The following is a 57,671-nucleotide window of genomic DNA, read 5'->3' on the forward strand; positions in this document are numbered from 1 at the left end:
TGCCGCGTACCGCTCAAGAAACCTACGAAGTTGAGCAAAATGAAGATGCTGGTATTGATGATGACTTGTGGACACGATTGTCTGTATTGACGCGTACACTGAAAGCAGAAGAATTGACCACGCTTGATACCAATGAGATTTTGTATCGCTTATATCATGAAGAAAAAGTCGTTGCTCCTGATCCTATCTCGTTATCGTTTGGTTGTACGTGTTCACGTGAAAAGTGTGAAATGGCAATCGAGCAAATCGGCGAAACAGAAGCATTGGATATCGTTGCAGAGCAAAACGGTACCTTTGAGATGGATTGCGGATTCTGCGGTGAGATTTATAAATTTAATAAAGACGATGTGGCAGCGATTTTTGCTGAGTAGTCTTTTATCTCATTGATTTAAGTATAGTCAATTCCAAATAAAACAGATACGTTATATTCCAACGCAGTACTGGTATAAATTTTTCTGGCGTGCTGTGCCTACGCCGACAGAGGCTACGTACAATTCATCTCAGTCCTACTGTCTCGTTTTAATACTGGATTCACTATAGTCAGTCATAAAAAAACCCTCAAGTATGATGCTTGAGGGTTTTTAGTATTAGCCTTTTATTTTGTATCTCTTATTCTAAACTTCATAGGTTTCTGGATAAGAATAAATACGCGGGTTCAGCGCATACTTTGCTTCATGTGCATCGCCTAATCTATTATCCAAGAGCCAAGCAATGATTTGCTGATGTACTCTATCGCTGTAGATTAAGTTCATATGGTTTATCCCATAAAAAATAGCTTTGTGTCCCTCTGGTACTGCCAGCGTATGCTCTTCGGTATGCTCACCCAGTGCTGACTCTACCGAAACCAGCCCATCGCCCAATAAACTTGTGGTCTTAAATTCAAAATGAGTCTCGACCATCACTGCTGCTACCAGATAGGTATTCACATGCAATGGCAAGTGAGTAGGATGACGAAAATCTGCTGGTAGCACACTACGCCCCTCTAACGCTTGCCAGTCGGCATCTCGAATACTGCCGTAACGCAGATCAATGATACCCGCACTGCGCATATCACCAAGCTTTGCCAATGACCCAGCAAAGGGCAATTTAGCGATTTTATCTTGGACAAAATGCCCAATCTGCTCCAAACTTGCGCCATGATGCGGCGACCCTAAAGTCACCAGATTGCTCACCCTTTTGACCCAGCTAAAACCTTGCTCTTTGCCATAAAACAGCGCGCTACGGCTTACCAAACCGCCCATACTATGACCGACCAAATCAATCTGGGTGATGTCTGGGTTATTCTCAACCAAATCTTGCAACACTTGAGCAAAGCTACGTCCATTACTTGAGATACGTCGACCTGTATTATAATTTAAGTACAAGACAGTCGCTGATGGCAAGCTATACATGAGCGCTTTTGCCAGATTATTCTCACCAGATACTTTCCAGCTTAAGTGGCTTAAACAAAGTCCATGGCATAGAATAATAACGCGCCCTGACAATACAGCGCTTTGCACCCGATTATTAGTATCATACAGCACCATCGATACTGCTAATGGATTTTGATGCGTAATCAGATGATCGCCCATCACTCCGTTTAGGATATTGACCATGCGCCGCAAGTTCTTTGGTAATAGTCTGACCTTTTTAGGTTTTAAAACAGTATTATAAAGGTGCAGACCTGAGGCTAAATTATTACCAATCAGCTGCATCGCCTGACGTACCGTACCATAAATGCGTCCCGTGATACCCTGTTGCCAGCGCTCGACATTTCCTTTATTAAACCGCCCTAAAGGACGCAGTAATATCTCACGGTGGATGGCTTCTACAATGTCAGTCACCTCGACCACACCCATAGTCGCAAGCTGTGCCAATCCTTCAAAAAAACCAACCAATGAGAGCGGTTGATACGGTTGAACATCACTATGATTCACGCTTTTTTCAGTCAGCTCATCCACATAGATATAGTCAAGCTTATCAAGTTCCTCATAGACATCGCCTTGAAATCCCATATCGATAGCAGATTGCTCATCAGAAGGACGCCGAGTCGTTGCAAATAAATCATGGATAGTTTCTAAAGGTTTTGGACTGAGCATAATGTTGACATATCAAACAGTTAAAGGAATTTTCCATACTATCCTGTAATGGTCATAAACAGAAGAGAATGATTTAACTATCAAGTATCTTTATTGTCAAAAAGCCATGTAATTATTCAATATCAAAAATTGCACACTAGTAACTAACGCCTAAAACATAAAAATCCCAAAGCCATGCTTAGGGATTTTTATGTTTGTTAAGACGTATCATTACTAATGCAAATGTCTAACTAGACAAACGACTCTGCCAGTATGACATCACCATCTTCGCGAGTAATCATGACGGTGGCTGAGCGTGGCGTACTACCTCCAGCAATAGCGCCCCACGTATTACCCGGATGCTGAATATTAATAAATAAGGTTTTAAAGTCTGGGGCCATCGTAATACCTGTGACTTCACAGCCCTCCGGACCGACGAAGAAACGTTTGATATTGTCATTATTGGCAGGCATGCCGACTCGGGTTTGTTGCCCCGCTGACGTAGTAGTGAGGGTTCCATCACTGACATTGCCCGGTAGCGCAGCTAGCAACATACAGCTGCTGGTATCGGTATAAGCACCGTCATCTGTTTGAATCCATAGGACGCCACGTGGATCAAAGTATAAGCCGTCGGGGGAAGAAAAGTCATTATTGTCATTTAATTGTGATAAGTTTTCTGCTGATAAATCACTCGGCGCAGCAAATAAATAAATATCCCATTCAAAACTGGTTGCCGCATGATCGCCCCCTTCTTCTGCCCAGCGAATAATATGACCATTGTCATTACCACGCGCTTTGCCGCCAGTATTATAGCTGCGCGGATTGGGCGCTGAAAGTGGCTGATCATCACGTACGCCGCGATATTTATTATTGGTCAATGTCACATATACATCGCCCGTTATGGGACTGACCGACACCCACTCTGGTCGATCCATTTTGGTGGCACCGACCACATCTGCTGCTGCACGAGCAAAGACCAACACCTCATCTTGTCCATAAAAAGGCAAGACCGTATTAGAGACATCCAGTCCATTTTGACCGTGAATCAACGCTTTCCATTCACCCCGGCCATTTTCATTAAAGAGGGCAACATAGAGCGTACCCTCATTCAAATACTTATCACCTGCTTTTAATCCACCGCCGATATCAGCATTTGACCATGTGGCTTTGGAGACGAACTTATAGATATATTCGCCCCGAGCATCGTCACCCATATAAAAGACCACCGGTTTGCCTTGTTCAACAGGGGCATAGGCACAATTTTCATGAGCAAAACGCCCTAGTGCCGTGCGCTTTTGCGGTATGGAATTCTGATCAAAAGGATCAATTTCGGTGATATAGCCAAAGGTATTAAAGCCATTTCTATAATCGTCAGCAGCGCTAGCACTAGCGGCGGTCATATCCCAGCGTGAAAACTCATCGCTTATCTTGGCATCTTTAGCATCAGGGGTATGCCATAAATATTCCCAACCAGGGAAGTTTTCCGTTGCCCCGTAGCGTTCGCGACCATAGTTATGCCCAGCGCTTAATTGGCTAGCATCTTGCCCACGGGCAAATACCCCTAAAAAGTTCTCTTCGGTGGTCAGATAAGTGCCCCAAGGTGATAAACCTGCACCGCAGTTATTATTGATACCGCGAGTCTGAAAGCCTGTCGGATCAAACTTAGTTTTGACCAAATCAGAGCCAGCAACGGGTCCTGTCAACTGCGCCGTACTACTACTCGTGAGACGGCGATTATATTTCGAATCAGCCACCATCTCATAGCCCATACCATCAGCGCGGCGTTTCATCTCGACCACCGCCACCCCATGACAATTAACCTCACGGCGCACGTCGCTAGCAAGTCGACGATTTTGAAAGATGGGCGCGGCGTTGTTATCTTGGATAACATGATAGCCAAACGGACTAAGCTCACTACTGTTTACGTATTCATGATTCATTACCAGCAGCCCATTCTCTGACGCTTTGGGGTCATAGGTACTGCCCTTTTTGCCAAAAAACCACATGCCATCATGATTATCACCCATGCGCCACTCGAATGACTCAGCCGACTGCTCTCGATTGTCTTTCCAGTCATCAATACCAGATATTAGCGGCGTACCAAGTGGTAATATCATCTCGGCTTTATAGCCTGCTGCCACGCTCATCGTTTCGGCAGTCGAATGCGCCACTGCGGTAAACTTCAAAGTTTCGGGACGTTTGAGATCACCTTGTGCAGGGACAGCAGCATCATTGCCATTATTTTTGGCAGGAATACTATCATCGTCATCGCTACAGCCGACTAAAGGTAGCGCGCCAAAAAACGCCGCCGCTGTTAATCCTGTGCCACCTTTTAGGATACTACGCCGATTTAAACGACGGCTAATAATGGTTTGAAAATCGATATTGTTGGTCGGATTAGAATCTTCAACAACTTCATGGGCAAGTGGTTGTTTGTTATTCAATAATGTCATTATCAGTCACCTTGCTGTTAGGCTTGATTGGCATGAGAGAGTTGATTGCAGTCTTGTAATTGCAATCACCAAAATACGAATTATGCCTAAGTCTACTGAGTGTTTATGACAGTACGTTGAAAACCAAATGCCAATTTGATAGTAATGTGACGATAACTTCATGACAAATAGCTATTACCCCTGATAAACCAAAAAAATCCCAAATGTGAGCTTGGGATTTTTTGATAGCGCCAATGCATTTAAAAACTTATATGATACTACTGCGATAAGAAATTATCGAACTTGCACCTGCCATTCATGAGTGCCAAGCTTGAATGTTAGCGTATCATCTGCTTGCAATATACCAACGCCGCTCGGCGTACCAGTCATAATCACATCGCCTGCTTGTAAGCTAAAGGCATGGCTAATCTCTGCTAGTAGCTCATACACTGGAAATAGCATTAAGGCACTATCACCATCTTGCTTCAGCTCGTCATTAATATAAAGCTGATATTCAACATGACTAAAATCACCAAATACTTGCGGATCAATCCAATCGGCAAGCACACAAGCACCATCGAAACATTTAGCACGCTCCCATGGATGACCTTTTTCTTTGAGCTTGCTTTGCAAGTCACGTAGGGTCAAATCAAGCCCCAAAGTCACGCCACCTATCGCTTGCTTTGCTTGTTCAACCGTTGCTGCCGATAAGTCGGCTGCCAGCTGAATGCATAGCTCTGCTTCGTAATGAGTGTCGCCATATAGCGCTGGATTTGGACGGACAATATTATTATGCACGCTGACCACTGATGATGCTGGCTTCATGAATAAGATAGGCGATTTTGGTATCTCATTGCCAAGCTCACGCGCGTGTTCTGCATAGTTACGGCCAACGCAAATGACCTTGCCGATGGACGCTCGTACGCTATCATTAATGGTGGCAATGCTCTCGTCATCCTTGACGCTGGCAGCAATTGTATCGACTAAGGATATAGATGGTGATTGGCTCATACTAGGCGCTCACAACAAATGATTGATATTTTAAAAAGCGAAACATACTGCACTATTTATCACAACGTTAATGATAAGTTTTATTCATGACAAATCATTAGCCGACGGTATGAGTAGTCACATCTGGTGGTACATAACTTGCGTGACGATTCATGCGCTTTTCAAACATTCTAAAGCTAAACAGAATCACCCACGATAACAACAGATAAACGATACCGGCGGCAAAGAACAATTCCATCAAGGTATAGGTCCGCGCACTAATAGTACGGGCAACGCCTGTGATATCCATCAAAGCAATCGTTGACGCCAATGCACTGCCCTTTAGCATAAAGATTACTTCGTTGCTGTATGCCGGAATCACAATACCAAAGGCACGCGGTAACGTAATACGGGTCAGTTTCTGCCATTTTGACATCCCGATTGCATCGGCAGCTTCAAGCTCACCGACCGGAATATTTTGAATAGCACCGCGGATAATCTCGGCTAAATACGCACTGGTATTTAGGGTAAAGGCAATGATAGCACACCAGTAAGCTTGGCTAAGAACTGGCTCCCACAAGAACGAATTACGTACCGCTTCGAACTGCCCAAGACCATAGTAAATCAAAAATATCTGTACCAGTAGCGGTGTGCCACGGAAAAAGAAGATATACAGAAAAGGGAGTATCTGTACCACCCAATTTTTGGACAGACGTAACAGCGCCAAAACCAAACCAAAAAATAAGCCAATAATACCCGAGAACAAAACCAACTGTACGGTCAATACCGCGCCACTGAGTAAGTCTGGGATATGATCAAAAATAACCTGCCAATTCCAATCCATAGTGTCTTCCCCTTTATCCTATGGTCGGTTGACGGTGAGTGGTTTGACGGCTGAGCTTTTTAGCATAACGCGCCGCCGGATTGGCACGCCATTCAAGCCACATCATAAAGCCAGTAATCAGCATGGTCAAACCTAAATAAATTATTGCCGCTGCCATATAAAAGGTAAATGGCTGCTGTGTTGATTGCGCGGCGCGCGAGGACTGATACATGATATCTTTGAGACCTACGACCGACACCAGTGCCGTATCTTTAAGTAAAACCAAAAATAGATTACCCAAACCTGGCAATGCAATCTGCCATACTTGCGGTAAGGTTATGCGATAAAAAGTCTGAAAAGGACGCATACCAATCGCTTGCGCCGCTTCTCGCTGTCCTATAGGAATCTCTTGAATCGACATACGGAAGATTTCAGTCGCATAAGCACCAAAAGCAATAGAAAGTGCCATCACGCCGCCCCAAAAAGCGCTAATCTCGACATAGTCGTTATAGCCGAACTTTTTGAGGATGCTCATTAGCAGTATAGAGCCGCCATAGTAGATAAACAGTACCAATAGCAGCTCAGGAATACCGCGCATCGTGGCGGTATAGACAGTCGCAATTTTGCGCAGCAGCCAGATATTAGATAGCTTTGCTGTGGCACCGAGCAAACCTAAGAACATGCCGATGATCAGACTGGTCATGGCAAGCTGTATGGTGACGGTAGCGCCGCTCAATAAAAGCGCGCCAAATCCTTGTAAGTCAAACACGATTATCCACTCAGTCTCTTTATATTAGCAAATTGCAAAATATGAGTTAAAAAAATCAGCATCAATAGCTGAATACAGTTAATAAACGTACTTTAGACCCAATAAATATGAGTCATTTGCGTCATAGACTGACGCTAGATTAATACGGTTATTGCCGCGATAATTGACACAGTAGAAATGAGCGCTGATTTTATCATATTCATTCGCCGCTATGTTAATACTGACGTGTAAAAGCATCGCCTAAATAGATATCTCTCTCTTTAAAAGGCCGATAATTTGGTTAAATAACAGCAAATCTGTGGGTTAATAATGCCTACAATAATAGCGTGACTGTAAATAAGGACACAAGAAAAAGGACATCACCATAATGGCGATGTCCTCATGCTTATTAACACAATATGAATGCAGTCGTGGAAACAGTAATACTACTGAGCCTTTACTGTGTAGCACTATCTATAGCTGGTGCTTCTGTTAGTGTCGCACTTGCTGGCACAGCAAAGTATTTTTGATTGATCTTATCATAAGTGCCGTTGGCTTTAATATTGCTCAATGAGGTATTAATTTTTGCTTGTAGAGCTTCATCATTCGGACGGACGGCAATCGCAAAGTTATCATTGATATCAATCTCCGCGCCCTTTAACACATAATTATTACCGGACGTCGAGCTGAGCCATTCAATCGCTGGCAGTTTATCCGATATCATGGCATCGACGCGACCGGCACCCAAGTCTAAAAACGCATTACTTAATGTATCATATAGCTTCATATCCGCTTTTGGATAAGTGTTTTCTAGCCACTGTGATGAGATGGTGGAGCGCTGAGCGGCGATAGAATGGGCATTAATATCAGTCACCTTAGCAGGGTCAAAGGTGCTGTCTTTTTTGGCTAAAAACACTAGCGCATTGCTAAAATACGGATCCGTAAAAGCGACTTGTTGAGCGCGCTCAGGGGTGACTGACATCGCAGCGACGATAGCGTCATATTTACCAGCCTTGAGACCGGGGATGATACCGTCCCAATCTTGCGCCACAATCTCACAAGTTACTTGCATATCAGCACAGATAGCATTGGCAATTTCGATATCAAAACCGCCGAGCGTGCCATCTGCATTGGTATAGTTAAAGGGCGCATAAGCACCCTCAGTACCGATACGCAGCACATTACCCTCTGTCGCATCTGCTTTTTTCTCAGCTGTCTCCGCAGTATTATTAGCGTCTGAGTTAGTACTTTCAGCCCCTTTATCTTGACCGTTACTACAACCGACTAAAGCTAAAAATGCTGCCACTGCTAGCATAGGTTTTGAAAACCGCTGACTGGTCACTGAATTTGAGCCTATGACAAGATGGTTGCTCATAATCATCCTTGAGTTTATTACGTCGTGAAATTTTGATAAGTGCTGGCAAATATGCATTCCTCAAAACTTAGGATCAATACATATTTGTCATCACAGGTATTAGTTTGCTGTCGCTTGCTCTTCTTTAGCAATCGCCGTATCAGCATCGACACTAGCTTTATCCATGACTACTACTTCTTTGATATCACTAGTAGCGACTGCTTTTTGAGCAGCAGTGGTTGAGCTGGTACCAAAATAGCTACCCGTGATTTGATCATAAGTGCCATTGTCTTTTAGCTCAGCCAAGGCTTTATTAAATTTGGCAACCAATGGATCGCCTTTACGGAAAGCGATACCCATCGCATCATCATTGGTGCTGATTTCTTGACCTTTGACCTCATAGTCTTTACCAGCTTCTGTTTTTAGCCAGTCAATACCAGTCACTTTATCAGACATCATCGCCCGCACACGACCTGACGTTAGATCCAGATACGCATTGTCTTGGGTATCATAAAGTTTGATATCAGCATCAGCATGTTTATCTTGTAGATATTGCGAGGCAACAGTTGAACGCTGTGAGGCAATTGGCTGACCTTTTAGAGCGTCAACACTAACATCGTCGCCTTTTTTACCGATTAAGATAATGCCGCTATGAAAGTAAGGTTCGCTAAATTCGACCACTTCTTTGCGCTCAGGGGTGATTGACATACCAGCGATGGCAGCGTCAAACTTCTGCGCATTTAAGCCTGGAATCAAGCCATCCCAATCCTGTGAGATCACTTCGCATTTGGCTTTCATTTGCGCACATAGTGCGTCAACCAATTCAATCTCATAGCCGATTAATTTGCCATCAGCATCGGTATAACTAAAAGGTTTATAGCTTGATTCTGTCGCGATTTTGATATTTAAAGGCGTATCAGTTGCAGCAGCTGTTTCAGTGCTTTCTGTCGGTGTAGAGCTGTTGTTACAGCCAGCTAGCATCAGCATGGCAGCGCTTAGTGGCGCTAACCACAAGGCTTTTTTGGTCATTGACGAGGTCATTGACGAGGTCATTGAAATGATCATAGTGGTTATTCCTTAATATATTTACCAGCCGTATATATATCCGCCACTTAAGAAGGATATAAACAATCGACGCTAATGATTACAGATTATTGACCAAAGTTTTGCTGCTCAAGACGGGCAAGCTCACCGTTACTGCGAATTTCACTCAGCGCTTTATTAAAGTCTTCTTTAATGGCATCGCCTTTACGGACAGCAATCGCAATATTGTCATCATTGTCAATCTCATCACCCACGATACCGAAGCCTTCAGGGTTGTCTGCTAACCATGATTTTGCTGATACTTTTTCAGCCAATACAACATCACTACGACCAGACTTTAGGTCCAAATAAGCATTGTCATAATTGTCATAAAGCTTAACGGTATTGCCGTCTTTGCCTTCATAATTGTCTTGTAAATAAGCACCCGGCGTCGTTGAACGTTGACCACCAAGCGTCAGATTTTTGATGACTTTAGGATCAAAGCTGCCTTTGGTATCGGTCAGCCAAACCATCGTATTAGCAAAGTAAGGCTCGCTGAAATCGACTTTTTCTTGACGTTCAGCGGTAATAGACATACCAGCGATAACGGCATCGTATTTTTGCGCCAATAAACCTGGAATAATACCGTCCCAATCTTGAGCGACAATTTCACATTTGGCTTGCATCTGCTTACATAGAGCATTGGCAACGTCGATATCGAAACCCGCCAAACTGCCATCGGCATTGGTATAGTTAAAAGGAGGGTATGCGCCTTCAGTTGCAATACGAATGGTCTTGCCAGCGGTTCCTGCTGCCGGTGCATCTGCATTGGTATCAGCAGCGTCATTGGCAGGTTGGCTACAAGCCCCTAACATGAGCGCGGCAGTAACGGTCATCGATGACCACAATAGGCGAGAATTCGACATCATACGTTCCTTAAATTCTGATGGATTTTTAAGATGATTTTTAATCTCTAATTTTTAATACAGTGTTCTGGTATATTTTCTCTGACGTCCCTGCCAGATAAGTTACTCAGAGTCAGGCAACTGGATATTCAGGCTGTGAGATGTTTAGGTATATGGATAAGTTCTATACATACCTGCTCACAAGTCTTTTGATAATACCTGAGTGGAATATCAAAAACAAACGTTTTGCATACCGACTGTGATTATTGAGTAATAAAGGCACGAATAGACTTACTGATGTGCAATCTTAGCGTTTTAAACAATTATTGCTAAGATTGCGATTTTACTAGATTTAAGCAATGGATTAATTTTGACGATGTGAAGCCATAAAGTCTCTAACGCGCTCAGACTTAGGGTTATCAAAGACTTGCTCAGGTGTACCAATCTCTTCAATAACGCCTTGATGTAAAAACACCACTTTACTAGAAACGTCACGAGCAAAACGCATCTCATGGGTCACAATCAACATCGTGCGTCCCTCTGCTGCTAGCTCTCGCATAACAGCAAGCACTTCATTGACCAGCTCAGGGTCTAAAGCAGAAGTCGGCTCATCAAATAATAATACCTGTGGCTGCATAGCAAGAGCGCGTGCAATAGCAACACGCTGACGCTGACCACCAGACAGATTAGCAGGATAAGCGTCTTTTTTATCGAGCAAACCGACTTTATCGAGCAGCTTCTCAGCATCGCTAATAGCTTGGTCTTTTTTTATTTTTAAGACTTGTATTGGCCCTTCAATGATATTGTCAATAATCGTTTTATGTGGCCATAGGTTGAAATTCTGAAAGACAAAACCCACGCGTGCGCGCAAGTGTTCTAGCTGTTTGATATCAGCCGCTTGCAATTCGCCTGACTTAGCTGGCTTTAGCATCAGCTCATCTTTACCGATAATAATGCGACCTTGATTGGGCTTTTCGAGCAGATTGATACAGCGCAGCAAGGTCGACTTACCTGAGCCAGACGAGCCTAAAATAGAGATAACATCGCCGTCATAGGCAGTTAGAGATACGCCTTTCAGTACGGCCAATGAGCCGAAACTTTTATGAATATCTTGTAAATCTAAAGCGATAGGTCGAGTCGGATTATTTGCAGTATCAAGCATGGTTTAGCAGACTTCCAATAAATATGAATGAAAACATGACGTAAAAAGGTACTTAGCATTAAAAAGGCGTTTGGCAATAAATTACCTTTATAAAATAAGGCCCATAATATACAGTCAATTATGGGCCTTATTTTATCATCTTAATAGCGTGAGCGCTGTTTTATCTGCCACATTAGTAGCTTGAGACGTGCTCTTCGCTTTCAGTACCGTCCATCATCTCTGCATCATCCGCAGTTGCTACGGCCACATCATCCGTGCTACTTACTGCCATATCATTGTCAGCAGTTGCTACCGCAACATCGTCAGCACTGCCGGCAGTAGCCACACCCGTTGCTTCATCTTCTACCGAAGTCTGCGCATCGACTGCTGACGCCGTCTCTACCGGTGGCTCGTCTTTTTTACCACAGGCACTTAGCGTCAATGCCGCTGCAACCAATCCAACGCCCAACCAGTTTTTGTAAGCACCAGATTTTTGAATTTGTTGTTGGTCAATGGTCATATTTATTCTCCAATATTTTTATTTACTATCATTAATTTTACTATGAATAGCTATTATGTAGCCGAGCGAGTTTAAAAATAATGTGTTAAAGCTAAAATGAATCTCTTGTTGCTTAGCGCTCACTATACGGACGATTCATAGCGACTACCTTAGTAATTGCAGTCTATTTCTGTTAAAAATACGTAACCATCAATCCAATGCCCAATCATGAATATCATATAAAGACAAGTGACTTCTATTCACAAAATCGGCTTTACTATCGACCTAATCTCCTCTATGTTAAATAGCAGAGTGCCATTAGAGCGCTAAAGAACACTGATTGTTTTCTATTTATAACTATAAGGAAGAATATTTATGAGTCAAACCAATACCACAGACGTAACCGCTTATATGCAAAATGTTGGTAAAGAAGCGCGCGCTGCATCCAGAGCACTGGCTGCTGCCAATACGGGTGACAAAAATGCTGCACTGATGGCTATTCACGATGTATTAAAGAACGCTAAGCAAGATATTTTAGCCGCCAATACAGTTGATATGGACAATGGACAAAAGAACGACCTAGATGCTGCGCTGCTTGATCGCTTGGAGTTAAATGACGCCCGCTTTGATGGCATGCTACAAGGTCTAAAAGACGTTGCGGCATTGCCTGACCCTATTGGTGAGGTTACAGACATGACGTATCGTCCGTCAGGTATTCATCTGGGCAAAATGCGCGTGCCACTTGGTGTAGTGGGTATGATTTATGAGTCGCGTCCCAATGTCACTTTGGAAGCAGCCTCACTGGCACTAAAGTCAGGTAACGCCATCATTTTACGTGGCGGCTCGGAAGCATTTGAGTCCAATCAAGCGATTGCCAAATGTATTTTAGAAGGACTAAAAAACGTTGGTATGTCTGAGTATAGTGTCCAAGTACTAGAGACCACTGACCGTGCTGCCGTTGGTGAGCTTATCACTATGACAGAATATGTTGATGTTATCGTACCACGCGGCGGTAAAGGGCTGATTGAGCGTATCAGCCGCGATGCACGTGTGCCTGTCATTAAGCACTTAGATGGCAACTGTCATACCTTTATCGACAGTGATGCTGATCCCAAGATTGCCATTAACGTGAGTGTCAATGCCAAAACCCATCGCTATGGTACTTGTAATACCATGGAAACCTTGTTGGTCGATGAAGCCATCGCTGATGAGCTGTTACCAAAAATTGCCGAAGCCATCGTCGAAGCCGATAATGCGATGCAACTACGCCTTGATGATAAAGCGCAGGCTATTCTGAACGATAACACTATCCTTAAAGGCCATTTATCAGCCGCCACCGCTGAAGATTGGGATACCGAATATCTCGCCCCTATCCTCGCGATTAAAATATTATCCGGCATTGATGAGGCGATTGAGCATATCAACACCCATGGCAGTCATCATACCGATGTTATCATTACAGATAACTATACCAAGTCACAGCGATTTATCCGCGAAGTCGACTCGGCAAGCGTGATGATTAACGCCTCTAGCCGTTTTGCCGATGGCTTTGAATATGGTCTTGGTGCCGAAATTGGTATCTCAACTGACAAGATTCATGCGCGTGGACCTGTCGGACTTGAAGGCTTAACTTCACAAAAGTGGATCGTTTATGGTCATGGCGAAACACGTGCCTAATTTATTACGTCTTCACTACAATCTATAATGTCGTCTGCAGTATAATTGTTACAGAACGTCAGCTTAATTGCTGGCGTTTTTTTATTATTAATAACTATATTATGTATGACATAAAGCCATTATTTTACGTGATAAAAATCTATCGATAGGACGAGGATGCCCATGCAAAGTGGCAAAATTAAGCATTGGAATTCTGATAAAGGCTATGGCTTTATCGATGTCGACAATCAGAGTGAAGATGTGTTTTTTCACATAAAATCCGTGCGAATGGCGCAGCCTATCAGCAATGGGCAGCGGGTTTATTTTAATAGTGAGCGCAATGACAAAAATCAATTGCGCGCCACCGAAGTCACATCAGATAAATTGAGTATTTTAGAGACGCCAGCATCCAACTCAGTGGCAAATTCAATGCATCGCAGCTCAGATAATGTTAATCAGAAAAACAATCAAAACCACATTAGCAAAAATAATCGTAGCAGCCAAAATAAGAAAAGCAGCTTCTCTACTCCATTCAGTTTGATTGCCATTATCGCTGTTGCGGTTTATTTCTTTGCTGATTTGAAATCCAGTTTTTTTGCCGATAGCGCGCCATCTACTACTCTATCGCAAAATCATATTGAATCTGCCAGTAATTCAAATGCAGCAGCTATCACTGGTGATGCGCAAATAGATCAAACCATTGCACTTATTCAGCAAGGTGGACCCTTCCCTTATCCTAACAAAGACGGAACCGCTTTCTATAATCGCGAAGGCAAGTTACCGGCGCAGTCGCAAGGCTACTATCGCGAATATACTGTACCCACACCTGCCGTTTCGCATCGCGGTGCACGACGTATTGTCACTGGCGGTCACCCACCAACCGTTTATTATTTAACCCTTGATCATTACGACAGCTTTCAAAAACTGGAGGTGAAATAACATGACTCAAGCTATTTACTATATAAATCAAAGCAGCACTAGGCAAAACCTTGTTAAAGGTAAAAGCAGCAGAACGTCTGCTACTATTCCTGAACAAGCAATCTCTATACCTATAGAAGAGCGATTAGATAAAGAAACACTCTTAAGTAGCTTAGCGAAAGCATGTGATTTCCCAAGTTGGTTTGGTCATAACTGGGATGCAGCGTGGGACTGCTTAACAGACAGTGATATCGAGCATGTGGTACTTGATTTAACAGCGGTCAAAAATATTAACACCGAAGATTTTAATGTCTTCAAAAGTATTATAGAAGATGCTTTTAAAGAATTTGGCAAACCACAGCTGTGGATTGTCGTGGCGTCTGATGATTTGTCTTAGTCGCCAGTAAAAGAAGAATCTAAATTCGAGATAAAAACAGATTTATCCCGAATTCAGGTTAATTTATATTTATAGAAAGGATTAACATATGGAAATCACCCTAAACGGCTATTACACCCTGATATTAGCCACATTAGTACTTTTGCTTGGACGCTTCTTAGTCAAAAGAATTAAGTTTTTAGAAGATTTCAATATTCCAGAACCAGTCGCAGGCGGTTTGGTCGCAGCGATTGTCGTTTATATTCTTAATATTGTTTGGGGCTATAGCTTTAATTTCCATCAAGGACTGCAAACAGCGACTATGCTGATGTTTTTTGCCTCTATCGGGCTTAGCGCTGATTTTGGTCGGTTAAAAGCAGGTGGCTCACCCTTGCTGATTTTCACCATTATCGTGTCTGTCTTTATCATTTTGCAAGACATCCTTGGTGTTGCAATGGCAAGCGCACTTGGGCTTGATCCTTTGCTTGGCTTGGTGACCGGTTCAATCGCTTTGACTGGTGGTCATGGTACTGCTGGTGCTTGGGGCATTACTTTGGAGGAGCAGTATGGTGTGGTTGGCGCGACGACGCTGGGTATCGCAGTTGCCACTTATGGTTTAGTAGCAGGTGGTATTATCGGTGGTCCTGTTGCCCGTCGCTTGATTAAAAAGCTTGGTCTCAAGCCTACAGCAGACAATCCAAACCCAAGTGATGTTGAAAAACTGGCAAGTGAGCAGTCGCTCTATAGCACCAAGCATAGCGAAGAGGAAGTTCATAGTAATAAGGAGATGTTTGAAAAGCCGGATAATATCCGTCTGATTACGGCATCGTCTACCATTGAATCATTAGCACTATTTGCAGCAGCACTGGCGTTTGCTGATCTTATGACCTTGGTGGCACAGGATACATGGTTTGAGTTACCGACCTTCGTATGGGCATTAGCAGGTGGTGTGATTTTGCGCAATACCTTAACCATGGTATTCAATTTTGATATGTTTGACCGTGCGATTGACGTCATCGGTAACGCTTCTTTGAGTCTTTTCTTAGCGATGGCTTTATTGTCATTAAAGCTGTGGCAATTGACAGATTTGGCAGGTCCGGTATTGATCATCTTATTGTCACAAACTGTCCTAATGATTGGCTATGCTTACTTTGTGACCTTTAAACTCATGGGCAAAGACTATGATGCAGCTGTCTTGTCAGCAGGACACTGTGGTTTCGGTATGGGTGCAACTCCTACAGCGATTGCCAATATGCAGGCGGTCACCGATCGTTACCTACCATCACATAAGGCATTTTTGATTGTACCTATGGTTGGTGCATTCTTCGTTGATATCGTTAACGCGACGATCTTGCAGATATTCACCAAATTGCCATTTATGTGATTTGATGAAATAAAAAGCTGATTTAATACTCGCGAAATAAAAAAACCGCCTAGCAAAAGCTAAGCGGTTTTTTTTATATCTAACTTATAAAACCAATTAATTAGAAATTACTGGTTTTTAGCATAGACAGGAAGCTCTTTACAGATCGCTTCTACTTTGCCACGTACTTCAGCAGTCACTGCTTCATCGCCACGGCTGTCAAGAACATCACAAATCCAACCTGCCAAATCACCTGCTTGTGCTTCGTTGAAGCCGCGAGTAGTAATCGCTGGTGTACCGATACGGATACCAGAAGTCACAAACGGAGATTTTGGATCGTTTGGTACGGCGTTTTTATTGACCGTAATGTGTGCGTCACCCAACCATTTATCCGCTTCTTTACCAGTCATCTCTTGCTTAACTAAGCTGATAAGCATCAGATGGTTTTCAGTGCCACCAGAGATAATTTCATAGCCACGATCTTGAATGACTTTTGCCATGGCTTGAGCGTTTTTAACCACTTGCTGCTGATAGGTTTTGAAGTTCTCTTCTAATGCTTCTTTAAAGCAAACTGCTTTTGCCGCGATGACATGCATCAACGGACCACCTTGGTTGCCTGGGAATACGGCAGAATTGAGCTTTTTAGCAAGTACTTCATCACGAGCAAGAATCATACCTGAACGTGGGCCACGTAAGGTTTTGTGCGTCGTCGTGGTCACCACATCAGCAAACGGTACTGGGCTTGGGTAAACGCCACCAGCGATAAGACCAGCAACGTGAGCCATATCCACTAGCAAGTAAGCGCCTACTTCGTCAGCGATTTCACGGAAACGTGCCCAATCAACTACTTGTGAATACGCTGAAAAACCAGCGATGATCATCTTAGGCTTATGCTCTTTTGCCAAGCTCTCAACTTGGTCATAATCGATAAGACCAGTGCCTTCGACCAAACCATACTGTACTGCATTGTAGTTTAGACCTGAGAAATTGATATGTGCGCCATGCGTTAAGTGACCACCAGCATCTAAACTCATGCCAAGCACAGTATCATTGGCTTCAAGCAATGCCAAAAAGACAGCAGAGTTTGCTTGGCTACCAGAGTGTGGCTGTACGTTCACATATTCTGCACCAAACAATTCTTTTGCACGGTCGATAGCTAGTTGCTCAACGACGTCAACATGCTCACAACCACCGTAATAGCGCTTACCAGGATAGCCTTCAGCGTATTTGTTGGTCAAATCAGTACCCTGCGCTTCCATCACTGCTTGTGAGCAGTAGTTTTCTGAAGCGATAAGCTCAATATGGTTCTCTTGACGAACGCTTTCAGCAGCCATAGCTTCAGCAAGTACTGGATCAAAATCTTTGATAGAGATATCTTTAAACATAGTAAAGTCCTAAGTGGTGACGTTTATTAGTAATAACGGTCGTTGAAAGAAGCGAGTAGCAAAAGAAGTTTGAACTAGGCAAGCAAAAGGCATGAGCTTATCATTAGCTTGCAGTTTTAAGGATAAATTCGATACTCTTTTGCATCGATATTCTCGCTAAAGTTTAAGTGTAACATGAAACTTTATGTTGCGAGCGCAAAAAAATATCAGCTTATTTTGAGTAGACGACAAGGCAAAATTCTCTATATTTAAATCTATTTTTTTCAGTAACTTATCAATATATCATCTAAATAGAAGTAGTAAATTCATTAAAATTTATTCACTAAAAACTTATCTGAATAATAAAGTGGAAAATAGTTGGCTAATGAATTGGTTGTTTTAATTTTCTGATGAAGTACTTAAATATCCAATTGTTTTTCACAGAACCGTGGCAAAAAGGTCTCACTAATAAGTAAAGAACGACCATACCAATCATAAAGCGTCTGCCGTTGCCAGCCATCTGCCGTATGTTTGATACAGCGCTGATTGGGCAAGGTACGACTGCGATTAAACAATACATAGCCTATGGGTGTGCTTTTTAATTGCTGTAGACGTCTGGCACTGCCTTTTAGACTTGATAATGGAAACAGGCTTTGCGCCTGTATCCATGGTAGCTCGTCATTACCGTATAGATATACCTCACGGACCCACGCCAGTCGTGGACGACTAAGCGCTGCCCCTTTGATACCCAATTGTTTTTTTTGTGCTAAAGACAATAACCGATAGCCCTCAAATCTCCGTTCTACGAGTAATGGCTGCCCGGCTTTTACCTCAAGCAAGGCAGTAAGAGAGCCTTCGGTATTTAGCCAAGGTAATAGCTCAGTTGGAGGTAATGAATTGGTTATGCAAGAAAGATGAGAGGTCATAGTTTACGGCTAATATGTACTTTATTAAGTAGAAGATGGTTAAAAGATAAGGTTATTCATTGTTATCAAACATTGGCATATTATCAATATTAAACGGCAAAGCTTCAAACGCTTGCTCTCGATATTGCGACATCTGTAGCCGATCTTTGCGGCAAAAATCAGCAATCGCTGGCACAAAACGCGCATCATAAATACGGTGCAGTGAGTGGGTAGCTGTTGGAATAAAGCCACGAATCAGCTTATGCTCGCCTTGCGTTCCTGGGTCGAAATAGTGCAAGCCTTGCTCGATGGCAAACTCAATACCTTGATAATAGCACAGCTCAAAATGCAAGCTATCATACTCACCAAGAGCGCCCCAATAACGACCGTACAAAGTTGCCGTTTTATTGTCAGGCTTATCACATAAAAACAGACTGCTCGCGATAATCTCATCGTTGGCATCAAGTGCTTGTGCAAGCATTAAATGCTCAGCCATATGTTGCGCTAATGCTTTAAAAAAATCCATGGTCAAATAAGGCTGCTGCCCACGTACCGCATAAGTCATTACATAGCAATGATAAAAAGTCTTCCAGTCAGACTCGGTAATGTCATCACCGCATTTTCGCTGGCACGTAATACCTTGCTCAGCAACTTTTCTGCGCTCAGCCCGAATGGTTTTGCGTTTTTTGGCTTTGAGCGTGGTCAAAAATGCTTCAAAATCTGTAAATGGCTGATCATCTTGAGTTAGATTTTTATTTTGCCATAAAAATTGGCAACCTTGACGCTCAAGTATCGGTAACTCAATCGGTTTTGCCGCTACACCATTTGCTTGGGTTTTAAGCGCCATTTCTATATCAATATCAGTCGGCAGCGATGCGTTAGCCATAGCAGCCATTTCAGGTGTGACAAATAGCCCATGCCAGCCAGATGCATCTACTTGCTGCGCAATATCATCCACCCCTGCAATAGCGGTCTTTATAATGTCAGCATCGAGCGTCTCACCTGCTGCCAGCCATAAACGCTGCCCAGTAATAGGCGTATAAGGGGCGCTCGTTACCAAACGCGGATAATAGTCGAGACCATACTGCGCATAAGCTTGCGCCCATGAATGGTCAAATACAAATTCCCCTTGGTGATGACCTTTAATAAATACGGGCATCACGGCAACCGGCTGCTTCACCTTTATAGAAGCTTCTACAGAAGACAAATTTTGCTGTACTGCAAAATCGTCATCGGCATCTACACGGTGCACCAATATATAAATAGGTAACCAGCCAGCCTCTTCGCCAATCGCGCCAGTGTCACTAAGCGCTTGCCAAAAGGCAAATGACATAAAAGGGGTGTCTGGCGTTTGCCACTCGCTTAGGCTTTGCCAACTGGTATCGTTCAGTAACGCATATTGTAAATTCATAATCAGCACACTGTTTTTTTTGATGACTTTTCTTGATCATATAGCCTATCAAATTGGCATTTTTTTGCTGTCACAATTTGCAAGAATTTTATATAACCGTTATAGGATTATTGATACCGTTTAAGAAATGATGCCGTACTAGTGTGATAGAAACAAAACTTTGGTGCCATACGTAATAAAAACTGCCATTAAAAACAGGCAAATTACATGGAAAAGATGATATCAATCTTGATGACTGATAGAATAAGAGTATTATTAGCTTAATATAATTCATATAGATGAGATATGAGCGAAATAGTATACTTAGTTCAACATACGAGATTGACATCATATCGGATTTATAGTGGATGAACTATAATATATCGACTGTCATATATCGTCAGGCAGTGTTACCCAATCGTTCAACCCCTCTTTTGGCGGTAAGTTTGTCATAAAGGTTAAAACAGCTTCCAAAAGATAGTTTTGCAAAATAAGGTCAACAGGCAGTCTCAAAACTATTTAAATGCGTCAAACTGTTTAAATATATTTTTGTATGATTGCAAAAGTGACACTTGATGTGCTTAATTTAGCGCCATCACTCATTATGGTATGAAGGCTATATAAAGCGATTGAATAAGATCCAAGCCTTACTCCCCTTATTAATGACAACATAAAGGAATACTCTACTACAATGTCAAAAATTATTTATACAAAAACCGACGAAGCCCCAGCGCTTGCAACCGTATCATTCTTGCCTATTGTCAAAGCATTTACTCACACAGCAGGCATTGAAGTTGACACCAGTGATATCTCAGTTGCTGCGCGTGTATTGGCTGAATTCCCTGAGTTTTTAAGTGAAGAGCAACGCGTTCCTGATAACTTAGCTGAGCTAGGTCGTCTGACACAAGATCCAAACACCAACATCATCAAATTGCCAAATATTAGTGCTTCTGTTCAACAGTTGAAAGCAGCTATTAAAGAACTACAAGGTAAAGGCTACGCTATTCCTGATTTTCCAGATGACCCAAAAACTGACGAAGAAAAATCGATTCGTCTGCGTTATGGCAAAAGTCTAGGCAGCTCGGTAAACCCTGTACTTCGTGAAGGTAACTCAGATCGCCGCGCACCAAAAGCGGTCAAAAACTACGCACGCAAACATCCGCATTCTATGGGTGAATGGAAACAATGGTCACAAACGCATGTATCACATATGCACAGCGGCGACTTCTATGATGGCGAGCAATCTATCACTTTAGATAAAGCACGTACTGTACGTATGGAACGCTTAGCGGACGATGGCACTGTAAATGTATTCAAAACAGGCATCGCTTTGCTTGATAAAGAAGTCATCGATCTTATGTTTATGAGCAAAAAATCACTGCTTGATTTTTATGAGCGTGAAATGGAAGACTGCCGTGAAGCTGGTATCTTATTCTCGTTGCATGTAAAAGCGACCATGATGAAAGTATCACATCCTATCGTCTTCGGTCATGCGGTCAGAATCTACTATAAAGATGCTTTCCAAAAGCATGGCGCATTATTTGACGAGCTAGGTGTCAATGTTAATAACGGCATGGCAAGTTTGTATGAAAAAATTGCCGAGTTGCCAGCCAGTTTGCGTGAAGAGATTGAGCGTGATCTACATGCTTGCCAAGTCCACCGTCCACGTTTGGCGATGGTTGATTCATCAAAAGGCATCACCAACTTCCATTCGCCAAGTGACATCATCGTTGATGCATCCATGCCAGCTATGATTCGTAACGGCGGCAAAATGTGGGGTGCTGATGGTAAACTATATGACTGTAAAGCCGTCATGCCAGAATCTACCTTTGCCCGCATTTATCAAGAAATGATCAATTTCTGTAAATGGCATGGCAACTTTGATCCAACAACGATGGGTACAGTACCTAACGTAGGTCTAATGGCTCAAAAAGCGGAAGAATATGGCTCACACGACAAGACTTTTGAAGCGAGCGATAACGGTATTGCTCGTATTGTTGACGAAGAAACAAATGAGATCTTGCTTGAACAGCGTGTTGAAAAAGGTGATATCTGGCGCATGTGTCAGGTTAAAGATGAGCCTATCCAAGATTGGGTCAAGCTTGCAGTACGCCGTGCACGCGAATCGAATACACCAGTTATCTTTTGGTTAGACCCGTATCGTCCACACGAAAACGAGCTGATTAAAAAGGTAAAAATGTATCTAAAAGATCATGATACCACTGGTCTACATATCGAAACCATGTCACAAGTTCGTGCTATGCGTTATACCCTAGAGCGCGTTGCTCGTGGTCTTGATACGATTTCTGCTACTGGTAATATCTTACGTGATTATCTCACTGACTTATTCCCGATTTTAGAATTGGGCACCAGTGCTAAGATGTTGTCAGTGGTTCCATTAATGAAGGGCGGCGGTTTGTTTGAAACAGGCGCTGGTGGTTCAGCACCGAAGCATGTACAACAATTGGTTGAAGAAAACCACTTACGTTGGGATTCTTTGGGTGAGTTCTTGGCATTGACTGTGTCGCTAGAGCATTTAGCACAGAATGACAACAACCCTAAAGCTCAAATATTGGCTGATACCTTAGATAGAGCAACTGAAAAGCTGTTATTGAATGACAAGTCTCCATCACGCAAAACTGGTGAGCTTGATAATCGTGGCAGTCATTTCTATCTTGCTATGTATTGGGCACAAGAGCTCGCTGCTCAAGATCAAGACAGCGAGCTAAAAGCACAATTTACTGCACTTGCGCAGAATCTTGGGAGCAATGAAGCAGCTATTATCAAAGAGCTAAATGATGCTCAAGGTAAGCCTATGGATCTTAAAGGCTATTACCTAGCGGATGAAGCATTGGCTGAGCAAGCAATGCGTCCTAGCACTTTGTTCAATAACGCCATTGCTTCATTATAATTAACTCATCTTATAAAAGTTAATTTATAGAAGTGACATTAGCGTAAACAAAACACCCCACATATCTTAGATTTTGGGGTGTTTTTTTGTCTTTTGTTAAGGAGTGATTTTTATGTCAGAAACTATTTACAAGACATTATGTAAAAGACATTATTTTCTTACCCATTCATATGTTTAATGATTGCTTTACCAAACTCAGAGGTACTTAGTAAGGTGGCATCCGGCAACAAGCGTTCAAAATCGTAGGTCACGGTCTTATTTTTGATAGCACCTTGGATACCTTCGATGACCAAGTCAGCGGCCTCTGTCCAGCCCATATCACGTAGCATCATCTCAGCTGATAAAATAAGCGAACCCGGATTGACTTTGTTTTGTCCGGCGTACTTTGGCGCTGTACCATGTGTTGCCTCATATACGGCAATAGCAACTCCTTTATTAGCACCCGGAGCAATACCGATACCACCGACTTGCGCGGCTAACGCGTCAGAGATGTAGTCGCCGTTTAGGTTTAATGTCGCAATCACTGAGTAGTCAGCTGGACGCATCAAGATTTGCTGCAAAAACGCATCCGCAATCACATCTTTAATCACAATCTTATGACCCGTCTTAGGATTTGTTATCGTCATCCAAGGGCCACCATCTAGTAATTGAGCACCAAAGCACTCAGTAGCAACTTCATATCCCCACTCTTTAAAAGCGCCTTCAGTGAACTTCATAATATTGCCTTTATGCACAAGCGTCACATTAGGCAAGTCATTGTCGATGGCGTGCTGAATCGCTTTACAAATCAAGCGCTGTGAGCCCTCTTTTGATACTGGCTTGATACCAATGCCACAATCTTCTGAAAAGCGAATCTGTGTCACGCCCATCTCTTCTTTTAAAAACTTAATGACTTTTTTGGCATCCTCACTGCCTGCTTTCCACTCGATACCGGCATAGATATCTTCTGAGTTTTCGCGGAAAATAATCATATCAGTCAACTCAGGCTGTTGGACAGGACTTGGAACGCCTTCGAACCAACGTACAGGACGCTGACAAACGTACAAATCAAGCTCTTGTCGCATTGCCACGTTCAGCGAGCGCATACCACCGCCAACTGGCGTGGTCAGCGGACCTTTTATACTGATGACATAATCACGCAACACATTAAGCGTCTCTTCTGGCATAAATTCGCCGTCATAAATTTTAGACGCTTTTTCACCGCAATAGGTCTCCATCCAAACGATGGACTTTTTACCTTTATAAGCTTTTTCAACTGCCGCATCAATCACTTCAATCATGACAGGTGTGATATCAACGCCGATGCCATCGCCTTCGATAAAGGGAATGATCGGATGGTTTGGAATATTAAAGGATAAATCAGCATTTACGGTTATTTTTTCGCCGTTTATTGGTACGATAACCTTGTTATATGACATGAGGTGATACTCCTTGATATGTATTATGTGTTTTAAGCGTCCTTGGCATTCTGTTATGCTAGCTGTTTTATCATGGTGATGACAGCATTATAAATGTTTGTACAATACGATAAAGTTAAGGTAAAACACGCCTCTACCTTTAGGTTTTACTCGTATATTAATTCTTATAGTATATGTCCTGCTATCCGCCATTTTATATTTGGGAAACGTTATTTTATGTCCAGCTCTAGCCTGATTTTGTTTAATAAGCCTTACGGAGTACAAAGTCAATTCCGTGATGACAGCAATAATGACCATACTACTCTATCAGAATATTTCACGGACAAGTCACTCCGTATCGCTGGTCGGCTTGATGCTACCTCAGAGGGGCTGCTGATTTTGACCAGTGATGGACGCATTAATAAAGCCATCACGCAGCCACCATCTGCAAAGGGTTTTGCGCAAAACAAACAAAAACAAGGTAAGACTTATTTGGTGCAAGTAGAAGGCATGGTCACTGCTGTCCAATTAAAGGCGCTGGCGTCAGGCGTGGTCTTGAAAGACGGTAAGACATTGCCTGCCTCTGCAGTACTTGTCGATGAAGCCGACTTGCCGATTACATTATGGGAGCGCGATCCGCCTATTCGTGAGCGTAAAAATATCCCAACGTCATGGTTAATGCTGACTATTTATGAAGGCAAAAATCGCCAAGTGAGGCGTATGACTGCGCATGTAGGGCTGCCTTGCTTACGCTTGATACGCTGGTCAGTGGCAGGATTTGAGCTTGGAGAGTTGGGCGTTGGTGAGTTTGTACGCATTCATTTAAATAGTGAGCAATGCCGAAAACTTGGCGTCATAGGTTAGCTATCATAATACCTAAGTAAAGCTGTACTTAAGATAGCTTTTTTATTTAAGCTCACTATATTACGACATCTTAAACATAGCGTCTCGAAAGAGTAAGATTTATCTGTTAACATTTAGCTATGTGCTCTATATGATTCATATGCTTTTTTGCTAAGCTTCTTGTTCAATTTATGGTAAGGATATGTCATGACTGCTTTTCATCGTTTTGCCTTGTTTGCTACTGGTGTGTCTGCTGCGCTATTAATAAGTGCTTGCCAGCCAGCATCAGATGATGTTGAGGTGAATGCAGTGCAAGACGATGCACCAGTCGTATCAGAGCAAGTTGACAGCCATGAAGATATGGATGCTCACGATATGATGACTGCTGATACTACGCCAGATGAGATGCCAATAACGGACATATTTAAAGACTATACGAAGTCTATGACTGATATGCATAATGAGATGATGGTAGGTATGGCTTATAACGATCCTGATACAGCCTTTGCAAAAAGTATGCTTGGGCATCATCATGGTGCAGTAGATATGGCAAAGATTGAGCTTAAATACGGTACTGATGAGACGATGCGTAAGCTGGCAAGAGATATCATTGACTCACAGCAGCTTGAGATTGATATTATAAATAAATGGCTTGCTAGCCACCCTGATGCGCCCAAGCCGAAGCCCAATACCCAAGTAATGCAACAAGCTTATACGGCAGGCATGCAAGCCATGCATGACGACATGATGACTGGCATCGCAAACCCTATACCAGACATGGCATTTGCACGTGGTATGCTGCCTCATCATCGCGGCGCGGTAGATATGGCAATGATACAGCTCCAATATGGTACTGATAAAGAAATGCGTAAATTGGCACAAGACATCATTGATGCCCAGCAGCCTGAAATTATATGGTTACAAGAGTGGATTGCAAAAACGTTAGTTAATTCAGAAAAAGATGCAAGCAATGCTACCGATCAAGATACTTCTGCAAACCAGAAAGAAGCCGTAGAGGTTGCCAAAACCACAAAACCTAATGCTTAAATTTTAAGCGTATAACATAAAGCCCATACTAAGCATCATTGTTTAGTATGGGCTTTTTAATAGCTGCTAATCTTATAGTATCCACTGTCTTTGTAGAGCACTCAACTACTTGTGATAGCCAAATCACTATGACTGGGCACCGTTCATCACATCTAACCAAGCACTTTCTGTTTTTAATTCATTTATCTTATTTTCATCATCTGTATTAGCCTTTGCTAAACGCAAGCTAATGCTATGTGGAAAGACTTTATCTAAACCATCACTCTCATCTGTATCGACTTTCGGTACAACCTTAACCGTCATCAGCTCATCACGGCGAAACAAATGGCATTCAATGTCGTGTGATGCATCATTGAATAGTGCTAGTTGTTTGTTATCTGCTTTGATACCATCAATTGCGATAATAACATCATGTGCTGAGAGTCCAGCTTTTGCCGCGGCGCTCGCGCGCGCTACCTTGCTGACCTTAAGTCCCATTGGCGTTTCAGTACATCTCATGCCCCACGGTACATGTTTATCAGCGGTCTCTTTGGTATTGCTGTGTAACTGAATACCGTTTGCGGCTAATAACGATTTTAGAGGCAACTCTTCAACGCCATTAACATAGCAGCGCTCAAAATCTTCCCAATCCGCTACTGGCATAAACTGCCCAATGACAGTCCCCATATCGGCACTACTGATCCCGACGCGCTGATTGTCATTTTGCTTCGCTTGTTCATAAAAAGCTTTGACCACATCAAATAAACGATAACGTCCCGCGCTCTTTTCTAGTAGCGTTAAATCCAGACATAACGCCACTAAAGATCCTTTATTGTAGTAACTGATACCCGCATTGCCAGTATTTTCATCGTTGCGATACAGCTTAATCCACGCATCAAAGCTCGATTCTGCCACACTTTGCTGTGCGCGACCCGGCGTTTGGTGATAGCGATTGATTTGTTCTGCCAATAACTTTAGATAGCTTGCCTTATCAATCACTCCTGAGGCTTGCAGCATAAAATCGTCGATATAGGAAGTAAAGCCTTCAAATACCCATAGCAAAGGTGTAAAAGCTTCGCGGCGTAAATCCACATCTAGCATCACATCGGGACGAACTGTCTTGACCCACCACGCATGAAAATACTCATGACTACACAAGCCTAAAAATCGCTGATAATCACTACTTGGCATTGTTGGTTCATTGATACGAGGTAAATCACGGCGTGGGGTAATTAAACTGGTCGAATTGATGTGCTCCAAGCCGCCATAATCTTGCCCACTAGCATAAGTCATAAAAGTATAATCATTAAATGGCGCGTCACCCAACCAATTGAGATACGTCTGGCAGATCCGAGTTAGGTCTTGCTGCAATCGTCCCATATTGGCATTATGCTTACCTGCGAGGAAAAATTGATGGCTCAGCGTCTGATGCTGATTATCTTGAATGATAAAATCAAATTTCTCTTGTATCCCAATCTCAAACGGATAATCAATCAGTTCGTGATAGCTGTCCGCTTGTAAACTATATAAATTTTGCTCATCGCTTTGTAAATGTGTGGCTTTAAATCCACACGCCAGTAATACTTCTTCTTTATTTTTATCAATAAAAAAGGCTTCGGGTACCATCAATCTAACTTGGATTGGTGATTGCTCTTGCCCAGCAACTGCCAACGCCAGTGAGGTAAAATTGCCGTACAAGCGCTGCTGATCGACATAAGCCGTGCGCACCGATAAATCATAACAATATACTTCGTAATATACGCTTATCGTTTGCCCTGCTTTTGCATCTGGCAATTGCCATGTGTGCTTATCAGTTTTTTGCGCGCGATAACACTTAGGATTTTTATTATTCGCAATCTGGTTATCCGATAACTCTTTATCCAATATCTCGTAATGTACAGCGGTAATATTTCGAGCAAATTCACGCATCAAATAACTACCCGGTATCCATGCCGGTAGCCATAAGCTTGGCGCGTCTGTATCTGCTGTAAACCTAAGCGTGACATCAACCAGATGCTCTAAAAAACGCTCAAAGTCGAATTGGTAGTTAATATTAGATGGCTGATTATCGGCAGCATGAGAGAGTGAAGTCATATTTTTTTATCCTTATAATTATTGCTATGGTAGAAGTCATCGCTCAAAAACGCAACTGGCGAACCTAAAACCAGCAACGCAGTATTTGGTTAATATGCTAAAAACATGGATTATTCTGCTCAATTACACGATTAATTGGCATTTTTTGTTGTTTTAACCTTGAAAGTGATGGGAGTTATCGCAATTAAAGAGGCTAACTGCTAAAGTTACCCTAATAAACTGATGATAATTAACTGATGACGTGGCTATTTGGCTGGCTGATTGGCTTTTTTAGGTTTATTGCAACCGTATTTAATTTTTAATATCAACATATTTAGGATAATTTATGACTACTATCGCAAAAGACACTGCCGTCAAGTTCAACTACACGCTAAAAGACGACGAAGGTAATATCCTTGACCAATCTCCAGAAGGTCAACCACTTGCTTATTTGCATGGTCACAGTAATATCATCCCAGGTCTAGAGCAACAACTAGAAGGTAAATCTGCTGGCGAAAGAGTTAATGCTGTTGTTGAGCCTGCTGACGGTTACGGCGAATACCAAGAACAAGCGGTACAACATGTACCACGTGACAACTTCCAAGGCGTTGAAGATATCCAGCCTGGTATGCAGTTTCAGTCAGAAGCTGGTGGTCAAGTGATGCTAGTTACTGTGACTGCCGTCAGTGACAAAGAAGTGACTGTTGATGCAAACCATCCACTAGCTGGCAAGCGTTTGACTTTTGATGTTGAAATCCAAGAAGTACGTGCTGCTACTGAAGATGAACTAAACCACGGTCATGTACATGGCGCAGGTGGCGTTGAACACTAATCTCTTAGAGATTAGTGTGCTAGATGCATAAGCAATGAGTGATGAAGCCCATCCTTTGTTGCAAGGGGTCAGTAGATTTTTCTATTGACCCTTTTTTATGAGCAAATTTAAAGGTTTTTATTTGCACTTACTTAACATTAAGACCTTTAAAATATCACAAAGCCCAGACGTAACAAAGCCGCATAATGACTAGCATTATGCGGCTTTTATTACCAACTATCCATGTTACTGTCATTCAATACTTAATCCCGAAGTATTTTATAACGGTCGGGCATCCAGCCCTATCATCCCTAATCAGCAAACTACCTATCCCTTATGCGACTTTCCAGATACCAATCCCTAGTACCTCTGAACCTTTCAGTTCAATCGTGCCGTAGATGTATAATCGCAGATTGACCCATACTAAGTAAGAGGTCTAAACGTCAATCCTTGTAAGCATATGCTTACGTGTATTTTTCGTAGAGTTTGGGCAGTTGAATAAATAATAGTTTACAATAATTTTTATAGCTTCTCTTCAGGACTGCTCAGCTTTGTTGGCTCAGCACTGAGCATAATATAAGCCGCTTCATTAATGAAAGCTTCATCTTCTGGTAGCTCTGGACGCTCAGCAGCCTTCATCTGACTACGCTCTTCAAACTTCGCATCCATTGCCGCTTGATAAGTATTCCAGTTGGCATAAGGACGCTCACCAGTTGCAATCTGACGCTTGTTCTCAGCCTCTAGGGAGCGTTTTTCTATTAGCTGCATTTTGGCACGGCGTTTATTGATATCGAGCGCAACTGGTTTTTTCTCATCTTCCATATTACGGATATCATTGAGCGTTGATAAATAAACGAACTGCGGATTTTTTTGTTGGCGGATTTTTGACTGTTGGTTTAGCGTCGCCAAGGTATTCGACGTGAATTTACCTTCGGGCTTATACGGTGCAGTCTTAATTGTATCCCAAGGCAGCGCCTTTTTCTGTGCGCGCTCGCCAAAGGTTGCATCGTCATAGATGTTGACCAATTCAATATCAGGGACCACGCCTTTATTCTGCGTACTACCACCGGTGATACGATAGAATTTACGCTGCGTTAATGTCGCAGAACCAAGCGCCAAGCTGTCTAATTGGATTTGCGCTGAGCCTTTACCTGTTGTCGTGCTACCGACTACCAAGCCACGTCCATAATCCTGAATAGCGGCGGCAAAAATCTCACTTGCTGACGCAGATGCAAGATTGGTCAAAACGACTACCTTACCATCATATAGCTGCTCACCACCGTCATCATCACGGTAGACTTGAATATTGCCACGATTATCACGAATCTGTACTAGCGGACCACTCTTAATAAAGAAGCCAAGCATCTTGGCAACTTCATCTAGTGAGCCACCTGGATTATTGCGCAAATCAACGACCAAGCCATCGATATTCTTTTTATTTAACTCTTTCAATGCTTTTTCGGTATCGATACTGACACTACGATAATCTTCACCATTACGGCGGGCTCGGTAGTTCAAATAAAAGCTTGGTATTTCAAGAACACCGATACGTTTTGGAGTTTTATCGATATTTGGACGCTGAACTTCAACAACACGCTGAGTAACGCCTGATTCTTCTTGTGCAATAATATCTCGAACCACAGTCACATTACGAGCACTGGCATCAGGGGTATTAGGCTGACGAACTTTAATCGTCACCGATGTACCGCGTTTACCACGAATCAAACTGACGATTTCACGGGTTGACCAACCAACCACATCGGTCATGGTCTCGCCGTCTTTGGCAATACCAATAATTAAATCGTTGGGCTTAATTTGACCGGATTTTGCTGCTGGACCGCCATCGACTAAGGTCACAATACGCGTATAGTCTGGATTTTTGCGGTCAGGGCGGATAGATACCCCAATCCCTTCTAACTGTAGGCTAGATTGTATTTGCAGCTCATTGGCTTGAATTGGCGCGTAATAATTACTGTGCGGATCATAAGTCAGCATCGCCGTGTTTAAGATGGTTTCCATAATCTCATCATCTTTGAGACGGGTAAACTGCTCTTGCTGACGAGATAAGCGATTCAGTAAAATCTCACTTGGCGTGCGCTCATCATTACGGACCAAATCTTGACCGCGCGTGATATCTGGGTTGTCTAAAAAGACTTTCTCTTTTGCTTTTTCGTCTTCCTTACCTAAAGTAATACTCATCAACTGAAACTTCAACTGACTTGCCCAATAGTCGCGCTGTTCTTTTTTGGTTTTAAAATGATTGAGTTTTTCACGGTCAAGGACAATGTTATCCTTGCTGGTCAAATTGATATCCGTTTTTAGCATCTTTTTTGCCATGGCAAAATACTCATTTGAGCGTTTACGATAGCGCTCAAATACTTCTACCCCAGCAGACAAATCACCACGCTTTAAACGCGCACCGAACTCATCGGCATACTTTTTCTTAAACTCATCGACATCAGATTGCAAAAACAACGTATGGTTTGGATCGAGACTATCGATATACATAGACAAAATCTCACTACCAGTCGCTGTATCCAGTGGCTGATTAAGATAATGACTGCGATCCAGCAATGCCGCTACTTGGCGCGTGGTAACCTGTTGCTCAGGCGTCTGTTTAAAACCTTCGGTATTGGTATCAGCTACTGCGGTGCCGTAGCTCTGGGTAAGAATTAAACCTGCGATGCCCACTGACGCTGCACTGAGTAACCACTGTGCTGGTTGTTTTTTCATCATATCTACCTAATTATTTTAAGTGAAAAGTATGCTCTGTTTTTAGCAAAATCAAAAAATATCTATAAATGGCTGTTCATAAAATCCAGCTATTTTTACTCTCTTATATTTAACACTAAACCATGCGTTACGCTAGCACTAAAAGCTTATATCTGCATAAGGATTATGTTGGTTTTATCGTTAAAAAACCAATCAATACTAGCATGGGCATGAATATAGCTCTGTCTCAAACTGTATAAACAATCTTACACGCTGCGCGCGCTCATACCAAGTTTCTCACTACATAAACCAGACGTATCCATTTAACGAATATCTGTCAATGTATTAAAATGCCTTCAAATGAATTCCCGTGATACATTATGCTGGACTCGCAATTACTGTCATAATAAGCCCCTGATAGCGATGAATAATAGATGTCATTTTTCTTGATTTTTTAGTTTAACGTAGCATATAACAATATATAACCTCATAAGGATCACGCAATGTATGGTGTTTTAATGATTGATATCGATAGTACCGCGCTGACGGCTGAAGATGTCAGCTTGATTAGACAAGCACAAGTTGGTGGGATCATATTATTCGCCAGAAACGTCACCGATGCCGCCCAAGTGCGCGCGCTGTGTGACGACATACGTTGTCACAATGCTGACATTCTGATTGGGGTTGATCAAGAAGGCGGGCGCGTTGCCAGATTGCGTAACGGTTTTACGCCACTGCCAGCGATGGGAAGACTTGGTGAGTTATTTAACCAAGACCCCAATCGCGCTCTAGACTGTGCATATGATTGTGGTTATTTGATGGCATCAGAAGTACTAGCAGTGGGCATTGATTTGAGCTTTGCACCGGTACTCGATAGAGATGGTATCAGCCAAGTGATCGGTGATCGCAGCTTCCACCATGAGACGCAAGCTATCACTGCTTTGGCAGCACAATTTATGCGCGGTATGAAAGCCGCTGGGATGGCAACGACGGGCAAGCATTTCCCTGGTCACGGTGCAATAGCCCCCGACTCGCATGTTGCTGAAGCCATCGATGATCGTAGCTTAGATGAGATTATGAACAGTGATATGCAGCCATTTGCGCAAACGTTGCCTTGGCTTGATGCTTTGATGCCAGCACATGTGATTTTTTCGCAAGTAGATAATAAACCAGCGGGTTTTTCTAAGATTTGGCTCAAAGACATTATTCGTGAGCAGCTAAATTTTGATGGGGTATTGTTTTCTGATGACTTGTCTATGGCAGGGGCAAAAGCTGCGGGTGATGTCAGTGCGCGCGTCAAAGCAGCGATCGAAGCTGGCTGCGATATTGCTTTGGTTTGTAATGATCGCGTCGCGGCTCATGAAGCAGCAAAAGCGGCGCAAGAGCTGCCCTATCCCAATCAAAAACGCATCAAAACCATGTGTGGACAGATACCCGCTTGGCAAGGCAACCTTGAATCGACTTGTCAGCAGTTTGACTATTGGCAACAAGCAAAAGAGAATATTTCACAGACGTTTTTTCCTACTCAATTAGACTCTAAGGCATCCGCTAATCTTGAGTTAAAAGACCCGACTAGCTATAGTCAGTGAAAAGTAATATCGACACATTATGTACTGCTGGTATCAATTTTTCTTGCTTGCTGTGCCCATGCAGACAGAGGCTGCAAAAAATTTGTACCAGCAGTACCGTAGCGTTTTTAGAATATTTTGACTATACATCTAATAAATGGCAATCAAGTTAATTTGATATAGAAGAATAGACAAAACAAAAACCGCACCTTGATTAAGATGCGGTTTTTCTGATTTATAGTTTAATTCAATGTATCTTAACGCTTCGCTTAATTGGTTGCAGCTGGATCCAATGCCGTACCACGGCTAGCATCATCAGCATCTGGCATTAAATCATCGTTGTCACTGTCTAATGGATTTAGGTCTGGATCAAGCGCATCACTATTAATCGCTAAGCCATCATTGGCCGTAGTCGTTTCGTCATAGACCACAAACTCGATACGGCGGTTACGGAAACGACCTTGATCTGTCGTATTGTCCGCTATAGGATCGGTCTCACCCATACCTTTGGTCATAAGCTTGCTCGAATCAACACCTTGCGCGACTAAATACGCCTTCATAGCCTGCGCACGCTCTTCTGATAGCTTTAGATTATAAGCAGCATCCGCTGTTTTGTCAGTATGACCAATAATCATCAGTGTCATATTGGGCACTTGCTCCATTAGCTTCACAGCGCGATCTAATAGCGCTTTATTGGCGTCAGGAATCACCGCTTTATCTACTTCAAAATTGACCACTTGTAGACTTAAGGCGCGAGCGACATCACGAGGATCTGGGTTCTGACCCAAGTTATCCATTGCCGCCTCAGATGCTGTTAAGCTATCAGCAATCTCAGTTTGCTCATTCAGTGGACCTTCAGCAATAACTGTCATCGCTGGCGCAGCAGCTTGTAAATCAGATACCAATTTGGTTAAAGCGGCAGTATCAGCAGCATTGACCGTAATCGTATCGCCTTTAACCAACATACTGGCATTTGGGACATTTTTAAAAATAGGTAAAATAGTGGCAAGCTGCGCAGTCGCTGGCATATCAATTGAGAAATTATCATCGACATCTGCACGGCAATTATTGGCGGCATCACCAAACACGCCAGTCAGCGCAGTCATGACATTGCTCTGTAGCGTGTCATTACCCACATCCATACGGCATGCATATAGCTCACTATTTTCACCAGTAGCAATACGCAAGGATGCTGGTGTAATATCACCTGCAACTACCTGCCCATCACTATCTGCGGCTTGTTGCTCTGTCACAACAGGCTTGCCGACCGGCTCAGGCTTATCTTGACAGCCTCTTAATAGCGCCCAAGCTAAAGCCCCTAAAATAATCAAACCGATAATAGGTAACAGCGCCTTCATAAAGCTGCCATCTTTTTCTGCTTCGCGCTGTAGCGGCGCGGTGCTCACAGTATCTGATATATGCGTACCAGTAGAAACAGGAGCAGCAGCAATCACGCCAATAGGCAATACAGCCGTTGCCCATACGGGAATATGACGCTGATAACTGTCAATATTTTCGTTTAAAAATTGCGGTACTGGCGTCGTACCTGCCAAATTTTTGATTTCATGATAAGCAAGCGGGGCTGCCATGGCAATTAAGCCACGAGCAGCCGTAACATCGACGTTATGCTTACCGGCAAGCTCGCGAGCGATTTGATCGCGATGTGCGTCTTCTGTCCATACACGATCATAAAAACCTTGATCATCACGAGCAATCGTTTCATTGGCAAAACGGTCATGGGTCTGATTGTCTGCTAGACGCGCCGCAAAAATAGCATAGAACTGTTCAAGTAAATTTTTCTTGGCGGGATTGTGATCGTCTCCAAGTACCGCTGGACTGACTGTCCGTGTCAAATGACTAATAATATCCATAGCATCCTTCCTCGATTCATCATTATTTTATGTGACTTGTTTTATATCGTTTAGGCGCTCAAAAAAAAGCGCGTTATGTCAGTGCTAATCTATAACAGTAGTAATCTAAAATTTAATCGTCTGAAATAACACCTAGCCACGCTATAAAGTGGGCAATGACCAGATTCAGCTTTCGTCATTATAAAAGTATTAAGAAGGCGTTCACAATCAACGCGCTGTTGTGCAAATGCTACAATAAGTAATATTTCAGTTGTTACTCGTAACTATGATGCCTATAAAGTAAAAATTGCGAATCTACATTCAGCTCAACGTTAAATTTCACTATTAGAACAGTGCCAATTAAATATTGCCTAAAAAACTGCTTATTATGGGAAACAAAAAAGTGCCTTATAGAATATAAGACACTTTTTAACGTTTTATAGTCTTTAAAAATGTTAGTGACTTATCTTCTGACTTGAGCAGGTTCAACCACAATGACATTGTTTGCCATGTCGTCCACTTCAGATAAAGAGATAGAGCCATTTGAACCTGAAGGCGCGTTATTAAAATTATTAGTATTATTATTTCTGACAGGTGCTGGCATCACACTATCGTTGGTCTCATCGTCTAGTGCTTGATATTCCACATTATTAGCGTTGTTGTTAGCAGGCGCATTCTCAAATTGATTATTAAAATTATTGGTCGCCATACCTTGTTGCTCTACGATACCATTATTCATATCATTAGGGTTGCTAGGTAATGGTAGTGGTGCAGTACTCTCAATCATCATCGATGGTAGCAATGTACGCATATCTGTCATTAAGCGCTGTAGCTGCATAGCATCAGGCGCCTCTACCGTGATGCGATCATTCTGTAATTGTAAGCGTGCAAACGGCGCTGCTCTCAATAATGTCAGCACATTAGGTAATACCTCTATTGGCATATTGGCAACGCTGCTTGCAACGCCTTCTTTGACAGTTAACTGACACATCCCTGCCTGCTCACCAAAGCTGGTATTGAGCGCCTGTTGTAATAGGCTTTGTAGCGCGACATCGCCCACTGACCCACTACAAGTATAAAGACTGCCATTGTTATCCACCCCAACTATGAGCTCAATTGGCGTTACCACTTGTACGGGCGGTTCAATCACAGGCGGCACGACAACTGGCATTGTCACCGCAGCCTCTACTAGCGGCGTGTCATTTGGCTTGATTAATAATGCCCACACAAGTCCAATAGCGGTCACTGCCCCTAGTAATACAAATGTCCATAGCAACATATCATTGCGTTGATTACGGGTACGTGTTTTTTCTCGGCGTAGGCTGCTATTTTCTGCCAAATGATGCTCTGCTGGACTGACATGAATCGAATCAGTGCTGAGACGCTCATCTAAAGTTGGTATCGGCGATTCTGCTGTGAAACTCGGTGAAGCGAGAATATCGACAGCGGCGGGCTTGTAGTTATTTAAAGCAACAGCTGGTATCACAGTCCCTGCCAATACTCTCTGGCTCTGAAACAGCTCATCATCAGTATGCTGCGGCGCGCCAATGATAGGTGCGGACCATATCGGCAAATAAGGGCGCAATGAGGCTTGTTCACCTTGCAAAAAGGCTGGCAAAAACTGTCCATTAGCCAGTATTTTTAACTCTTGATAGGCCAGTGGCGCGGCATTTATCAGCAGCTGCATCGTCGTAAACTCATCAATATGATGGGTCGATGCCAGCTCTTGAATCATCAACCGACGTAAGCTTGCGGTTTGCCAAAGTTGCTCAAATAACGGCGGTTGTGCGACATTGTCATTGGTAACGGTGGCATCAATACGCAATAACTGTGAGTAAATATGTGGCAATGCCAAACGCGATACCAAAATCGCATAAAATTGTTCCAATAAGCTGACATGGGAGACGCTACCATTGTTGCCCAATATAGCTGGGGTCACCGTTTGCTCTAGTTGATCGATGATACTCATAAGTTACTGCCTCTGTCAGCGTTAATGTTACATATATAGTCGATATATTTTGATTGGTCATAGCATCAGTCGTTACTGTCAGTATACGAAGCATTACTCACTGTCACTCGTACGATGTTATATTATTCAATATAACCAAGCATTAAAGCACAATTTTGTCGCATATTGGTTTTTGCATGATAATCGCTGCTACTATTATTAAGATAAATACGTAACTGTTTATTATTCATCTTTGGATGACAATAACCAACACAACCTATGTTATAAGTATTGCCTTACTTATCACTGCTATCTATCAGACCCAACCTAAGGACTATCCTTTGTTTAACCAGACGACGCTTATCATTATTATTACGGTTATTGTCAGTCTATTGGCGTGGCAAAACAAAGCAGTGTTTAATCGACTGATTTTTTATCCCCCAGCAGTGAACAATGGTCAATGGGATCGCTTTGTGACTCATGGATTCATCCATGCTGACAGCATGCACTTGCTCTTTAATATGTTCACTTTATACTTTTTTGGTCGTGCCATTGAGGGCTTATACCAAAAGTTTTTGTTCGGTTATGGCTTTCTGCTTTTCTATGTACTGGCTATTATTGTTGCGATGATTCCAAGTTATATTAAGCACAAGCAAAGTGCCAGCTATTTAAGCCTTGGCGCGTCAGGCGGTGTCTCTGCTGTATTGTTTGCGTTTATATTGCTTGCTCCTTGGGAAAAAATCTATCTGTTTGCGATCATCCCTATTCCCGCTATCTTATTTGCAGTGGCCTATGTCGCTTACAGTATCTATTCTGATAAACGCGGCGGCTCAAACATCAATCATATGGCCCATATGTGGGGCGGCGCGTTTGGGGTGATAGCCACGATTGTTCTAGAGCCACAAGTCCTGCCGCATTTTCTAAATGCGCTGTTGTCGCCGGGGTTTTAAAAATACTTGACTGAAAATAACAGTAACGAACCAAGAAAACACGGATAACAGTAAATATCATTTTCACAAGACCGCTTTTACACCCTTTTATATTTAAGATTTGAAAATTTATTATGATTATAGATGTTATCGGCGATATTCACGGCTATGCAGACAAGCTGGTTGGATTGTTACAGCAACTGGGTTATATACATAATGGTCAGTACTTTGTGCCGCCTTCTGGTCATCGTGCCCTATTTATTGGAGATTTGATTGATCGCGGCTCACAGCAGGTAGCGACATTAGAAATCGTTTTTGCCATGCTCGATGCCGATGTCGCTGATGCAGTGATGGGCAATCATGAATATAATGCTCTCGCCTTTGCCACCCTCGATCCTGATGATAGCAGTCAATATCTGCGCTCACATAATGAGATACATACCCGCCAGCATGAGGCGTTTTTGGCAGAAGTACCCTTTGGTTCAGAGACACATCAATATTGGCTACAACGCCTATATGAGATTCCTTTGTGGCTTGAAACTCACTATGCCTGCTTTGTACATGCTTGTTGGGATGTCGACAGCATGGCGATATTGCAGCCGTTATTGACAGAGAGCAATTGCCTGACAGTCCATGGGCTGATCTCGACTTCTAGAGAAGGTACTGTAGAATTTGATGCGTTAGAGCGCGTGTTAAAAGGCGTTGAAACGCCGCTGCCTAAAGGCTTAGTGATGGTCGATAAAGAAGGCACTAAGCGCACGCGCGTACGAGTACGCTGGTGGCTTGATAAGCTGAATACACGCAGTCTTCATGAAATAGCGCGCGCACCTTTATCGGCATTGGCACAAATTCCTAAAGATGTATTGGCTGAAAATATTGACTTCACTCTGAAAACCCACAAGCCTGTCTTTGTTGGTCACTATTGGCTAACGGGCGACCCTGAGCCGTTAAGTTCACAAGTTGTCTGCACTGATTATTCGGCAGCCATCGATAGTGGTTATCTGACCTGTTATCAACTCGATAGTGAGCAGCCTTTACCGTTGAAGACCAGTCATTTTATCCAACATCGTCACGATTAAGAGGCTCACATACTTGGCTATCTTTGAGATGAATGATGTTTTATATGCGTGATTTGGCATTAAAGCGCAAACTTGGCTTTACGAATGCAGCAAAATTTTTGTATGATGGTCTTTTTGAGGATATCAAAGCATGAGCACCACATCAGCTACGGTTAACGCTATTGGTCAGAACGCACCTGTCACTTCCCCTGTTGGTCAACCAAAAGTTGGCATTATCATGGGTTCGCAGTCTGATTGGGCGACCATGAGCGCAGCAGCACAATTGCTTGCAGACTTTGATATCGCCTTTGAGTGTGAAGTAGTATCAGCACATCGTACGCCGGACAGATTGTTCGATTATGCCAAGAACGCAAAAGGTAATGGCTTGCAAGTGATTATCGCTGGTGCTGGTGGCGCCGCTCACCTGCCTGGTATGTGCGCCAGTCAAACGCCGCTGCCTGTGTTTGGTGTACCCGTAAAATCCTCTATGCTGAGTGGTTGGGACAGCTTACTGTCTATCGTTCAGATGCCTAAAGGTGTGGCAGTTGGTACGTTAGCGATTGGATCAGCTGGCGCTTATAATGCTGCGCTGCTTGCGATTCAAGTGTTGGCGTTACATGATGAATCGATTGCTACTAAGCTTGATCATCTGCGTCATACCCAAACCGATACTATTCTTGCCAGTCCAACACCCGGTATTATTAATACTTAGTATTTAAGTTGAGCGACTGGAAAATAATTATTATATTTACCATTTTTATCGTTCATTTTAAATATAAGCGGGTTTACTTGATATTTATTTTTAGATAAGTTTTACTAAATACAAGGTGCATACAATGCACCTTTTCCTATTTTAACTCGTTAGACTTTTATACCCTTTATAGCCATATGCATTTATATTTTTATATATTGAAGCATTCAACCCCTTGTTTATTTGAATCAAAGAGCCTGCCATGACTATAGCGAACGCTTACCCTGTTACTCAAACCATTCGCACCATCGGTATTTTAGGCGGTGGTCAGCTTGGCATGATGCTGGCACAAGCGGCTATGCCATTGGGCTATCACTGTGTATTTTTGGAAGACAGCGCTGACTGTCCGGCCAGTCTATATGGACGCGTTTTTAGCAGCGAGCAATTAGATGCCTTTATTGAAGCAGCTGACGTCTTCACTTTGGAGTTTGAAAATACCCCAACTGCTACCGTTCAGCAACTAGCAAATCTATCAAAATCTGGCAGCAAACAAGGCATGTTCCCGCCAACGATTGCCCTAGATATTGCGCAAGATCGCCTAAAAGAAAAACAGATGTTTAATTCGCTTGATATCGCAACGGTACCTTTTGTGTCTGTTAGTTCAGAGGCGGAATTACAGCAAGCTTGTAATGATCTTGGATTGCCTATTGTCCTAAAAACTAGCCGAGGCGGTTATGATGGCAAAGGTCAGTTTGTGATTAGACAAGACAGCGATATCAAAGCAGCTTGGCAAGAACTAAAGGATGCAGTTACGGGTAAAGGCTCACTGACGCAAACGCCAGCGCCATTGATTGCTGAAGGTTTTATTCACTTTAGTCGTGAGCTTTCTATCATCGCCGCACGAGGTCAAAACGGTCAGGTACGCTGTTATGATTTGGTCGAAAACCATCATCATCAGGGTATCTTGGCTAAAACCCAAGCACCAGCTATTGGTACCAGTCATTTATTCAAACAAGCAACTGATGCTATTACCAACGTCATGAATCATTTGGGCTATGTTGGGGTTATGGCGCTTGAGCTATTTGTGACCAAAGACGCTCGCGGCAATGATACTCTACTTGCCAACGAGATAGCGCCACGCGTGCACAATTCTGGTCATTGGAGTATTGAAGGTGCTGTCACCAGCCAATTTGAGAATCATATTCGTGCCGTAGTCAATCTGCCACTAGGCGATACTGACAATGTTTATCCAGCAATTATGATTAATGTCTTGGGGCAATATCCTGATATCAGCGAAGTGCTCAATATCGACGGCGTGCATTATCACAGCTATCATAAAGCGGAGCGCGATGACCGTAAAATTGCCCATATTACCTTGATGCCCAATGATGTAGCTGACTTAGAGCCTGCATTGGCAAAGCTGGTCGCCGTACTGCCTAATAAAGTTGGTCTTGATAAAAAGGTAACGTCCATCAATAACCCGATAACAGCGGAAGATGATCTAATTACTGCTAAAGTAAAGGCTGACGCTGAAAATAGAGAAAGCTTAGCAAATGATGATAATGAGCAACAAAATTTTGAGTCAACCAACTCTAAAGCAGAGAAGGCTAAGAAATAATGCAGATTTGGGTAGATGCAGATTCAGTGCCTTTGATTGCCAAAGACTTGATTATTAAGACCGCTGAGCGTACACAAACGATGGCGATATTTGTCGCCAATCAGCCAATCAAACTGCGTAAATCGCCTCTACTGGTGATGACTGTCGTGCCCTCTGGCTTTGATAAAGCCGATGATTATATCGTTGAGCAGATTCAGCCGGGTGATTTGGCGATTACCAGTGACATCCCTTTGGCCAATGACATTTTGGACAAAGGTGGCATGGTACTGACAACACGCGGTGTGGTCTATGACAAAAACAATATTAAGCAAAAGCTCAATATGCGTGATTTTATGGACACCATGCGTGGTACTGGCGTGCTTGAGCTGCAAGAGATGAGCGGACAAAAACCTTATGGCGATCGTGATAAAAAAGCCTTTGCCGATGGGCTAAACAAATTGGTACGCTAATCTTTTATAAATAACGTTCTCTCTATTATTTCAAAACCACTATACGCGCTTTGCTTCCTTGCAAACCGTATACACTCTATAACCAAACACTATGCAATCGGCACGCTTCATAACGAAGCGTGCTGATTTTTCTTGTTACGCTATATTCGATGTGTAAAGAAATCCGTTTTTCAAACGACGATAACATGAATAAAAACAGGAATGATTATGAAAATTTTAGTAATTGGCGCAAGTGGTCGAGTGGGTACTGATTTGGTTAAGCAACTATTAGCAGATAACCACCAAGTGATCGGTACCACCCGTCAGGAAGAAATGTTATTTCAAGATCATAATTATAGCCAATTAGATTTGGATATCACTGCAAACAAGGATGCAATTCAACAGCAAATTGATCAAGATATCGATGCTGTCTATTTCGTTGCTGGGTCTGGCGGCAAAGACGTCTTAGAAGTCGATTTACATGGGGCGGTTAAGACCATGCAAGCCGTACAAGATAAAGGTATCAAACGCTATATCATGCTAAGTACCGTCTTTTCGTTAGACACCAGTAAATGGGACAGTTCAGCTATTGAAAATTTAAAAGAATACTATATCTGCAAGCATTACGCTGATCAGTGGTTAATCCATAATAGCAGTCTTGATTACACCATCGTACAAGCAGGAGCGTTAAAAGAGCGAGCCGCTACTGGAAAAATTACCATCAATGATGATAATTCCGGTGAGAACTCAATCGAAGATGTCGCAACTACGCTAGCTGCTGTACTTAATGCAGACAATAGCATTAATACCGTATTTAGTATGCATAATGGTGAGACAAACATTGCTGAGGCTATTGCAAAATTATAATGGCGCCTCGTACTAATTAGTTATAAATAATATGACAGATAAAAAAGCGAGTAAGTCAAAAGGCTTACTCGCTTTCTTAGTATAGGCTTGTAAAATAAGGAGCGACTATGTTAAATCTGTCGAAGAGCGACTAAGCCGAACCACTAGGAAATGAGATAACTTCTTCTAAGCTCGTTGCATCTGTCAACACCATCAGCAGCCTATCTAAACCAACAGCAATCCCGCTACAAGGTATCAAATCATCAGACGCTGCTATTAAGTGCTCATCAATAGGCATTTGTACTAACTTATGACGCGCTCTCAATTGGTTGTCCTGCTCAAACCGCTCTCTCAACGCCTGCCCGTCTGCTAGCTCATCATAAGCGTTGGCAATCTCGATTCCTTTGATATACAGCTCAAAGCGTTTGGCAACTTTATTCCCCTCTTTATCAATAGCGGTTTTTGCTAAAGCAGCTGTCGCAGGCGGATATTCAATAATCAATGTCGGCAAATCGTGACCCAAATTTGGCTCAACAGCATGGCTAAACAATAAATCTAGCCAACTTTGACGACGGTCTTGTTCGCTATCGCAGCTCTCTGCACTACTAAAATCAAATCCTATCAGACCTTTGTCTTCTGCCACGGCTTGTAATGCTGCTAGACTAGCGGTCAGCGGATGAATGCCAACAAAATCCATAAAAGCATCAACGTAGCGATAATGACTCATGATTATCGGATGACCATAGACCAGCTCTAACAACTCACCAAGCTCTGCTGCTAGATCATCCAGACTATAATTTGGCTGATACCATTCCAGCATGGTGAATTCGATATTGTGCCGCGCCCCGATCTCATTATCTCGAAAGACCGGACAGATTTGATAAATGGGCACCTGCCAGCTGGCAAGCAAACGCTTCATGGCAAACTCAGGTGACGTATGCAGATAATAAGTATAAGGCTTGTCTTGATACGTGACCTGTGCGGCTACGGATTGCAAAAAGGTATCGGTATTGCCTGCTTGCGATAATAGTGGCGTCTGCACTTCTAATACTTGACGCATAGCAAAAAACTGACGAATGACACTCATTAATTTCGCACGCTGCTGCGCCATTGCAAGGGTCATCGTTGGGGCATAGCTTAGATTAGATAAAGGCTGATTATTGGCTTTACTCATGACTGGTTACAGTGCCTCATAAATCATAAAAACAGATAATTAAATAGTCACACTGATTGTTTGTGCTTGCCATTCACGGCGCAGATGGTAATCACGGCGTAATTGATCAAAATCTGAACCTTTAACTTTACCGTTGGTTACTTTATTTCTTAATGCCGCATCGTCTTTTTTAATGTCATAAAACTTTTGCAATCTGTCTGGGTGTTCTTTTAGCTCAAACCATAGATAAGTATTGAGTGGTAGTAACTGATGCATCGATAATACAGGTAGTACTGCCAATTTTTCACACAAGGCGTCATAAATAATTTGCGTGCCACGCAGCTTGCCTTCTAAGGTATAACCAGCAATATGCGGAGTGGCAATAGCAAGCTTAGAGAGCAAACTCTCAGAAATCTGCGGCTCATGTTCAAACACATCCAATACCACTTGGCGTTCAGTCGCATCGATATCGGCTTCTAGGGCAGCGGCATCAATCACAGGTCCGCGCGCACTATTAATCAGCATAGTATGCGGCGACATCAGTGCCAAAGTTTCTGCATTAATTAAATGACGCGTTGGATAGTCGCTGACATTATTGCTAATGCTAATGCTGTTGCTAACTGCATCTTGCGCATCCGTATCTTTTTTATCCGTTAAAGGGACATGTAAACTTACTATGTCGCTTTGGCTCAATACCTGCTCAAGACTAGCGTTATTGATATCGGATGTGGCTAATAAAGGGTCATAACCCAATATCTTCCAGCCTAAATCATTGGCATACTGAGCTAGCGTACTACCGATATTACCAAGTCCGATGATGCCCAATGTTAATGGCTTCGTGGATTGCTGCCAATACTGTGGGCGTAAAGTTAATATAGCATTCACTACGTATTGTGCGACTGAATGCTTGCTACAGCCAGCGGCATTGGCAAAGGTAATATTGCGTTCTGCCAAATATTCTTGATCGACATGGTCAGTACCAATGGTCGCAGAACCAACGAATTTGACGCTATTATTATCACTTAATAGTGATTCATTTATTGAAGTGACAGAGCGTATCAACAAAACGTCAGGCTGCACATCTGCCATTAATTGTGCATTGATATCACGACCAGCAACACGTATGACCTGCACCTGTTGCTCAGTATTTTGACCCAGCGCTACAGGATTAAAGAACTCATCAAGGCTCGCGATATTACTATCAGCCACAATAGTGAGATTTTTCATCGTATCTACCTTGTTTTTCATCGTATTCGCTACCGTTTCATTGAATCTGGATAATCTTATATATGACTTTAAGCGCTTTAGATGATTGCTTTACTATAAACGCACTTATAAAAGTGTGTCTTGGCTCGGCTGATTCACTTTAATCAAACTTTTACCTTGATCCAGCTCTTCTTGTTGGGCAAACAGATCATTTTTATGCTGTGATATCCATTCACGCCATACCGCAAGTCCGATTGCTAGTACCACAGGACCAATAAATAAACCCACAAAACCAAAAGCCGTCAGACCGCCCAACACCCCAATAAAGATAATAATAAAAGGAATTTTGGTCGCACCACTAATAACGATCGGACGGATAAGGTTATCAACCCAGCTAATCACTAAAATACCCCACAGTGCTAAGCCGATACCTTCAACCGTATGCCCTTGGCTCAATAACCAAAGTGAGACACCGCCCCAAACAAATGGGGTACCAAATGGAATGAGAGCAATGATAAACGTTACAATCGTCATTAAAATAGGACTCGGTGCACTGGCAAAATAATAGCCAATACCAGCAAGCAATGCCTGTGCTAATGCGGTCAGACCGATACCGTAAACCACCGCACGCGTGGTAGTACCGACAGAGTCAATATAACCGTCGATACGATTACCGATAATATTACGCAGCGCTTGTCGAATTTGGCGAACCAAGCTGGTGCCATCGCGATAAAAGAAGAACAACGTCATAAGTGCCATACCAAGTTTGGCAAGACTGCTGAACACGACGTCAAAGGCAATTTTTCCGTAGTACAGATGCGACTGTACCCAAAGACGAAAAGCCTCTAGCGTCCCTTCAGGGTTTTTATTGATGCGCCAAAGCACATCTTTGACCTGCTGTCCTATTATCGGCAAATCTTTGACAGAATCAGGCACGTCCAGATAACCCACTTTAATACGATAGACCAAATTACTGATCAGGCTTAACGCTTCTTGCTGTAAGATAAAAATACCGGCTACCAAGGGCACGCCTATCATCAAAGTAATACTGACGGTCATAATCGCTGCACTAAAATTTGAGCTAAATCTGACTCTTTGATGAAAAAAGTTATAAATAGGAAAAGTCACATACGCCAAAATCGCTGCCCACAGTGCCGGTACAATAAAAAACTGCACCACTTGAAAACACAGCACAAACAGCACGACCAATAAGGTGATTGCCAGCAAACGCTGAATAATAAATTCTTTTGTCCAGTTTTCAATCATAGCGTGCAAACCAAGGGTGACCAGCAGAAACCTAATGAGGTTCTACTATAAAATTTATAAATGGGTTGTTTAAATCACAGATTATGTTTGTAATTTTCATCCATTAGCGAAGATTTTGAGCAGTACAGATTTGGATAAAATATCTGCTTTTATAAGGTTAATTAGGCTAACAGCAAAAAACTATTATGCAACAAGATTATCCAAATAAATAACGCTATGTTGTAACCTTTACTTACAACTTTCTTGGGAGCAAATTTGTTAGTGCCTGTATCGTCATTGAGGTTGATTGCCAAAACCTATGGAACATAATTATCTTAACAAAAACATCATCAATATGCGCTTTTTAAGCACTTTTATATCTGCTATCTAGAGAGCTAAATCACTGGCTGGTTCTATTAGTAACATCAATTGATGTTATACTAAAGGGATTGATTTACGCTTTCAAATGACGCTCTGTTGGTTTGGCTTTATTACTTTTATTGAGGTAAGCCCTTAGCGTCTATAAAACACATCTCGTCTGTGATCTTACTCTAGATGGTATTTAGCATTATTTTTAGAGCAGTGCTGCATAAATTGAGAGGGCACATTTGCATGACATTCATGCCTATACATGTTTGATGCTCATGATATTGATGCACTATTTAAACATCTTATTTTGAGTAAATGATTTTAAATACATATTTTGAGTCGTTTTCGGAAACATATTTTCATTTGGTTTTATTTGAAACCAAGAAATATATAACAGATTTAAATAACCTATTGATAGGAACAATAACAATGTCAAAAGACACTGCAAAAGATACCGATAACCCCAACCTTACCGCTTCCAATAAGGGCAACCAAGCTTCAAAATCGCAAGATAGCGTTACGTTTGCCCTAGCCCAATCCCACTTCTTAGTTGGCGATATCAAAGCCAATGCTGAAAAAATGCGCACCCTAGCACTGCAGGCACGCGAGCAAGGTGCTGATGTCATTATTTTCCCAGAGCTGGCCTTATTGGGCTATCCGCCGCAAGATTTGTTGCTACGTCCTAGTCTTTCAGGACGTATCAAAAGCGCGTTGTCTACACTAAGCGACATCGATGATATCGTCATGATTGTGGGCTATCCGCATGTTGATCATCATGGCACCTTTAACTCAGCCGCTATCTTGCATAATGGTCATCAAAAGGGCTTTTATCATAAGCAAATTTTGCCAAACTATGGCGTATTTGATGAGCGCCGTTATTTTGATAAAGGACGTAATCAAGTCTTATTTGATTATAAAGGTATCACCATTGGTCTGCTGATCTGTGAAGATTTATGGGAAAAAGGTCCTATTGCCGAGCTCAAAAAGCAAGGCGCTGACCTTATTGTGAGCTTAAACGCTTCACCATTTGAGATAGAAAAACAAGATACTCGCAAAACAATGCTGACCAAGCGTAGCCGTGAAAACAACTTACCTATCGTTTATCTTAATGCCGTTGGCGGTCAAGATGATTTGGTATTTGACGGTGGCTCTATGGCCATTCAAGCAGACGGCAGCGTCGCACATGAAGCCTCACGCTTTATGAATCAGTTACTACTGGCAAGCTTTGATGTAAAAACAGCAAAATTTGATACACAAGCAAAAGCACCTTTATCATTAAGCCGTGAATCAGAGATGTACCAAGCATTGGTCGTAGGCTTACGCGATTATGTCAATCTTTCAGGGTTTACTGGCATCATCGTTGGTTTATCAGGCGGTATTGATTCAGCATTGACACTATGTATCGCGGTCGACGCACTGGGTGCTGACAAGGTCTATGCAGTCATGATGCCTTATGAATACACTTCTCAAATCAGTTTAGAGGATGCGCAAGCTCAAGCACGCCGTCTCAATGTCTCTTATACCGTTTGTCCTATCTTTGATGCAGTCGAAGGTATCCGTCATACGCTTGCGCCACTATTCAACAAGTCGCCAGCTGATACCACCGAAGAGAACATCCAAGCACGTGCACGCGGTGTGGTACTTATGGCATTGTCTAATAAATTTGGGCATTTGGTCATCACGACTGGTAATAAATCAGAGCTAGCTGTTGGCTATTCAACCTTATATGGCGATATGGCAGGCGGTTTTGACGTCTTAAAAGACGTGTATAAGTCACAAGTTTATAAATTGGCCAGCTATCGTAATCGTTTAGAAGATACGCCTGTTATTCCTGAGCGCGTCATTACTCGTCCACCATCTGCTGAGCTACGTCCTGATCAAAAAGACCAAGACAGCTTGCCTGATTATGATGTTTTAGACGGTATCTTGATGTCTTATATCGACGAAGATATGGGCTATCAAGATATTATTAATAAAGGGTTTGATGCTGATTTGGTCGCCAAGGTTATCCAAATGGTCGACAATAGTGAATACAAGCGCTCGCAGGCACCGATTGGTACTAAGATTAGCCATAAAGCCTTTGGTCGTGAGCGCCGTTATCCACTCGTCAATAAATGGTCAATAAAAGGCTAAGCCTTGATACTGAATTTATCAAAAACCTTTTAGAGCCATTTTTTAAAGGCTTGATAAATTTAAGTTTTTATCTAATATCATAAAATTGTTTTATAATTAGCTGGGTGCTTGCCCAGCTTTTTTAGTTTTTGTGCCTAACTAAATGCTAATAACTAAATGCCTTTTACCTCAAAACCTACCAATTATTATCTTCAATCATTACTGTAAATCTATCTACCTTATCTATTTCTATCCGAGTATGTCATGAGCTTGCTAACCGCTGGTGTGTTTATTTTTATATTAATTGCGCTAAGCGCTATCGTTTCTAGTTCGGAGCTGGCGCTTGCCTCCGCCCGAAAAATCAAGTTGCAAGTCATGGCCAAGGAAGGCGAAGTACGAGCACTCGATGTACTCAATATGCAAGAGCAACCCGGCAGCTTTATTACCGTGGTACAAGTGGCGCTCAATGCAGTGGCTATCTTAGCAGGGGTCATTGGCGAGTCAGCCATTAGTCCATATTTACAGCAGCTTTTTGGCAATGAGACTGCCGCGTCGGTGGTGTCATTTATCTTAGTCACCAGTGTGTTTGTGTTGTTTGCAGACTTGATGCCCAAGCGTTTGGCCATGTCCAACGCTGAACCTATCGCGGTCAAGATGGTTCGACCGATGATTTTCTTTATTTTTATCTTTAAGCCGATTATTTGGGTGTTTGATGGGGCGGCAAATTTACTATTTAAACTCATAGGCGTGTCAACCGTACGACAAGATGAAATGACGTCAGAGGATATTTATGCGGTGATGGATGCAGGTGCGGAAGCTGGTGTTATTAAGCATCAAGAGCATCATTTGATCGAAAATATCTTTGAGATGCAAGAGCGAACCGTAACCTCAGTCATGAATCCGCGCGAGCATATTGTCTATTTTGATACTAAAGCCAGCACCGAAGAAGTGGTTGCTGTGATGATTAAGCAGCCGCATAATAAATTCTTGGTCTGTAACGACGATGACTTAGAACATATCATCGGTTATGTAGAATCACGCAGCTTTTTAGCCTCAGTACTTGAGCAGCAAGAAGTGTGTTTAACAGACAAAGCGTTGCTAAAACCTGCTCTGTTTATTCCCGATACATTATCGTTGTTTGAAGTATTGGAAACGTTTAAATCAACGGGTGCAGATTTTGCCGTCATTGTAAATGAGTATGCATTAGTGGTTGGGGTGATCACGCTCAAAGACGTAATGAGCATCGTGATGGGCGAGCTGGTTACTTTAGAGGAGCAACCGATTGTCCAGCGTACAGATAACTCTTGGCTAATTGATGGCATGACGCCCATTGAAGATGTGATTCGCTCATTAGGCATGGTCAATTTACCGCATAGCCAAAATTACGAAACCATTAGCGGTTTTATGATGTATATGCTGCGTAAAATTCCTAAAAAGACAGACTGTGTCGAGTATGCCAATTATCGTTTTGAGATTATCGCCACTGACAATCTTAAAATAACTCAGCTACTGGTGACAAAGTTTGAAGATGTGATTTAATTCATTTAATACGTAATGTAATTTATGAGTACTGTCAGGGTTGGCTTTATAATAATTTTTATCCTCAAGCGTGCGGACTATAGTTAATTCCAAATAAAACAGATACGTTATATTCCAACGCAGTACTGGTATAAATTTTTCTAGCGTGCTGTGACTACGCTGACAGAGGCTGCATAAAATTCATCCCAGTCCTACTGTATCGTTTTAATATTGAATTCACTATATATCAAGCACGCGCACCAAATATCGCCGTGCCAACACGTACCATGGTCGTGCCACTAGCAATCGCATCAGTCATATCATCACTCATACCCATACTCAGCGTATCCCATTGACTGAGCTCAGGATGGGTACGCTTAATGTCGTCAAATAGTTGTTTGGTGCGCTTAAAAGCATCTGTGTTTGCCTTAGCAGGAATAATCATCAACCCGCGCAATTGCAAACGTTCATAATTTTTAATTGTTTTTAACAATTCTGGAAGCTGCTCTGGCAGACATCCCGACTTACTGTCTTCATTATCAATATTAATTTGGATCAAGATGTTTAAAGGTAGCAGCTCAGCAGGACGTTGGTCGTTAAGACGCTTGGCAATAATGTCACGCTCAAGCGTTTGTACCCAATCAAAATTCTCAGCAATATCACGGGTTTTATTACGCTGAATGCTTCCAATATAGTGCCAGACAATATGCTTACATCCTACTTGCTCACGTAGCAACTGTATTTTTTCAATCGCTTCTTGTAGATAGTTTTCACCAAAATCATGCTGACCTTGACGTGCCAATGTTGCCACCATCTCAGCAGATTTGGTTTTGGACACCGCAAGCAAAGTTACACTGCTCGGCGCTCGCAACGTTTGTTCGCATGCCTGTACCACTTGCGTCTTTACCTGCTGCCAGTTCTCAGTTAGATGTTGAACTTCTGCTTCATCATTATTGCTAAGATTGATTGCGACATTTTTAATTAATTGCTGAGAAGACATATTCATAAAAACTCTTGTTGATATAGTGAGTTCGAAATAAAAGACAGCTGATTGTATCGATGCTTTATTACTATGCGAAAAATCAGTCAGTCTATATTACTATGCGAAAAATCAGTCAGTCTATTTTTGCATTTTATGCAGTTAGTAGATGGTTAAATCAGTACAGTCTTGTTATGATATTGTTACATGGTTTAACATATGCTACTAAAAGCTCTAGCAATAGTAACAATTATAGTGACGCCTAACCTATTTTAATGAGGTTGGCTCAAACAATGTCATAGAACCTTGTTTATCGCCTGCTTTCTATGTTGATTTTGGCACACTTTATTTATTGATAGGAATATCCGATTATGGCTGAACAAAATTTAAGCATTGAAGATCTGCTGCGTTTTACCGTCAAGCATAAGGCTTCAGATTTACATATTTCAGCCGGTATGCCTGCGATGATTCGAGTCGATGGCGAGATGACGCGAATTAATATGCCAGAGATGAGCCACAAGGTGGTACATCAGCTCATTTATGACATCATGAATGATAGACAACGAGCCGACTTTGAAGAGTTTTTTGAAACCGATTTTTCTTTTGAGATTCCAAATCTAGCCCGTTTTCGGGTAAACGCATTTAATCAAAATCGCGGTGCAGGCGCCGTCTTTCGTACGATTCCCTCCAAAGTTCTAACGATGGAAGATCTAGGTATGGGCGAAGTGTTTAAGCGTGTTTCAGACTTTAAACGTGGCGTGGTGTTGGTCACTGGTCCAACCGGCTCAGGTAAGTCGACCACGCTAGCTGCCATGATTGATTATATCAATGAAACCCGTAAAGAGCATATTTTGACTATCGAAGACCCGATTGAATTTGTTCATGAGTCCAAAAAGAGTTTGATTAACCAGCGTGAAGTCCATCGCGATACCTTGGGGTTCGAGCCAGCATTACGCTCGGCGTTACGTGAAGATCCGGACGTTATTCTGGTTGGTGAGCTACGAGATCTTGAGACCATACGCTTAGCGCTCACTGCCGCTGAAACCGGTCACTTAGTTTTCGGCACTTTGCACACCAGTTCCGCTGCCAAAACCATTGACCGTGTTATTGACGTCTTCCCTGCTGCTGAAAAAGACATGATTCGAGCGATGCTATCAGAGTCACTACAAGCCGTTATCTCGCAAACATTGTTACGTCGTCAAACAGGCGGGCGAATTGCCGCCCATGAGATTATGTTAGGTACGCCCGCTATTCGTAACTTAATACGAGAAAATAAAATCGCTCAAATGTACTCTTCTATCCAAACTGGTGCTGGTGATGGCATGATTACTCTTGATCAAACTCTTAAAAATCTTGTAGCGAGAGGCACAATTAGTAAAGACGTTGCACGACCTTACGCTAAACAGCCTGAAGCATTCTTATAATATAAATATTATCAGGCATTCTGACTAAAGTAATAGACTAATCATTGCAGCTATCTAAGCAATCATTCTTTAGGTTAATGGTCATCTTGTGCAAAAAAAGTTTATTTAAGCAGGTTTCACTCTATTTATTGCACATTTTCTTGCACATATAGGTACGTTATGGACATTGATAAACTTTTACAATTGATGATTAACAAAAACGGCTCCGACCTTTTTATCACTGCTGATGTCGCCCCTTCCATGAAAATCAATGGCAAAATACTGCCGGTTGGTAAAACGCCTTTAACTGCTGAGCAGACTATGAGGCTGGTTAAAGGCGTCATGACAGTCAATCAGCAAAAAGAGTTTGATGAGACCAACGAGTGCCAGTTTGCGATTACTGATCAGGCGCAACAAGCACGTTTTAGGGTCAGTGCCTTTATACAACGTGATATGGCAGGGATGATTTTACGGAAAATCGAAAATAATATCCCTACTGTCGAGGAGCTACGCCTGCCCCCCTCTCTAAAAGAGCTGGCAATGAAAAAGCGTGGTATTATTTTATTAGTAGGTGCAACCGGCACGGGTAAATCAACCACCCTTGCGGCAATGATAGGACACCGCAATCAAAACTCGCATGGTCATATTATTACCATAGAAGATCCTATCGAGTTTGTCCATAAGCATCGTGGCTGTATTATTACCCAGCGCGAAGTCGGTATCGATACCCACTCTTTTGAAGCCGGTCTAAAAAACACCTTGCGCCAAGCGCCAGATGTGATTTTGATTGGTGAGATTCGCAATCGTGAAGTCATGAGTTACGCGATTCAATATGCTGAAACGGGGCATTTGGTATTTGCAACCTTGCACGCCAATAATGCCAACCAAGCAATCGACCGCATTATTCACTTTTTTGAGACCAGTCGCCATAATCAATTGTTTATGGATTTATCGCTTAACTTGCAAGCCATTATCGCGCAGCAGTTGATTCCAACGCCTGACGGTAAGGGACGCCGCGCTGCTATTGAAATTTTATTAAACTCACAGCTGATTAGCGATTATATTCGTAAAGGTGAGGTGCACGAAATCAAAGATGTCATGACACGCTCACGTGATAGCGGTATGCAGACATTTGACCAAGCACTGTTTGATCTATATGAAAACGGTGAGATTACTTATAAAGAAGCGATTCTTCATGCAGACTCTCCCAATGATTTGCGCTTAAAAATCAAACTCAGCAGCAAAAATGGCGTGGCAAACTTAGATGAAGGCGCGGATAGTTTATCGTTAGACATTACTTAATGATGTATTTTTAACGATAATTATTATTTTTTATGCCTAAGAAACCGTTATAAAAAAGCCCTCATCATATATAAGGGCTTTTTTAATTTTATCTCATCGATAAGTTGATGCTTACTTGACGCTGTCCTTACAGGCTTGGTCATCACAGATACCGTATAGTACCAATGAGTGACCTGATAACTTAAAGCCATGCTCTGCTGCTACTTTAAGCTGTTCTTCTTCAATCACTTCATTATGAAATTCGACAATCTTACCGCAATTATCACAAACCAGATGGTCGTGATGCTCTTCTTGGGTAATCTCAAACACGGATAAATTGTTTTCAAAGTTGTGACGCTCGACAATACCTGCCTGCTCAAACTGAGTCAGCACGCGATAAACGGTCGCTAAACCCACATCCTCGCCTTGCTCAATTAGCGCCTTGTAGACCTCCTCTGCGCTCATATGATGCAGCTTTGCGCTCTCAAGCAGCTCTAGGATTTTGATACGCGGTAACGTTACTTTTAGACCCGCTCTACGTAAGTCTTGATTGGTAAAAGAAGCCATAATATCCCTTCTGACTATGAAAGTCTTAGCAAATAAGTTCAAAAAACATAAGGTAAATAATCATTAGTAGTGATGAATAGTTAATTGTAAAAAATCATCCTCATACAAAATCAGTCACTATCAAATATATTTCCAGTACATTTTTTCTAAAAAATATGATTATAAGTATATGAATTTAAAATATTAATAATAAATGATGCAAGCGCACATTTGGTAAATAATGTCGTAAGTGGTAGGCAATTGCAAGTAAATGACGTATCATTTATCCAAGATTGTCGGTAAGACCAGCATCTACTGTGCTTAGCCGTACCTAACCCATTTTTTATGAGTCATCTTACCATGATAAAGACCCTAAATTTACGTCCGCTTCATTCTTCAAGCGTATTACGCAAGATTGTCATTACCAGCATATTGGGCGCCGCTGTTACCATGTCTGGCTGCTCGTTACTGAGTGTTTATAAGATTGATTTGCCACAAGGGACGCCTATTACTCAAACCCAAGCACAAAAATTACAAGTGGGTATGAATCAAAATCAGGTACTTTATCTTCTTGGTAGCCCAGCCATTAGAGATACCTTAGAGCCGAACCGTTGGGACTATATTTATGACTATCAAGCAGGGACTGAAGGTCAACGTAAAGGTATCACTGACGTTAAAAACGCCAGTCAGCATCTAAAAGTTTATTTTAATAATAATGGCATAGTGACTCGCATTCAGGGTTTAGAGTCTCTACCTAAATAATCGCTTCGATAGCGAGCTTTAATCCTCAGACTCGAGATTTAATTTTGCGCTGAGACATAGGATCAGCGCTTAAGCTTCTATATACCTCTATCCGATCAAAAGGCTGCAATTGATAGTTAAGTGGCTGTTTTTGCGCATAGATGCCAACGTGCCAACGTTTGGCTGTCGGCACTACCACATCAATCACCTCATCGCACCATTTTGCTAGTCCTTCAAACTGTATCAACCAACCAGCTTTCTTCAATGCTGCATATAAGGTTGTGCCATCAGCTACTGACAAGGTTAGATAATGCTGACTCTGTGCATCTTCAGCATAGGCTAAATATACCGTTATCATAATAGATTGTAGAACAGTGCCTTGCTGAAAGTTGTCTTGTTGAACGTTGTCTTGTTGAGCACTATCCAGTTTATTAACTTGAACCTCATCAGCTGTTAGCTTAACCACTGCATCACCCAACCTATCAAGGCTAATAAGAGTGCTACGGGCACAATCAAACGTATCGCCACACGCCATAAATTATAAAAAGCTTCATTGCCAAAGTTTAAAGACTTGCGCAAATGACTGATTTTCATCTGCCATCCTGCAAAAACTGACAATAACAATACGGCTATCGTACTGATGATAACCAGTATACCTACCAGCCAAATAGTCGGTATGGCAACGACCAACACTATCGCTATGACAGCCGTTATGACCAAACTGACCAGCAGTCCAAACTTATGCACGAGCTGCTGCGTACTATAATGTAGCAAGTAACTGGCGACAAAAATTACTCCTGCCCAATACAGTAGCTGTCCGATTGGTGGTAGCGTCATACCACTGATAAATAAAGCCACCATCCCTACCAATAATTGTAATATCCAAATCGGTAGCACCAGCTTGGTTGCTCGATATTCGTTTGACGCCTGAGCACGAGAAGGATTTTGAGCATAGTGATTGTCTACTCCCACCGCTGTTACCGCTTGCTTAGTGATACGGTTTTGACCAAACCAATATAAGCCTGTACCTGCGCCAACACTGACAAGTGCTAGTGCAACTGCTCGTGCCCATTCTCCTAAGCTGATATTGGTCATCGCAAAGGTAATATTTGGCAAACCGTTTGCTACCCCAAATATCAATCCAATAAGCATTAATCCCAAACCAATTGGTAAGGGTGTCACACCCAACAAGCTTAACAATGCGGCAATGACCATCAAGCCTGCGGCAACCGCAAAGCTTGGCACTTCAGGTGTGCTATTTAAGTCTGTAAGTGCAGTCAATATACCCGTGCTAGCACCTGATATCACAAGCGCTGCAATGATTATGGCTACTAGGGCAGCAAGCCAACCAAAGCCACGCCACAAGGCGCTGGCATCTGCCTCTCGAGTGAGCTTTTGCATACCCGCCAAAGGTGCTTCAGCACTACGATAAGCCAATGCTATCTCAGCATAAATGACCGGTAGCGAGACCAGCACCATAGCCAAGAGCCACAACAGCCAAAAATCAATCTCTCCTATTGACGCCGGTGCAAACCAGCGAAAAAGCAATAATGGTAGCAGCGCTGCAATAAAATAAGAAGCATAGCGAATCATCATAATTTACATCCAAGCGATTCAAGGTGAGTAACATTGAGTAATATTAGTTAAGCATAAATAGCTTTTAAGCTTTTAATCGTCAAATTGATATATAGGCGATTTATTTTTATAAAGTAAAGTACTACTAATATGCCATTATATAAGGACTGACAGTTATAAAAAAACCCCGAAATCGGGGTTTAATAACTCAGTTAAAACGAATACAAGCAGCGCTCTTATCGATAATGTGAATAAAGCAAACCGACTTTATCTGATATTAGTGAATAGCACTCACATAATCTGACAAGATACGGATATCACGATCTGACAGTTTAGAAGCAACGGTCTGCATCATGCCCATCTCGCCTTCTTTTGCAGCATCATTGACACGCTTTTGCTCGTCGCTATCGATATCATCTACACGACCAGCGGCACGGAAAAGCTTTAACTGGGTGGCAATATATTCAGCATGCTGTCCACCTAAACGTGGAAATGCTGCCCATACGTTACCCGCTGCGTCTGGACCATGACAGCCCGCACAACCGATGACACCGCGTGACTTATCACCACCTAAAAATAACTTGCTGGCTTCTTGCGTGGTTGCAGGATTACCGAACGCCACACCCCAAGGTTTCTGGCTTGAGTAATAACCTGCAACGTTGGCTAAATCTTGCTGCGATAAATTGGCCACTTGCGACTGCATGATACCGTTTTTGCGGTAGCCTGCTTTAAAATTGACCAATTGCTTATATAAATACTTAACGTTTTGACCACCAAGATTTGGCTGGGCAGGCACAGGGCTCACACCATCAACACCATGACAAGCAGCACAGACAGTTTCTGCAATTTGTTTGCCGGCATTAAGATCATATTCAGGAACAGTGATAGCA

At 42.4% G+C, this 57,671-nt stretch carries 47 protein-coding genes (2 of these 47 running past the window's edge); 21 read left to right on the forward strand and 26 right to left on the reverse strand.

Annotated elements, in window-relative coordinates; all coding sequences use genetic code 11:
• On the forward strand, positions 1-371 hold the 3' end of the coding sequence (locus tag FQ083_RS03570) for an Hsp33 family molecular chaperone HslO (RefSeq protein ID WP_149408863.1). The gene continues 610 nt to the left of window position 1, outside the view; the window shows 371 of its 981 coding nt (coding positions 611-981); its start codon lies beyond the left edge, outside the window; the stop codon is at positions 369-371.
• A 243-nt stretch (positions 372-614) separates the two neighbouring features.
• Here FQ083_RS03570 and FQ083_RS03575 read toward each other — a convergent pair whose 3' ends face one another.
• The 10 genes from FQ083_RS03575 to FQ083_RS03620 form a co-directional block, all read right to left on the reverse strand.
• Entirely contained in the window at positions 615-2,078 is a 1,464-nt protein-coding gene (locus tag FQ083_RS03575) for an esterase/lipase family protein (protein WP_149408864.1), read from the reverse strand.
• Positions 2,079-2,308: 230 nt separating this feature from the next.
• On the reverse strand, positions 2,309-4,510 hold the full coding sequence (locus tag FQ083_RS03580; RefSeq protein WP_149408865.1) for a PhoX family protein: 2,202 nt from the start codon (positions 4,508-4,510) through the stop codon (positions 2,309-2,311).
• 273 nt (positions 4,511-4,783) lie between these two features.
• On the reverse strand, positions 4,784-5,500 hold the full coding sequence (locus FQ083_RS03585) for a fumarylacetoacetate hydrolase family protein (protein ID WP_262880835.1): 717 nt from the start codon (positions 5,498-5,500) through the stop codon (positions 4,784-4,786).
• Between the two features lie 97 nt (positions 5,501-5,597).
• Positions 5,598-6,323: an ABC transporter permease gene (locus tag FQ083_RS03590; protein WP_149408866.1), complete on the reverse strand. Its 726-nt coding sequence runs from the start codon at positions 6,321-6,323 to the stop codon at positions 5,598-5,600.
• A gap of 13 nt (positions 6,324-6,336) precedes the next feature.
• Positions 6,337-7,071, reverse strand: coding sequence for an ABC transporter permease (locus tag FQ083_RS03595; protein ID WP_149408867.1), 735 nt, complete (start codon positions 7,069-7,071; stop codon positions 6,337-6,339).
• 436 nt (positions 7,072-7,507) lie between these two features.
• Positions 7,508-8,425 (reverse strand): ABC transporter substrate-binding protein, encoded by a 918-nt coding sequence (locus FQ083_RS03600; RefSeq protein ID WP_149408868.1) that lies wholly within the window; start codon positions 8,423-8,425, stop codon positions 7,508-7,510.
• Positions 8,426-8,524: 99 nt separating this feature from the next.
• Complete coding sequence (locus tag FQ083_RS03605) at positions 8,525-9,457, reverse strand: transporter substrate-binding domain-containing protein (protein WP_149409152.1); 933 nt, start codon at positions 9,455-9,457, stop codon at positions 8,525-8,527.
• Between the two features lie 98 nt (positions 9,458-9,555).
• Entirely contained in the window at positions 9,556-10,356 is an 801-nt protein-coding gene (locus tag FQ083_RS03610; protein ID WP_188004062.1) for a transporter substrate-binding domain-containing protein, read from the reverse strand.
• Positions 10,357-10,696: 340 nt separating this feature from the next.
• Positions 10,697-11,494, reverse strand: a complete 798-nt coding sequence (locus tag FQ083_RS03615; RefSeq protein ID WP_011512694.1) for an ABC transporter ATP-binding protein — start codon at positions 11,492-11,494, stop codon at positions 10,697-10,699.
• A 172-nt stretch (positions 11,495-11,666) separates the two neighbouring features.
• Entirely contained in the window at positions 11,667-11,993 is a 327-nt protein-coding gene (locus FQ083_RS03620) for a hypothetical protein (protein WP_149408870.1), read from the reverse strand.
• Positions 11,994-12,347: 354 nt separating this feature from the next.
• On the opposite strand from FQ083_RS03620, the gene FQ083_RS03625 reads away from it, so the two are divergent.
• The 4 genes from FQ083_RS03625 to gltS all read left to right on the forward strand — a co-directional run bounded on the left by FQ083_RS03625 (position 12,348) and on the right by gltS (position 16,306).
• Complete coding sequence (locus FQ083_RS03625; protein ID WP_149408871.1) at positions 12,348-13,649, forward strand: glutamate-5-semialdehyde dehydrogenase; 1,302 nt, start codon at positions 12,348-12,350, stop codon at positions 13,647-13,649.
• Positions 13,650-13,805: 156 nt separating this feature from the next.
• On the forward strand, positions 13,806-14,567 hold the full coding sequence (locus FQ083_RS03630; RefSeq protein WP_149408872.1) for a ribonuclease domain-containing protein: 762 nt from the start codon (positions 13,806-13,808) through the stop codon (positions 14,565-14,567).
• A gap of 1 nt (position 14,568) precedes the next feature.
• A complete protein-coding gene (locus FQ083_RS03635) occupies positions 14,569-14,943 on the forward strand; it encodes a barstar family protein (RefSeq protein ID WP_149408873.1) in 375 nt (124 codons plus the stop codon).
• An 88-nt stretch (positions 14,944-15,031) separates the two neighbouring features.
• On the forward strand, positions 15,032-16,306 hold the full coding sequence (gltS, locus tag FQ083_RS03640) for a sodium/glutamate symporter (protein WP_011512689.1): 1,275 nt from the start codon (positions 15,032-15,034) through the stop codon (positions 16,304-16,306).
• A 107-nt stretch (positions 16,307-16,413) separates the two neighbouring features.
• Here the strand turns inward: gltS and glyA are convergent, their stop codons facing one another.
• The 3 genes from glyA to FQ083_RS03655 form a co-directional block, all read right to left on the reverse strand.
• Positions 16,414-17,670 (reverse strand): serine hydroxymethyltransferase, encoded by a 1,257-nt coding sequence (gene glyA / locus FQ083_RS03645; protein ID WP_011512688.1) that lies wholly within the window; start codon positions 17,668-17,670, stop codon positions 16,414-16,416.
• Between the two features lie 398 nt (positions 17,671-18,068).
• Complete coding sequence (locus FQ083_RS03650) at positions 18,069-18,575, reverse strand: chorismate--pyruvate lyase family protein (protein WP_149408874.1); 507 nt, start codon at positions 18,573-18,575, stop codon at positions 18,069-18,071.
• Positions 18,576-18,627: 52 nt separating this feature from the next.
• Complete coding sequence (locus FQ083_RS03655) at positions 18,628-19,965, reverse strand: GNAT family N-acetyltransferase (RefSeq protein ID WP_149408875.1); 1,338 nt, start codon at positions 19,963-19,965, stop codon at positions 18,628-18,630.
• Positions 19,966-20,635: 670 nt separating this feature from the next.
• Here FQ083_RS03655 and FQ083_RS03660 point away from each other — a divergent pair.
• Positions 20,636-22,855, forward strand: a complete 2,220-nt coding sequence (locus FQ083_RS03660; protein WP_149408876.1) for an NADP-dependent isocitrate dehydrogenase — start codon at positions 20,636-20,638, stop codon at positions 22,853-22,855.
• A gap of 158 nt (positions 22,856-23,013) precedes the next feature.
• Here the strand turns inward: FQ083_RS03660 and icd are convergent, their stop codons facing one another.
• Positions 23,014-24,273 carry an NADP-dependent isocitrate dehydrogenase gene (gene icd, locus FQ083_RS03665; protein WP_149408877.1) on the reverse strand — a complete coding sequence of 420 codons (1,260 nt, stop codon included), beginning with the start codon at positions 24,271-24,273 and terminating at the stop codon, positions 23,014-23,016.
• 216 nt (positions 24,274-24,489) lie between these two features.
• Between icd and FQ083_RS03670 the strand changes: the two genes are divergently transcribed.
• Together FQ083_RS03670 and FQ083_RS03675 are read left to right on the forward strand one after the other, a co-directional pair.
• Positions 24,490-25,116 carry an rRNA large subunit pseudouridine synthase E gene (locus tag FQ083_RS03670; protein ID WP_149408878.1) on the forward strand — a complete coding sequence of 209 codons (627 nt, stop codon included), beginning with the start codon at positions 24,490-24,492 and terminating at the stop codon, positions 25,114-25,116.
• Between the two features lie 186 nt (positions 25,117-25,302).
• Positions 25,303-26,142, forward strand: coding sequence for a DUF305 domain-containing protein (locus FQ083_RS03675; protein ID WP_149408879.1), 840 nt, complete (start codon positions 25,303-25,305; stop codon positions 26,140-26,142).
• Positions 26,143-26,268: 126 nt separating this feature from the next.
• Here FQ083_RS03675 and FQ083_RS03680 read toward each other — a convergent pair whose 3' ends face one another.
• Complete coding sequence (locus FQ083_RS03680) at positions 26,269-28,215, reverse strand: M61 family metallopeptidase (RefSeq protein WP_149408880.1); 1,947 nt, start codon at positions 28,213-28,215, stop codon at positions 26,269-26,271.
• A 325-nt stretch (positions 28,216-28,540) separates the two neighbouring features.
• Here FQ083_RS03680 and FQ083_RS03685 point away from each other — a divergent pair, with 325 nt between their 5' ends.
• Entirely contained in the window at positions 28,541-29,026 is a 486-nt protein-coding gene (locus FQ083_RS03685; protein WP_011279591.1) for a peptidylprolyl isomerase, read from the forward strand.
• Between the two features lie 501 nt (positions 29,027-29,527).
• Here the strand turns inward: FQ083_RS03685 and FQ083_RS03690 are convergent.
• The gene (locus FQ083_RS03690) at positions 29,528-31,738 is read right to left on the reverse strand and encodes a carboxy terminal-processing peptidase (RefSeq protein ID WP_149408881.1); all 2,211 of its coding nucleotides are present in this window, start codon (positions 31,736-31,738) and stop codon (positions 29,528-29,530) included.
• Between the two features lie 482 nt (positions 31,739-32,220).
• Here FQ083_RS03690 and nagZ point away from each other — a divergent pair, with 482 nt between their 5' ends.
• The gene (gene nagZ, locus FQ083_RS03695; RefSeq protein ID WP_149408882.1) at positions 32,221-33,306 is read left to right on the forward strand and encodes a beta-N-acetylhexosaminidase; all 1,086 of its coding nucleotides are present in this window, start codon (positions 32,221-32,223) and stop codon (positions 33,304-33,306) included.
• Positions 33,307-33,554: 248 nt separating this feature from the next.
• Here nagZ and FQ083_RS03700 read toward each other — a convergent pair whose 3' ends face one another.
• Both FQ083_RS03700 and FQ083_RS03705 read right to left on the reverse strand, forming a co-directional pair.
• A complete protein-coding gene (locus FQ083_RS03700) occupies positions 33,555-35,156 on the reverse strand; it encodes an OmpA family protein (RefSeq protein WP_149408883.1) in 1,602 nt (533 codons plus the stop codon).
• A 442-nt stretch (positions 35,157-35,598) separates the two neighbouring features.
• Positions 35,599-37,104 carry a hypothetical protein gene (locus FQ083_RS03705; protein WP_149408884.1) on the reverse strand — a complete coding sequence of 502 codons (1,506 nt, stop codon included), beginning with the start codon at positions 37,102-37,104 and terminating at the stop codon, positions 35,599-35,601.
• Positions 37,105-37,424: 320 nt separating this feature from the next.
• On the opposite strand from FQ083_RS03705, the gene FQ083_RS03710 reads away from it, so the two are divergent.
• From FQ083_RS03710 to FQ083_RS03735, 6 genes are all read left to right on the forward strand, one after another.
• Positions 37,425-38,033, forward strand: a complete 609-nt coding sequence (locus tag FQ083_RS03710; protein WP_133103801.1) for a rhomboid family intramembrane serine protease — start codon at positions 37,425-37,427, stop codon at positions 38,031-38,033.
• 113 nt (positions 38,034-38,146) lie between these two features.
• Positions 38,147-39,091, forward strand: a complete 945-nt coding sequence (locus FQ083_RS03715; RefSeq protein ID WP_149408885.1) for a metallophosphoesterase — start codon at positions 38,147-38,149, stop codon at positions 39,089-39,091.
• Between the two features lie 130 nt (positions 39,092-39,221).
• Positions 39,222-39,782: a 5-(carboxyamino)imidazole ribonucleotide mutase gene (gene purE, locus FQ083_RS03720; protein WP_133103803.1), complete on the forward strand. Its 561-nt coding sequence runs from the start codon at positions 39,222-39,224 to the stop codon at positions 39,780-39,782.
• Between the two features lie 241 nt (positions 39,783-40,023).
• Positions 40,024-41,379 carry a 5-(carboxyamino)imidazole ribonucleotide synthase gene (locus FQ083_RS03725; protein ID WP_133103804.1) on the forward strand — a complete coding sequence of 452 codons (1,356 nt, stop codon included), beginning with the start codon at positions 40,024-40,026 and terminating at the stop codon, positions 41,377-41,379.
• The gene (locus FQ083_RS03730; protein ID WP_011279582.1) at positions 41,379-41,828 is read left to right on the forward strand and encodes a YaiI/YqxD family protein; all 450 of its coding nucleotides are present in this window, start codon (positions 41,379-41,381) and stop codon (positions 41,826-41,828) included. The genes FQ083_RS03725 and FQ083_RS03730 overlap by 1 nt, the downstream gene beginning before the upstream one ends.
• A gap of 207 nt (positions 41,829-42,035) precedes the next feature.
• Positions 42,036-42,674: an NAD(P)H-binding protein gene (locus FQ083_RS03735; protein WP_149408886.1), complete on the forward strand. Its 639-nt coding sequence runs from the start codon at positions 42,036-42,038 to the stop codon at positions 42,672-42,674.
• A gap of 130 nt (positions 42,675-42,804) precedes the next feature.
• Here the strand turns inward: FQ083_RS03735 and epmA are convergent, their stop codons facing one another.
• The 3 genes from epmA to FQ083_RS03750 form a co-directional block, all read right to left on the reverse strand.
• On the reverse strand, positions 42,805-43,827 hold the full coding sequence (epmA, locus tag FQ083_RS03740) for an EF-P lysine aminoacylase EpmA (protein WP_149408887.1): 1,023 nt from the start codon (positions 43,825-43,827) through the stop codon (positions 42,805-42,807).
• Between the two features lie 39 nt (positions 43,828-43,866).
• The gene (locus tag FQ083_RS03745; RefSeq protein WP_149408888.1) at positions 43,867-45,033 is read right to left on the reverse strand and encodes a 4-phosphoerythronate dehydrogenase; all 1,167 of its coding nucleotides are present in this window, start codon (positions 45,031-45,033) and stop codon (positions 43,867-43,869) included.
• Positions 45,034-45,138: 105 nt separating this feature from the next.
• Positions 45,139-46,278 (reverse strand): AI-2E family transporter, encoded by a 1,140-nt coding sequence (locus FQ083_RS03750; RefSeq protein ID WP_020442652.1) that lies wholly within the window; start codon positions 46,276-46,278, stop codon positions 45,139-45,141.
• A gap of 777 nt (positions 46,279-47,055) precedes the next feature.
• Here FQ083_RS03750 and FQ083_RS03755 point away from each other — a divergent pair.
• Positions 47,056-48,759 (forward strand): NAD+ synthase, encoded by a 1,704-nt coding sequence (locus FQ083_RS03755; protein ID WP_149408889.1) that lies wholly within the window; start codon positions 47,056-47,058, stop codon positions 48,757-48,759.
• A gap of 243 nt (positions 48,760-49,002) precedes the next feature.
• Positions 49,003-50,277 (forward strand): hemolysin family protein, encoded by a 1,275-nt coding sequence (locus FQ083_RS03760; protein WP_020442650.1) that lies wholly within the window; start codon positions 49,003-49,005, stop codon positions 50,275-50,277.
• A gap of 226 nt (positions 50,278-50,503) precedes the next feature.
• Here FQ083_RS03760 and FQ083_RS03765 read toward each other — a convergent pair whose 3' ends face one another.
• Positions 50,504-51,262, reverse strand: coding sequence for a YggS family pyridoxal phosphate-dependent enzyme (locus FQ083_RS03765; RefSeq protein WP_149408890.1), 759 nt, complete (start codon positions 51,260-51,262; stop codon positions 50,504-50,506).
• A gap of 344 nt (positions 51,263-51,606) precedes the next feature.
• Here FQ083_RS03765 and FQ083_RS03770 point away from each other — a divergent pair, with 344 nt between their 5' ends.
• Together FQ083_RS03770 and FQ083_RS03775 are read left to right on the forward strand one after the other, a co-directional pair.
• Complete coding sequence (locus tag FQ083_RS03770; protein ID WP_020442648.1) at positions 51,607-52,659, forward strand: type IV pilus twitching motility protein PilT; 1,053 nt, start codon at positions 51,607-51,609, stop codon at positions 52,657-52,659.
• 159 nt (positions 52,660-52,818) lie between these two features.
• On the forward strand, positions 52,819-53,940 hold the full coding sequence (locus FQ083_RS03775) for a PilT/PilU family type 4a pilus ATPase (RefSeq protein WP_133103813.1): 1,122 nt from the start codon (positions 52,819-52,821) through the stop codon (positions 53,938-53,940).
• Between the two features lie 111 nt (positions 53,941-54,051).
• On the opposite strand, the gene fur is transcribed toward FQ083_RS03775, so the two are convergent.
• Entirely contained in the window at positions 54,052-54,486 is a 435-nt protein-coding gene (fur, locus tag FQ083_RS03780; RefSeq protein ID WP_011512663.1) for a ferric iron uptake transcriptional regulator, read from the reverse strand.
• Between the two features lie 324 nt (positions 54,487-54,810).
• Here fur and FQ083_RS03785 point away from each other — a divergent pair, with 324 nt between their 5' ends.
• Positions 54,811-55,227, forward strand: coding sequence for an outer membrane protein assembly factor BamE (locus tag FQ083_RS03785; RefSeq protein ID WP_149408891.1), 417 nt, complete (start codon positions 54,811-54,813; stop codon positions 55,225-55,227).
• Positions 55,228-55,252: 25 nt separating this feature from the next.
• Here the strand turns inward: FQ083_RS03785 and FQ083_RS03790 are convergent, their stop codons facing one another.
• From FQ083_RS03790 to FQ083_RS03800, 3 genes are all read right to left on the reverse strand, one after another.
• Complete coding sequence (locus tag FQ083_RS03790) at positions 55,253-55,672, reverse strand: RnfH family protein (RefSeq protein ID WP_149409153.1); 420 nt, start codon at positions 55,670-55,672, stop codon at positions 55,253-55,255.
• On the reverse strand, positions 55,660-56,802 hold the full coding sequence (locus tag FQ083_RS03795) for a hypothetical protein (protein ID WP_149408892.1): 1,143 nt from the start codon (positions 56,800-56,802) through the stop codon (positions 55,660-55,662). Before FQ083_RS03795 ends, FQ083_RS03790 begins: the two co-directional genes overlap by 13 nt.
• Positions 56,803-57,058: 256 nt before the next feature.
• A protein-coding gene (locus tag FQ083_RS03800; RefSeq protein WP_011512659.1) for a c-type cytochrome crosses the window boundary here: on the reverse strand, positions 57,059-57,671 show its 3' portion. 56 nt of this gene lie beyond the right edge of the window; only the last 613 of its 669 coding nucleotides appear in the window; its start codon lies beyond the right edge, outside the window — the gene reads right to left on this strand; its stop codon occupies positions 57,059-57,061.

The organism is Psychrobacter sp. ANT_H59, assembly GCF_008369225.1.
GTDB classification, from domain to species: Bacteria; Pseudomonadota; Gammaproteobacteria; order Pseudomonadales; family Moraxellaceae; genus Psychrobacter; species Psychrobacter cryohalolentis.

Excerpts from the sequence above, each read along its gene's own strand:
- FQ083_RS03745 (WP_149408888.1), bottom strand. The coding sequence starts at position 45,033 with ATGAAAAATCTCACTATTGTGGCTGATAGTAATATCGCGAGCCTTGAT.
- FQ083_RS03670 (WP_149408878.1), top strand. The coding sequence starts at position 24,490 with ATGTCCAGCTCTAGCCTGATTTTGTTTAATAAGCCTTACGGAGTACAA.
- FQ083_RS03575 (WP_149408864.1), bottom strand. The coding sequence starts at position 2,078 with ATGCTCAGTCCAAAACCTTTAGAAACTATCCATGATTTATTTGCAACG.
- nagZ (WP_149408882.1), top strand. The coding sequence starts at position 32,221 with ATGTATGGTGTTTTAATGATTGATATCGATAGTACCGCGCTGACGGCT.
- FQ083_RS03715 (WP_149408885.1), top strand. The coding sequence starts at position 38,147 with ATGATTATAGATGTTATCGGCGATATTCACGGCTATGCAGACAAGCTG.
- gltS (WP_011512689.1), top strand. The coding sequence starts at position 15,032 with ATGGAAATCACCCTAAACGGCTATTACACCCTGATATTAGCCACATTA.
- FQ083_RS03730 (WP_011279582.1), top strand. The coding sequence starts at position 41,379 with ATGCAGATTTGGGTAGATGCAGATTCAGTGCCTTTGATTGCCAAAGAC.
- FQ083_RS03590 (WP_149408866.1), bottom strand. The coding sequence starts at position 6,323 with ATGGATTGGAATTGGCAGGTTATTTTTGATCATATCCCAGACTTACTC.
- FQ083_RS03650 (WP_149408874.1), bottom strand. The coding sequence starts at position 18,575 with ATGACCTCTCATCTTTCTTGCATAACCAATTCATTACCTCCAACTGAG.
- FQ083_RS03580 (WP_149408865.1), bottom strand. The coding sequence starts at position 4,510 with ATGACATTATTGAATAACAAACAACCACTTGCCCATGAAGTTGTTGAA.
- FQ083_RS03755 (WP_149408889.1), top strand. The coding sequence starts at position 47,056 with ATGTCAAAAGACACTGCAAAAGATACCGATAACCCCAACCTTACCGCT.
- FQ083_RS03680 (WP_149408880.1), bottom strand. The coding sequence starts at position 28,215 with ATGACTTCACTCTCTCATGCTGCCGATAATCAGCCATCTAATATTAAC.
- FQ083_RS03620 (WP_149408870.1), bottom strand. The coding sequence starts at position 11,993 with ATGACCATTGACCAACAACAAATTCAAAAATCTGGTGCTTACAAAAAC.
- FQ083_RS03610 (WP_188004062.1), bottom strand. The coding sequence starts at position 10,356 with ATGATGTCGAATTCTCGCCTATTGTGGTCATCGATGACCGTTACTGCC.
- FQ083_RS03660 (WP_149408876.1), top strand. The coding sequence starts at position 20,636 with ATGTCAAAAATTATTTATACAAAAACCGACGAAGCCCCAGCGCTTGCA.
- FQ083_RS03765 (WP_149408890.1), bottom strand. The coding sequence starts at position 51,262 with ATGAATATGTCTTCTCAGCAATTAATTAAAAATGTCGCAATCAATCTT.
- FQ083_RS03625 (WP_149408871.1), top strand. The coding sequence starts at position 12,348 with ATGAGTCAAACCAATACCACAGACGTAACCGCTTATATGCAAAATGTT.
- FQ083_RS03770 (WP_020442648.1), top strand. The coding sequence starts at position 51,607 with ATGGCTGAACAAAATTTAAGCATTGAAGATCTGCTGCGTTTTACCGTC.
- fur (WP_011512663.1), bottom strand. The coding sequence starts at position 54,486 with ATGGCTTCTTTTACCAATCAAGACTTACGTAGAGCGGGTCTAAAAGTA.
- FQ083_RS03760 (WP_020442650.1), top strand. The coding sequence starts at position 49,003 with ATGAGCTTGCTAACCGCTGGTGTGTTTATTTTTATATTAATTGCGCTA.
- FQ083_RS03600 (WP_149408868.1), bottom strand. The coding sequence starts at position 8,425 with ATGAGCAACCATCTTGTCATAGGCTCAAATTCAGTGACCAGTCAGCGG.
- FQ083_RS03785 (WP_149408891.1), top strand. The coding sequence starts at position 54,811 with ATGAGTCATCTTACCATGATAAAGACCCTAAATTTACGTCCGCTTCAT.
- icd (WP_149408877.1), bottom strand. The coding sequence starts at position 24,273 with ATGTCATATAACAAGGTTATCGTACCAATAAACGGCGAAAAAATAACC.
- FQ083_RS03585 (WP_262880835.1), bottom strand. The coding sequence starts at position 5,500 with ATGAGCCAATCACCATCTATATCCTTAGTCGATACAATTGCTGCCAGC.
- FQ083_RS03735 (WP_149408886.1), top strand. The coding sequence starts at position 42,036 with ATGAAAATTTTAGTAATTGGCGCAAGTGGTCGAGTGGGTACTGATTTG.
- FQ083_RS03750 (WP_020442652.1), bottom strand. The coding sequence starts at position 46,278 with ATGATTGAAAACTGGACAAAAGAATTTATTATTCAGCGTTTGCTGGCA.
- FQ083_RS03725 (WP_133103804.1), top strand. The coding sequence starts at position 40,024 with ATGACTATAGCGAACGCTTACCCTGTTACTCAAACCATTCGCACCATC.
- epmA (WP_149408887.1), bottom strand. The coding sequence starts at position 43,827 with ATGAGTAAAGCCAATAATCAGCCTTTATCTAATCTAAGCTATGCCCCA.
- glyA (WP_011512688.1), bottom strand. The coding sequence starts at position 17,670 with ATGTTTAAAGATATCTCTATCAAAGATTTTGATCCAGTACTTGCTGAA.
- FQ083_RS03605 (WP_149409152.1), bottom strand. The coding sequence starts at position 9,457 with ATGACCTCGTCAATGACCTCGTCAATGACCAAAAAAGCCTTGTGGTTA.
- purE (WP_133103803.1), top strand. The coding sequence starts at position 39,222 with ATGAGCACCACATCAGCTACGGTTAACGCTATTGGTCAGAACGCACCT.
- FQ083_RS03775 (WP_133103813.1), top strand. The coding sequence starts at position 52,819 with ATGGACATTGATAAACTTTTACAATTGATGATTAACAAAAACGGCTCC.
- FQ083_RS03630 (WP_149408872.1), top strand. The coding sequence starts at position 13,806 with ATGCCCATGCAAAGTGGCAAAATTAAGCATTGGAATTCTGATAAAGGC.
- FQ083_RS03675 (WP_149408879.1), top strand. The coding sequence starts at position 25,303 with ATGACTGCTTTTCATCGTTTTGCCTTGTTTGCTACTGGTGTGTCTGCT.
- FQ083_RS03795 (WP_149408892.1), bottom strand. The coding sequence starts at position 56,802 with ATGATGATTCGCTATGCTTCTTATTTTATTGCAGCGCTGCTACCATTA.
- FQ083_RS03655 (WP_149408875.1), bottom strand. The coding sequence starts at position 19,965 with ATGAATTTACAATATGCGTTACTGAACGATACCAGTTGGCAAAGCCTA.
- FQ083_RS03705 (WP_149408884.1), bottom strand. The coding sequence starts at position 37,104 with ATGAGTATCATCGATCAACTAGAGCAAACGGTGACCCCAGCTATATTG.
- FQ083_RS03700 (WP_149408883.1), bottom strand. The coding sequence starts at position 35,156 with ATGGATATTATTAGTCATTTGACACGGACAGTCAGTCCAGCGGTACTT.
- FQ083_RS03690 (WP_149408881.1), bottom strand. The coding sequence starts at position 31,738 with ATGAAAAAACAACCAGCACAGTGGTTACTCAGTGCAGCGTCAGTGGGC.
- FQ083_RS03685 (WP_011279591.1), top strand. The coding sequence starts at position 28,541 with ATGACTACTATCGCAAAAGACACTGCCGTCAAGTTCAACTACACGCTA.
- FQ083_RS03615 (WP_011512694.1), bottom strand. The coding sequence starts at position 11,494 with ATGCTTGATACTGCAAATAATCCGACTCGACCTATCGCTTTAGATTTA.
- FQ083_RS03635 (WP_149408873.1), top strand. The coding sequence starts at position 14,569 with ATGACTCAAGCTATTTACTATATAAATCAAAGCAGCACTAGGCAAAAC.